This is a genomic window from Streptomyces sp. NPDC005963, from assembly GCF_040638655.1.
GTDB lineage: Bacteria > Actinomycetota > Actinomycetes > Streptomycetales > Streptomycetaceae > Streptomyces.
Window position 1 is genome coordinate 1 of sequence record NZ_JBEXVD010000042.1, and the last position, 46,499, is coordinate 46,499.

Sequence of the window (46,499 nt, forward strand, 5' to 3'; positions counted from 1 at the left end):
ACGGCTGCCGGCCATTCCCCCTACCCGGGGCCGGCGCCGGCGAACCCATTTCCAGCCGGGGGGGGCCAGGACCACATACCCAGGGGTATGTGGTCCTGCCCTCCCCGTAACCATCAACGGTATTCAGCCTCCACTGACAGTGCGGTTCTCAGGGAAATTCCCTCACTGAGCGTCATCCATGCTGATCATCGCGGGAGATGAACTTCCGCACGGATATAGATTCAGGCCATTCATCGGATGAGCCGACAACCAGATGTAGGCCAATGCCCTGTTCCCAGGCAGGAGCGGGACGCGGGGGCCACTCCGAGCTCCGCTGACAATCCCCCGCCCCAACAAAGGGAATTGATGGTTTCCAGGAGACGTCAGAACCTCGGTGCCGCAACGCTCACCACGGCGGTTGCGGTAGCGCTCGTCGCCGGACTGACCGCCCCGGCGTCGTCCGCCTCTCCCGCCCTCCCGGGAGGCACGGCCACTGCCGCATCGGCCGCCGAGCTGACCCAGAAGTTCACCCGGGGCAAGACCACCGGACTCCGTTGGGTGACCCTGATCACGGGCGACCGCGTCGGGGTGGACGGCGAGGGCAAGGCCGTCACCGTCGACCGCGCCAAGGGTCGGGAGAACGTACCCGTCCAGACCTTCATCGAGAGCGGCGACACCTTCGTGGTGCCCTACGACGCCCGGGCGCTGCTCGCGGACGGACGCCTCGACCAGCGGCTGTTCAACATCACCGAACTGAGCAAGGCGGAGAGCCGCAAGGCGTACCGCTCCGGGCTGAAGGTGATCGTCGCCTACGGCGGCGCCTCCGCCACCACGGCCAGGCAGGGCGTGCGCTCCGCGGAAGCCGTCCGGGTCAGCCGGAGCCTGCCGAGCGTGAACGCGGACGCCGTGACCGTCTCCGAGCGGGAGGCCGGCGCCCTGTGGGAGGCGCTGACCCGCACCACGGGCGGTGGGAACGCGCGCACCACCACCGTCTCCGGCATCGAGCGCATCTGGCTGGACGGTGTCCGCACCGCCCGGCTCGACCGGAGCGTGGCCCAGATCGGCGCGCCGAAGGCGTGGAAGGCCGGGTACGACGGCACCGGCGTCAAGATCGCCGTGCTGGACAGCGGGGTGGACGCCACTCATCCGGATCTGAAGACCCAGGTCATCGGGGAGAAGAACTTCAGCGACGCCAAGGACGCGAAGGACCGTGACGGCCACGGCACGCACGTCGCTTCGACGGCCGCGGGTACGGGCGCGAAGTCGGGCGGCACCCACAAGGGAGTCGCCCCGGGCGCCAAGGTCCTCAACGGCAAGGTGCTGAACGACAGCGGCATGGGTACGGACTCCGGAATCATCGCCGGGATGGACTGGGCCGTGGCACAGGGCGCCGATGTGATCAACATGAGCCTCGGCGGCGGGGACACTCCGGGGATCGACCCGCTGGAAGCCCACGTCAACAAGTTGACCGCGGAGAAGGGCGTCCTCTTCGCCATCGCAGCCGGCAACTCGGGTCCGGGTGAGGGGACGATCAGCTCTCCCGGCAGCGCCGACGCTGCACTCACCGTCGGGGCGGTCGACGACAACGACGCGCTGGCGTTCTTCTCCGGGGTGGGCCCGCGGACCGGTGGCGGCACGATCAAGCCGGACGTCACAGCCCCGGGTGTGAACACCACCGCCGCGGCGGCCGCGGGCACCGCTCCGGAGAGCCCCGCGGGATACACCTCCCTCTCCGGCACTTCCATGGCCACTCCGCATGTTGCGGGCGCCGCGGCCCTGCTGAAGCAGCAGCACCCGTCCTGGAAGGCGAAGCAGCTGAAGAGCGTGCTGACCGCTGCCACCAAGGACGTCGGCTACACCGCCTTCCAGCAGGGCACCGGACGCATCGCCCTGGAGCAGGCCATTCGGCAGAGCGTCGTCGCGGAACCCTCGTCGGTGAGCTTTGCGAAGCAGGCGTGGCCGCACCACGACGACAAGCCCGAGACCCGGAAGGTCACCTATCGCAACCTGGGTGATCAGACCGTCACCCTCCAACTGGCCGTCACCGGCCTCGACCCCCAGGGCAAGGCGACCCCCGCCGGCTTCTTCGCCCTGGGCGCCCAACAGGTGACCGTCCCCGCAGGTGGCTCCGCCTCCGTCGACCTCACCGTGAACACCCGTCTCGGCAGTAGCGACGGCATCTACACGGCCGCCGTCGTCGGAACCGGCGACGGGCAGACCGTGCGCAGCGTCGCCGCCGTGGAGCGCGAGGTGGAGTCCTACGACCTCACCGTCAAGTACCTCGGGCGGAACGGCAAGCCCACCGATGGATTCCTCACCGGTCTCGGCGGCCTGGATGACGCGGGCTTCGGCTGGCAGGACGTCACCAGCAAGTCGGGCACCGCGAAGCTCCGGGTCCCGAAGGGCGAGTACGCCTTGGACGCCACACTGGCGGCGGATCCCAAGAACAGCGCGAAGGGCTTCGACCATCTGCTCCAGCCGAAGCTGGTGTTGAACAAGAACACCACGCTGACGGTCGACGCCCGCAAGGCCAAGCCGGTCTCGATCACGGTGCCGGACAAGAAGGCCAAGCTCAGCGGTGCGCTGTTGGGCTACCTGGTGTCCAAGCCGGATCTGGGGATGGGAAGCGAGAACAGATACGCCACGCTGGCCAACGTACGCACCGCGCACCTCGGCCCGGCCATCACCGACGGGTCCTTCACCGAGGTGTGGGGCACCCATTGGAGGACGGGCTCGGCAACGGACTACAACACCATCGCCGGCGGTCCGGTGACGAAGTACTCCACCGGCTACACCAAGAAGTTCAAAGCCGCCGAATTCGCGAAGGTCACGGTGAACGCCGCCGCTTCGACGAAGAACAAGCAGGGCGGCATGTACGCGATAGGTCAGCTGGGCGACTTCGCACTGTTCGCCACCAGCCCGACGATGGCCTTCCCCGGCTCCCGCGATCTGCGCCTGGCCTCCGGCGGCAAGGCCAAGTGGTCGATGGGGAGTGCACAGTTCGGTCCCAACGACCCGGACGGCTTCCCCACCGAGGAGATCTGGTACGGCACCTCGGGCAAGAGGTACTCGGGCAACACGTCCTACGTCGAGACGCTCGGCGCCGGAGTCCACTCACCGCAGGTGGGCAAGGACTCGGGCGTCTTCAGGGAGGGCAACGACATCCTGGGTTCCACCCATGTCTTCGCCGATGCAGCGGGCAATGACGGGGGATCCGAGTTCAGCTCGGTGAAGACGACGCTCCACAAGGGTGGCACCAAGATCGGCGAGAGCGCCGACCCGCTGTTGGGTTGGGAGCCCTTCCAGGTCGGCCCCGAGGATGCGGAGTACACCCTCGCGTCTTCGGTGAAGCGGGACAAGAAGGTGGCGAAGTCCGCCAGCCGCATCGACGTCAGCTGGACGTTCCGCTCCAAGAAGCCGGCCCCGGGCAAGGTCGTCACACTGCCGGTCTCCTCGGTCCGCCTCGACCCGAAGTTGGCGCTGGACAACACCGCGCCGGCGGGCAGGCAGACGGTGATTCCGGTGACCGTCGAGGGCTCGGCAGCCGGAAAGGGGCTGAAGTCCCTGACGATCTCGACCTCCTACGACGGCGGGAAGACCTGGCAGAAGGCCACCGTCACCAAGGGCAAGATCACGGTCAAGAATCCGGCCAAGGGCACGTCGATCACCTTCAAGGCCCAGATCGTGGACACGAAGAACAACAAGAGCACCATCACCGTCTACGACGCCTACTTCGGCAAGTAGGCGGCAGTTCTCACACGGACGGCCCGTACCGAGCCTGCAAGGGCTGGTACGGGCCGTCCCGCATGTGCTGGGTGGCCGGCCTCTTCACACCACGAGACCAAGCGGAGCGGATCGGACCCGTCGAGCTTGGGAAACCGTGGAATCACGGAACCCGTCGGACCTCGGGAGCAGTCGAACCACCCGTGGCGAACTCCCACCGCCGGCCGTCGATGCAAGGTCTCTCCCCACGTGGAGACCCCCACCGTCAACCTGGCCATCCAGTCTCAGGAGGATGCGGTGGGAGCCACCGGCGCCGCGGAGAGCACCTCAGAGGGCGGCGCGCCCGGCTCGGAGCCGTCCGAAGGCCACGCGCTCGGCCAGGTGCTGCCCGGTCCTCCGCCCTGTGACGGGGTGACTTCCGGCTCCACCTGGGCGGGCGACTGCTCGGGGGGACCACCGCCCTCGCTGCTCAGGCCGACGAACAGCGTACCCATGACGAGTACGACACCCGCCGCCCCGGCCAGGAGGATCGTCATTCCCCGCGAGGACGCAAGAGGTCCGCGTGGTTTGCCCACGACAACCTGTTGCGGCGGGGCTTCCGGTTTGGCCGGCACCTTCGCCGCGACGTCACCCGCGGAAACCGTCGGTGTGACGACGGGGGTCGAGCCGGTGGAGTCGGTGGACCTTGGATCGCTCAGCTCTGCTGCCACGATGTCAGCGGGAGGCCCTAGCCGCTCCAGAACCGCCCGTACTGCTTCGACGTGCCGGGCGTCCGCCTCCTCCAGGCCGACGTCTATGTGCTCAACGATCTCCTGCTTCAGCTCTTCGCGCCGATCGGCGGGGAGGAACACGGCAGCATTGTCCAAGCGTTGCAGGTAGTCCTCTACGAGTTGATCTCGCTTCAAGGTCACTCGTGACCCTCCTCACTGTCCAAGAGGTTGTCAACGGCGGTTCGGAAGGGTCCCCACTCGGCCGCGAACTCGCTCAGCGCGCGGCGCCCCGTTGCGGTCAGCGTGTAGTAGCGGCGCGGAGGACCGGAGTCGGACTCCCTCCAGGACGAGTTGACCCATCCCTCCTTCCGAAGTCGTGAGAGCAGCGGGTAGATGGTGCCTTCGCTGGTCACGAGTCCATGCGCATCGCACAGCTCCCGCACCAGCTCGAAGGCGTACCGCTCGCCGTCACGGAGAAGCGCCAGAACACAGAACTGCAGGACGCCGCGGCGGAGTTGACTCACTCCGGAACGTGTCCCGCTCGGCAGTACCATGCGGAACAAGGTACCTTCCGGAGGCTGGTACCGCCACCGGCACCACCATGAACTGGGGAAGAACGGGTCAGAGTCCATGGCGAACGCCCGGCAGGGAGGTTTCGCCACGGTCACACCGGTGCGGCCGTCACACACGTGCCTCCCCGAGCGCTCGGCCAGGTCAGAGGGCATTCGGCCGTCGGGTTGAGCGCGATCGGCACGATGGGAGCACCAGCGCTCGGCAGCCGTCCCCGTCCCCCAGTGTCGAGCACGTGAGCCGTGGGCCGGTGACAAAGTGGCCCTGCTCTATCGGCGGATCGCTGCACCCCCGTGGCAGCATGCGGCCATGAGGGCAGCGTACATAGAGGAGTTCGGGCCGGCGGAGGCCATTCGGTTCGGTGAGCTCCCCCCGCCCGCGGGGGGTCCCACCGATGTGCTGGTCGACGTCATCGCCACGACGGTCAATCCGGTGGACACGTTCGTCCGCTCGGGTGCCTGGCGCACCCCGTTGACCTTCCCGTTCGTCATAGGCCGCGACCTCGTCGGCACGGTCTCCGCAACCGGTGCCCGCGCGGCCGGGTTCGCGGTCGGCGACCTCGTGTGGTGCAACAGCCTCGGTCACGACGGGCGGCAGGGCGCGGCGGCGGAACGTGCGGTCGTACCCGCAGACCGGCTCTACCGTCTACCCGACCGGGTCTCCCCCATGGATGCAGTGGCCGTACTGCATCCGGCGGCCACGGCGCACCTCGCGCTCTTCGCCCATGGCGCGCTCCGAACCGGGGAGACCGTGCTCGTGGTCGGCGGAGCAGGAAACGTCGGTAGCGCGGCGGTGGTGATCGCGGCCGAAGCGGGGGCGCGTGTGACGGCCATCGCGCGCTCCGACGACGAGGAGCACTGCCGCACTCTCGGGGCCAGCGGGTTCGCCGACTACTCCGATCCCGAACTCACAACACATTGCCGCGAGTTCGCTCCCCACGGCTTCGATCTGATCGTCGATGCCGCCGGCTGGAACGATATGGACACCGCGGTCGATCTCCTCGCCCAGCGCGGTCGCATCGTGGTGCTCGCCGGCCTCACATCGCGTCCGGCTCTCCCCGTCGGTCCGCTCTACCTCAAGGATGGCTCCGTGACCGGATTCGTCATCTCCCGGGCGACAACGGGCGAACTCCGGGAGGTCTCGACCGCATTGAACCGGCTCCTGGCACAGGGGACACTGCGGTCCCGGGTGATCGAGGAAGCACCGCTGAGCGCTGCCGCCGAGGTCCATGCCCGGCTGGAGCAGGGGGGCCTCCACGGCAGACGCGTGGTCCTGCGCCCAGACCTGGACGACTGACCCACACTGCCACTGCTCAACCGCTCCCCGCTATGAGACCCCGTACGGAACCGATGCACCGTCCGGGCGCTTCGTCACACCCTGCATCGACCCGTGGGGCGGTGTGGGCGACTTGACGGACCCGTGGGCCGCCCGTTGACCGGGTTCCCCACCACTGGCGACGCTTCCGGCCATGACGGATACCGAGTTCACCGACTCCGCGCGCCGGAACAACCGGCCGCAGAACGTGCCGGCCTTCCAGGTCAGCGCGGAAACACAGCTCTCCGCCTCGCCCGACGAGGTGTACGCCACGGTCAGCGATCTCCCGCGCAGTGGTGAGTGGAGCATCGAGTGCACCGGCGGGCAGTGGATCTCCGGCACTCCCTCGACCGTGGGTGCGGTCTTCCGCGGTGAGAACCACCGACCGGCGGACGTGGTCGCCTGGGCGCCCGTCGTACGCGGCACGTGGGCCACCGAATCCGAGGTCGTCGAAGCGGAGCCGGGGCGCGTCTTTCGTTGGGCGATCCGCGACCGTGCCGGACGGCGGCAGGAGAGCGTCTGGTCGTTCGAGATCCGCGCCGCTCAGCACGGTTGCGTCCTGGTGCACCACTTCTGGATGGGCAGCCACACCGAAGGCATCCGCGGCATCACCGCCGACATGGACCCGGCGGAGAAGCAGAAGTTCTTCAGCGACTGGACGGACAAACTCGCCGCGGACCTCGCAGCCACCGTGCAACGGATCAAACGGGTCATCGAGAAGGACTGAGAGCGGTCCCGAGCGCCCACACCGAGCCCCATGTGCACCGTGACCACGAACAGCCCAACCAGGCCCTGACCCTCCGCACCAACCGATCGGAAGGTGGACAGATGCTGCTCCAGCGCATAGGAAACCGTGGAATCCGGCTAGGGACGCTCTTCGAGCGCGCGGCTGCCCGGCATCCGGCGAACGTGCTGATCCTCGACCACGAACTGGACCTGGCGCCGGAGCTGGGCAGCCGTGCCACCGTGGCGGAGTTGGCGGATCTCGTGGCCGAACTGGCGTCCCGGCTCTGGGCCGCGAAGGTCCGACCCGGTGAACGGGTCGTCGTCCACAAGTCCAACAGCTTTGACATCGCGCTCCTCGCCTGCGCGATCAGCCGTGTCGGTGGGGTGCCCGTTCTGCTCTCACCGCAACTCGACGGTGAGACGGTGGCCGAGTTGATGCGCCGGGCGGACCGGCCGCATCTCATCACCGATCAGGTCACGCTGGAGGAATCGCTGCCCGGGACGGTCTTCGAGCTGGCCGAGAGCGTGCTCCTCACCGCCGGTACCCACGCCCGAGCGTTGGCACTGGCGGGGTTGGCCGGCGTCCGAAGGGTCCCTCCGGTGACCATGCCCGCTGACCATCCGAGTCTCATCACCCACACGTCCGGCACCACCGGCGTCCCCAAGTTGGCGGTGCACACGGGCAAGACCCTGCAGGCGCGCTACCGCCCGCAGCGGATGGTGCTCGACCCGGTCGTCCGCAAGCGGGAGACCATTGCGATGCATGTCTCCTTCGTTCACTCCCGGCTCTTCACCGCCCTGGCCATATCGCTGTTGAAGGGCTTCCCGATCGTCGTCCTGTCCGACTCCGCACCGGAGCGGGTCGCCGAACTCCTCGGTCGTGTGCGCCCGGGAATCATCGAGGCTCATCCCAACACGTTCATGCGGTGGGAATGCCTGGCCGACGACCCGCGGGAACCACTGGGCAATGTGAAACTCTTCAGCAGCACGTTCGACGCCATCCATCCGCGCACCGTGCGCAAGATGCTCCGCGCCTCACGCCGCAGGGCACCGCTGTTCGGCCAGCTCTACGGTCAGAGCGAGGTCGGCCCCACCGTGGTGCGCGCCTTCACCCGGTGGCGTACCCCGGCGGCCGACGGGCGTTGCGTCGGCAGGCCCTTCCCCGGTATGACCGACGTCCGGGTGGTCAGCCGCGACGGACTGCCCCCCTCGGCGTCGAATCCGGGCTACATCGAAGTGCGCAGTGACGGGCGGATCACCACCTACCTGGGCGAGCCGGAGCGCTACGCCGAGCAACTCGACGACGGCTGGTGGCGGATGGGCGACGTCGGCTACCGCAGCAAATGGGGATGTCTGCACCTCCTCGACCGCGAGGTCGATCTCATTCCCGGGTTCGGCAGCACCCTCGCCGTCGAGGACGCCTTGTTCGCGAACCTGGACGAGCTCACCGAAGTGATCATCGTCCAGGACGCGGACGGCACAGCGGTTCCCGTGGTGTGCACGGAGGAGGACAAACCCCTCGACCAGGAGGCTTGGCGCAGGGCGGTGAGAGCCCTGCCGGCGATGGCTGATCCGGTGCACTGGCGTCTGGCGGACCTACCGCAGACCGCCACCACGAAGATCAAACGACTTGAACTGGCCAAGCGGATCACCGCGGCCGGTCCGGACGCGTAGGGGGCGACATGGCGAAGATCGTCATCGCTGGGGGCGGAATCGGCGGTCTGGCCGCCGCTCTTGCCGTCACCCGACGCGGGCACCGGGCCGTGGTGCTGGAGCGGGCGGACGAGTTCGCGGAGATCGGCGCGGGCATCCAACTGGCGCCGAACGGGCTCCACGCCCTGGACCGTCTCGGGCTCGGCGACGAGGTTCGCGCGCGTGCCGTCCACATCGACGAACTGAGATTCATGGACGGCGTCTCCGGTGAGCACGTGGCGAGCATGCCGCTCACCGGCGGCTACCGACGCCGGTTCGGCAACCCGTACGTCGTGGTTCACCGCGGCGAACTGCACCGGCTCCTCCTCGACGCCTGCCGCCGCTCGGACGCGATCGAACTGCGCGCGGGCAGTCGGGCCATCGGCTACCGCCAGGACGGTCGTGGTGCCACCGTGCTCGTGTCCGGCGGGGTGTCGGTCGGCGGAGACGCGGTGATCGGTGCCGACGGCATCCGCTCCGAGATCCGTCGGCAACTCGTCGGCGACGGACAGCCGAGGGTTGCGGGCATCACGGTGTACCGCACGGTCATCCCGATGGAGCGCGTCCCCGAGGAGTTGCGGTGGAACGCCGTGACGTGGTGGGCGGGGCCGGGCCGGCACTTCGTGCACTACGCGATCGCCGGTGGTCGGTACCTCAATCTCGCCCCGAGCGTCGAGACCGGGGTCACCGCGGCGTTCGCAGGAGTCCCCGTGGACGGGGACCGCGTGCACCGGGCGTTCGCCGATCTGGACGGCACACCGCGGCGGCTCCTGGCCCTGGGCGACGAGTGGAAGTCATGGTCTCTCGTCGACCGGGACCCGGTGGAGCGCTGGACCGACGGGCGGGTGGCACTGCTCGGTGACGCGGCCCATCCGATGCTGCACTACGCCGCCCAGGGCGCCTGCCAAGCCCTGGAGGACGCGGTCGTACTGGGTCGCCTTCTCGCCTCCGACGCGGAGGCGATCCCCGAACTCCTGGCGAAGTACAACGCCGAACGGCATGACCGCACCGCCCGGATCACCTTGGCGGCCCGGGCGAGCACTCGGCTGTGGCACCCGGCGGAAGCCGAAGCGAAGGCGAGGAATGCGATGTTGTCCGCCCTGTCCGAATCGGACCTGCACGACCAAGTGGCTTGGATGCACGGCGCACGCGAGTTCGGTTCGGCCGGAGCACGGCGATGAGCGGGGGGCATCTGGCCGTGTGCATCGTGGGCGCGGGCCCGCGCGGGCTGTGCCTCCTGGAACGCCTGTGCGCCAACGAGCGCAGGGAGCCCTCCCACGAGTCCATCACCGTGCACGTCGTCGATCCTGCTGCTCCGGGCGCAGGCGCCGTCTGGCGCACCGACCAGTCCCACCATCTGCTCACCAACACCGTGGCGTCCCAGATCACCGTGTTCACCGATGCGGAGACACGGATCGAGGGACCGATCGAGCCGGGCCCGAGCCTGTACGAGTGGGCCGCCGATCTGGCTCGCCGCGCAGAGCCGGGCGAGTACGACGAGGCTGTGCTCGCCCAAGCCCGGGCGCTGGGGCCGGACTCGTATCCCACCCGTGCCCTGTACGGCCACTACCTGCGGGGTTGCTTCCAGCGGGTGGTCGCCCGCGCGCCGGTACACGTCACCGTGAGGGTGCACCGCTCACGTGCGGTCGCCATGGCGGACACGCACGGAGTCCCGGGCGGGCCCCAGGGTGTACGGCTGGCTGATGGAACCAGGATCCACGACTTGGACGCGGTCGTCCTGGCACAGGGACACCTACCGGCCGAGTTGACACCACGTCAGGAACGCAGCGCAAGTCTGGCGCGCATCCACCACCTCACCTATGTTCCGCCGGCCAACCCCTCCGACGTGGACACTCATGGTGTCGAACCCGGTGAGACGGTGTTGCTGCGCGGGCTCGGCCTGAACTTCTTCGACTACATGGCCTTGTTCACCTCCGGCCGTGGCGGCCGGTTCGAGCGGGTCGGCGATCGGTTAGCGTACCGGCCGTCCGGCCTGGAGCCGCTGATCCACGCCAGCTCCCGCCGCGGTGTGCCCTACCATGCGCGCGGGGAGAACGAGAAGGGTGCCTTCGGCAGGCACACACCGCGCCTGCTCACCCCCGAGGTCGTCGCCGCGCTGCGCAGGCGGTCCATGCGGGGGGAACGGGTGCGCTTCGAGGCCGACGTTTGGCCCCTGATCGCCGCTGAGGTGGAAGTCGTCTACTACGGTGCATTGCTGACCTCGCAGGGGGTCGAGTGCGAGCAGTTCATCGAACGGTACGCAGCCGCGTCGGCGCAACAGCGGGCGAAGCTCCTGAAACACTTCGGCATCGCCCCTGCGGACCGCTGGGACTGGGCACGCCTCTCCCGGCCCTGCCACGGACGGACCTTCACCGACCGAGGGGAGTTCCACGGCTGGTTGCTCGCCCATCTCGCACAGGACGTGCGCGAAGCACGGAAGGGAAACGTCAACGGCCCCCTCAAGGCCGCGCTGGACGTTCTGCGGGACCTGCGCAACGAGATCCGTCTGGTGGTGGACCACGGCGGTCTCGAAGGCGGCTCGCACCTCAAGGAACTGGAGGGGTGGTACACCCCGCTCAACGCCTTCCTCTCCATCGGTCCGCCGGTCTCCCGCATCGAGGAGATGATCGCGCTGATCGAAGCGGGCGTCCTGGAACTCACCGGCCCTGGCACGCAGATCCGTGTCGAAACCGAACGTCCGTCCTTCGTCGCCGATTCGGCCGTCGTGCCCGGCGCCCCCGTACGGTCCCGGCATCTGATCGAGGCCCGTCTGCCCGAGCCGAACCTGCGGCGTACCGCCGACCCGCTGCTACGCCACCTCCTCCTCACCGAACAGTGCCGCCCCCATCGCATCGAGGGCGACGACGGCGTCGACCACGAGACGGGCGGCCTCGCCGTCACCGAGCGGCCGTGCCGGGTGATCGACGGGCAGGGCAGGCCGCATCCGAGCCGGTTCGCCTACGGCGTTCCGACGGAGTCGGTGCACTGGGTGACCGCCGCCGGCGTCCGCCCCGGCGTGGACTCCGTGACGTTGGGCGACGCCGACGCGATCGCCCGTGCCGTCCTGGCCCTGGACCCCACCCGGCGGGCGCCCGCCAGACCGAGCTTGGCCGGGAGCAGCGAGTTCACAGGGGTGATCGTATGAACGACGGTTCTATCGACGCAGGACTGCTCTCACCGGTGCGCGCGGGAACTCCCGTCGAGGCGGCGGTGTCCGACGCAGCCTGGCTGCAAGCCATGCTGGACGCGGAAGCAGCGCTCGCCCGGGCACAGGCCCGACTCGGCGCGATCCCGCCCGGCGCGGCCGAGGTGATCACCCGGGCGGCCCGTGCCGAGCGGTTCGACCTGCGGGCACTCGCCGTCGCGGCACGCGAGGCCGCCAACCCGGTGGTGGGGCTGGTCGCTGCGCTCAGGGAAGAGGTGCGCGCCCTGGACCCGAGGGCCGCCGACCATGTGCACCGGGGCTCCACCAGCCAGGACGTCTTCGACACCGGGGCCATGTTGGTGGCGCGCCGCGCATTGGCGACCATCCGGGCGGACCTCTTCGCCACAGCCGAGGCTCTGGCCCGCCTGGCGACCGAACACCGGGACACTCCGATCGCGGGTCGCACGCTGGCACTCCACGCGGTGCCCACGACCTTCGGCCTGAAGGCGGCGGGCTGGCGCCATCTCGTGTTGGAGTCGGCCAGCCGACTCGGCACGGTGGAGGAGTCCCTGCCCGTGTCCGTGGGTGGAGCGGCGGGCACCCTGGCGGGCTATCTCGCCACCGCCCCCCTGACCGGGGCCGCGGCCGAGGCGTACCCCGATCGGCTGGTCGCCGCCTTCGCGGAGGAGACCGGTCTCGCTCCGCAGGTGTTGCCGTGGCACGCGTTGCGCTCTCCGGTGGCCGATCTTGCCGCCGCCCTGGCGTTCACCGCGGGAGCGTTGGGCAAGATGGCCGTCGATGTCCAGTCGCTGACCCGGACCGAGGTCGGCGAGGTCGCCGAACCCACCGCGCCCGGCCGGGGCAGGTCATCGGCCATGCCCCACAAACGCAATCCGGTGCTGGCCACGTTGGTGCGCAGCGCGGCGATCCAGGTCCCGGCCATCGCGTCCGTCCTGACGCAGTGTCTGGTGTCCGAGGACGAACGGTCTGCGGGCGGCTGGCACGCGGAGTGGCAGCCGCTGCGGGAGTGTCTGCGCCTCGTGGGTGGCGCCGCGCACACCGCCGTGGAGTTGGCGAGCGGGCTCCAGGTGCGGCCCGAGCGGATGCGGAAGAACCTGGAACTGAACGGGTCCCGGACCGGTGCCGAACGGCTCGTCGCGGTACTGACGCCGCGTTGGGGCGTCGAGGCCGCCAGAAGGCTGCTCGACGACGCGTCGGAGCAGGCCGTGGAGTCGGGGCGGACCCTGGTCGAGGTGTTGCGCGGGATACCCGGCCTCGGCCTGGAAGCGGACCAACTGACGACGCTGTGCGATCCCATGGGGTACACCGGTGCCGCCGGCGCGCTCGTCGACCGCGCGCTGCGCGATCGTCGCCCCTGAAGCAGTGCCGTGCCGGCACGCACGGAGGCGGCTGTGCGGTGGGCGTGAACCCACCGCACAGCCGCCTCATGGTCGCTCGCCCCGGCATGTCACACGCGGAGGAGGCCGGAGAGCAGCTCGGCGAGGATCCGCACTCCGTCGCGGGTGAGCACCGATTCGGCGTGGAACTGCACGGATGCGAAGTGCGGTCCGCGCAGTGCGTGGATCTCGCCGGTTTCCTGGTCCCGGCTCAGTTCCAACGATCCCACTCCCTCGCATTCCACCTTCTCCTCGGGCGACCAGGCGGCGAACGTGTTGTAGAAGCCGACCTCCTCGGGTGTTCCAAAGAAGTCGATCTGTCGTTGTGTTCCCTGGTTCGGCACGTCTCTTCGGACCAACGGGAACCCGAGTCGGGTGCAGAGCACCTGGTGGCTGAGGCAGACGGCGAGGAAGGGGCGGTACTCGGCCAGCAGTGCGTCGACGACCGTCCCCAGTCGCGCGATCTTCGTGTGCTCGCCGGCGCGGGGGTCCCCGGGGCCGGGGCCGAGCACCACCAGGTCGTGGTCGTCGAGCACGTACTCCTCGTCGAATCGCCGCACCGTCACAACAAGTCCCAGCGCGCGCAGTTGAAGGTCGAGCATGGCGGTGAAGGTGTCCTCGGCGTCGATCACCAGCACCCGCAAGCCGGCCAGTTCGGGTCGCACCGGAGCGGATGCCTGCCGCCCGAGGAGCCAGAAGTCGGCGACGGAGGACTTGCGTTCGGCCAATGCGGCGAGCACCTGCGGATGGTCGGCGAATCGGGTCGTGCCGGCTCCCTCAAGTGCGGCAAGCAGCCCGGCCGCCTTGGCCCTGGTCTCCGCGACCTCGGAAACAGGATCGGAATGACGCACGAGAGTGGCACCGACGCCGATCTCGACCCGACCGGATCGGTCGATCTCCGCGGTACGGATGAGGATGCACGAGTCGAGCGCCCGGGCTCCCTGTTCGTCCCTGCCGATCAGGGCGGCGACGCCACTGTAGTACCCGCGGCCCTCGGGCTCGTACCGCGCGATGATCCGGCACGCGTTTTCCAACGGGCTACCCGTGACGGTGGGGGCGAGCAGTGTTTCTCGCAGGATCTCCCGCGGATCTCGGGTACTGCGTCCTTCGATGAGGTACTCGGTGTGTGCGAGCCGGGCCATCTCCTTCAGATACGGCCCGACCACCCTGCCGCCCGACTCGCAGATGCGGGCCATCATCTTCAGCTCCTCGTCGAGGACCATGGAGAGCTCGTCCGTCTCCTTCGGGTCGTCGAGGAACCGCAACACCTGGGAGAGTTCGGGACCCGAGGTCGGGTAGCGGTAGGTGCCGCTGATCGGGTTCATCACCACCGTGCCACCGGACAGGCTCACATGCCGTTCGGGGGAGGCGCCGACGAAGGTGCGGTCGCCGGTGTGCACCAGATGCGTCCAGTAGGCACCGGACTCGGTCTCCAGCAGATTACGGAAGAAGGACAGCGCGCTGCCCAGGGTGTAGTCGCTGATCCGCGCCCGGTACGAGCGCTTGATCACGAAGTTCGCCCCCTCGCCCATCCCGATCTCGTCCGCGAGCACCTTGCGCACCGTGGCGGCGTACTCCTCGTCGTCGGGCGTGAAGTGCGCGTTCAGCAACCGGGTGGGCGTACGGACCAGCCGCGGCAGCGCGTCCGCCAGAGGCACCACGTCGTAGTCGGTCACATGGAGGGCGAGCAGCGGCGCGCCGTCGTCGACTCCGGCATAGCCGCGCTCGCCGATCTGCCGGTAGGGCACCATCGCCAACACGTCGTGGTGTGCTCGACCGTCGGCGGTCGACGGCTCGGGAAGCGGAATGGAACCGAGTGTGGGCCACTCGCGCACTTCGCCCACGAGCACTTCGAGTTGCCCATGGCCGGCCGCAGCGGGTCGGTGCAACAGCGCGAAGGGCGGCTGGTGCGGTGCCAACACCCGGCCGAGCAGATCAGGCGTCACGCGAGGACCTCCTTGGCCGTGGAGACGACGGCGCAGCAGCGGGCCGCGTAGTCGAGTGCCGACCGGTGGTCGGCGGCGGAGAAGTCGGCGACAGCGTCGGCCACCACGAAGGTCTCGATGTCGTGGGTGAATGCGTCGACCGCGGTGATCAGTACGCCCACGTGCGCGTACACCCCGCAGACGATGAGCTGGTCGCGACCGTGCGCACGCATCCGCTCCAAGAGACCGGAGCGGAAGAAGGCGCTGTACCTCCATTTGGTGAGTACCCAGTCGTCGCGCTTGGGTGCCAGTTCCGCCACGATCTCCCGGTCGGTGGGTGAACTGCGCATCCCGGGCCCCCAGAAGTCCCTCAACAGGCCGCGATCCACCTCCTCCATGGCGCCGGGTTGCGCCGTGTACGCAACGGGAATGCCGAGTTCGGCGCAGCGCGTGCGCAACGACACCGCACGGGCCAGCAGTTCTTCCCTCAGCGCGTCCGGCAGGGGCCGCAGGAAGTAGCGCTGCATGTCATGGATCAGCAGCACAGCGCGTCGGGGATCCACCGTCCAGGACGGGACCGACACGGGCAGTTCGCCCGCACGGGGCAGTTCGTACGGTTCGATGGGAGGTATCCCGCTCATATGTCGTCTCCACCTCGTCTGTCGCGCCCTGCCTACACACCGAGGGTGGCTCCGCCGTCCACCGTGAGGCTCTGCAGGGTGATGTGTCCCGCCCGGTCGGACAGGAGGAAGGCCACGGCGTCGGCGATGTCCGAGGGCATGGCCAGCTTTCCGAGCGGAATGCCGACCCGGTGTTCCTCGGGTCGGCCTGCGATCGCGGCCCGGGGCCCGTGCTCGTCGTGCCACATGGAACTCAGCATGGGAGTGTCGGTCGAGCCCGGAGCCACCAGGTTGCACCGGATGCCGTGCGCGGCGACCTCCAGGCCCAGGCACTTGGTGAACGTGGTGGCCGCCGCCTTCGATGCGGCGTAGGCGGCCATCTGGGTACGAGCCGTCCCCGCCGCATTCGACGTGACGGTGACGATGGCGCCGTGACCGCGCGGCACCATCCGGTTGACGACCGCACGGGACATCGCGAACACTCCGGTGGCGTTCACGGCGAAGGTGCTGTCCCACTCCTGGTCGGTCAGGTGCCGGGCTTCGGCCAGGTGCAGCACCCCTGCCGCGTTGACCAGGAAGTCCACCGGCCCGAGCCGCTGTTCGACCGAGTCGACCAGATCGCCCACCACGCTACGGTCGGAAATGTCGGCCGGAAAGGCCTCCGCGGTGACCCCATTCGCGGTCAGCTTCTGCACCGTGCGCAGGAGTCCGTCCGTGTCACGGTCGACGGCGGCCACGGCGACACCACGGCTGCCGAGCGCGCGGGCCACCGCGGCTCCGATGCCCCCAGCTGCCCCGGTGATCAAGGCGGTCTTGCCCTCCATGTGCGGTTCTCCTTCATACGGCTTCGGGTGGGACGTACCTGCTCGGCGGGGGGGGTCCCCTCGGCACACGGCCTACGCTGACCGACGGCCCCCGGGGCGTCCTTTCCGGGGCGGCGGGCCGATGTCAGCGACCTGGGCCCCCCAGGCCGCCACCACCGACGCGGCCTGGTCGGGGCGGAGCCTCGGATCGCAGAGAGTGGTGTAGCGGTCGCCGGGCAACTCGTTGGCCACGGGGCTCACGACGCATTCGGTCACGTCGTCGGGCGTGGTTTCCACATGGAGTCCGCCCGCGACTCCTCGGGCCGTCAGCACCGCGGAGGTGAAGTCGCGGGTCTCGCGGGCGATCCAGTCGAGGTAGCGGGTCTTGCGTCCGTCCGGGGTTGCGACTGTGTTGGCGTGCATCGGGTCGCAGAGCCAGATGACGGGATGTCCGGCCTCACGCACCGCTGCCACGAGCGGCGGCAGCCGTTGGGCGACGAGCTGCGCACCCATGCGGGCGATCAGTGTGAGCCGCCCCGGCTCGCGCCGTGGATCGAGGCGTTCGCAGAGGGCGAGCAGTTCCGCGATGGTCATACCCGGACCCACCTTGCACGCAACGGGATTGGCCACCGCGGAGAGCAGAGCGACATGGGCGCCGTCCAGCTGCCGGGTGCGATCACCGATCCACGGCCAGTGCGTACTGGTGAGGAACAGTCCCCCTCCGAGGTCCTCACGCACCAGTGGGATTTCGTAGTCGAGCACCAGGGCTTCGTGGCTGGTCCACACCGGTGGGTCCATGCCGGGTGCCCCCGGCGCCCGGCGCCACCCCAGGTGGCGCATCACCGCACCGGCGGCGTGGTAGCAGGCCAGTATGCGTTGTGGATCCGGCTGTCTACTCAGGGGGTCGGGGTCGGGACCATTGACCATATGACCTCGGTAGATGGGGAGTTCGACTTCTCCCACCCATTCCGTCGGCTTGGAGCGGGGCTTCGCGAACTGGCCCGCCATCCTTCCCACGCGGACCACGGGCCTACGGGTGATCTCCTCCAGTGCACCCCCGAGGTCGTTCAAGAGGCCGACCTTTCGCGCGACATGGGATGCGGTGCACTCCGCCGGATCCTCCGCGCAGTCACCCGCCTGCAGGACATGGGCGTCTCCGCCGGCAACGGCGACCAGCGCCGAACGCAGTGTGCGCACGTCCCCCGGATCGACGAGTCCCGGCGAGTCCAGGAGTTCGCGTCTCACACGGCGTACGCTCCGGTCATCGCCCCACCGTGGCTGCTGCTGGGCGGGCTTCGATACGATGTCGAGCACGGGATTGTCCACTGGTGTCTCTCCCCCTTGCGGATGAATCGGTCCACGGGTTCGTCCCGCAGTGTGCAGTAGGGCACGGAACGCGAGAGGTGCCGTGCGCGGCTGAGTGACAGCCGGCTGCGACCGTTGCCGGGCCCGTGAGAACACGGCTTTCGGGCGCGCCGAGGTCGGTCGAAGGACGGGGCACGGGGCCCGCAGTTCCAGGCCCGACGGCTGACGCCCGACCGACAGCCCGATCCTGTAGTGGGGTGCGAAACACAACAACACCCCGCAGCTCACTTCGTCAGGTGCCGGATCCCACCCCGCCTGCGGGCTCGTTCCATGCTTGGCCCGGACGGCTCAGCACGGCGATCGCGTGGGCGGCGGAGGCCAGGGTCATGTGTCGGTGCCAGCCGTCGAACGAACGGCCCACGTAGTCCTCGATGCCGACGTTCTTGGCGACTTCGCGGTAGTCGTCACGCACTCGGTCCAGCAGGGTGAGCAGAGAAGTCGACTGAAGTGATGTCAGATTGGTGAGCCACAGCTGGGGCGGGCTCTGCTGTCCCGCCTCGGTCAGTCCGATCAGGGCCAGCTGCCGACCAGCTCCCGCTCGCAGCCTTCCTCGCCTCGGGGGCAGTCGCACGGCCACACTGGCGATCAGGCCCGACCTCATCCGGCCGCACCTGCCGAACTCTCGCCACTGCGCCGGTTGCCTGCTGCCACTGGCAGCTCGAACGGCGTCTCCGGCCGGCATGCTCGCCGAGCCCCGGTGACCGGTCAGCGCCGGGTCCGAGACGAGGAGGGGAACCGAGTGATCGACTCGCGCCAGCAAGGGGATACCCCTACGGCCCAGCCCTTCGAAGAGCGTGGCGAGGTTCAAGGAGCAGGCGTCCAGGACGACCGGCCGGAGGGGCATTCCCCACTCCGACACCATGCCCACGCAGAGCCTGACGGCCCGTTCGGATAGGCTTTCCGCCTCGGTGCTGTCAGGAATGGACGCCCGATTCCGCAACGAACGGTCGTCGATCCACGCCGGGGGCAGATGCAACCCCCAGTCGACCGGGCTGCTCCGGCAGTAGGACGCCGCCCATACGCCTATCGCCTGTTGCGCATTCAGCACCCGGCCCTCGGCCGGTACGAACCTGCGGTCCACACCGACCGAATGCTGACCCGCCTTCCGGATCATCGTGTCCTGAACCACCCATGCCTCGACCGGTAGTCGTGGCACCAGATACCGGGACAGTGCCTCACGGACCGGCTCCCAGTCCCATGTCGACTCACTGATGAAGTGGTGCAGGCTCTGATCGGTCGCGCGGCCACCGCTCAGACTGGCGATGTTTCTGATCGACTTGCGCCCGGGAACCTCCAGGAGGCCCTTGACGTACTCGACGCCTTTCTTGCGCTGATCGGCGCGCGGCAAGGAAGCGAAGAGCGAAGTAGATAACTCTCGCAGCAATTCATCCGGCGAAATACCTTCACCGAATAATCGATCCGCGTTCTCTTCTTGTATACCTATCTTGACCAACGGAAACCCGGCTGCACTCAAGAGTGACCCCCGCATAGCTTCCCCGCCAGGCTGCAAGCGCGCCCGCGGACGATTGGTAGAACGCTTGAGCACCCCGTCGACTCGCACGCCCACAGGGTGAGTAATATGGACCAAACGGGACATCACTCTAACACCAGTCGATCTTTGCACCCACCACACCGGGCACAAATCTGTCACCTATCCGATTGGTAAGCGACAACATATCGGGCCACCCGGTCGCGGCCGCAACCTTTTTCATCCGGAAAACACAGAAAGGTGGAGGGTGCACCAAAGGATCGCTTTGCCTGATCTTTTCATGGGCCATCAATTGCTGTCAGGCATAAGAGCAGTGACGCTTCATCACGTGATGGGAAAATCGATTGTCGATTCGCCGCTTCTCATCACGTGATGAGTCACTCGCTGGCAACGCAAACCGTCTCGCCCACGTGGCCGCCATGGACGAGCACATGGACGAGGGCGTGGGCGAGGTCGGCCCGGGAGGTGACGGGGCGCCGCACCGGGCAAGCGGTGACCTGATAGCCCGTCATACGCGCACGGTCGACGAGGCGCCCCGGCCGGATCAGGGTCCAGTCGAGCCCGCTCGCACGGACGACGTTCTCCATGTGCCGCACGTCGCGTTGGACGGCGCGACTGCACGCGAGCGTCAGCGGTCGCACCAAGCGCTGGAGCAGAAGGGCGACCGGGGAGAGGTCTGCGGCATCAAGGTCCGTCGATCCCACGCAGACCAGTTGGCGCACGCCGTGGCTGGCCATCGCCTTGACGATGTTGTAGGCGGCCTGGGAGCAGACGTCGACGGACTTCATGGAGGGCGGTGCGCCGATCACCGAGATCACCGCGTCATGACCACGAAGAACCCAGTCCACCGCATCGGCGTCCATCACGTCCGCGGCGGCGACCTGAACACGGAGGTCGCAGAACGGGAAGTCGGCCGGCCGCAGGGTGATGGCGGTGACCGTGTGCCCCGCGGCCATGGCCATAGCAGTGACCAGACGCCCCGTAGGGGTGTTGGCACCGAACACGACCAGCTTCATGCGTTCCTTCCTGGCGGACCTAGCGGACTGAAAGGGGAGGGCCTTCGTCCGACGCACAACTCACCGATGGAACCGGTCGAACATCGATCGACCTCTAGAACAACGTTCGAGTACATCGATCAAAGTACTACCATGAGCCGCCCCACGTACAATGAGCCGGAAAGGTTGGTGGTCGCAGCGTGAGCAAGTCACGGAGGAACGGTCGTACGGGCTCGGGTTCGGGACAGAGCGTCTGGTTGCGCCAGTCGCCTGCGCCTCGCCAGGAGCCACCGTTGACCAGGGAGCGCATCACCGAGGCGGCCATCGCCCTGCTGGACGAGGAGGGCATGGAGCGCCTGACCATGCGCCATCTGGCAGAACGCATCGGCATCGGCGCAACGACCCTGTACTGGCACATCGACACCAAGGACGATGTCGTCGACCTGGCGACCGATGCCATCTTCGCGGAGGCGCCGCTCCCTGACGGACACGGCGACAACTGGCAGGAGAGCGTCGTGGCCCTCCTCTCGGGGTGTCGAGCCATGCTCCTCCGCCACCCGTGGTCCGCCGCGCTGCCGCTGCGTCAACGGCCGTCGATCGGGCCCAACTTCCTCACCTGGCTGGAATTTCTCCAGGCCACGCTGTCACGCGCCGGATTCGGGGCGCAACAGACCCAGGCGGTCTGCTGGCTACTGTACAACCACGTCCTAGGCTCCGCGGCGAGCCAGTCCAACCTCCAGTGGTCGAAGGCCGAACGCGCCGCGGCACAGGAGCAGTTGCGCGGGGAGCAGGACAAGTACCCCACGCTCGTGGCGTACGAGTACACGCTCGACGAGGACTGGGAAGAGAACTTCTACCTGGGCGTGAAGCTCGTTCTCGACGGACTCGAAGCCCAACTGTCCACCGACGCTTGAGTCCTGGAACCAACCCGGTCGATGGCCGGAGTCGCCCACTCGTCGCAACCCATCTGACAGATCCGCAGGTACCCGCTGGACCTCGGATCCGGCTCGGGTTGTTCTGATCTCATGCGGATCCGCCTACGCGGCGCGCCGTCCTTCCGCACAGCACCGGAACTGCCCTGCGCCGAGTCGCACGGAACGGCAGACACGGCACGAGGACGGTGAGCGCCGCGGACCCGTTCGCCGTCGCCACCCGACGCGAGCGCGTGGCCGCTACCAGTCAGACGACATCGGGAGCAGACCATGATCACATGCAGTGCCGCCGAGGGCGCACGGGGCGTGCTCGGTACAGGGTCCTACGTACCCAGTCGCGTGATGAGCAACAAGGACATGAACACCCTCTCCGGCGTGCATGAAGTCGCCATCCTGCGCAAGACCGCCATCCGTGAGCGACGTTGGGCGGAGCCCGAGCAGGCCACATCGGACCTCGCCATCGGTGCGGCCCGCGCGGCTCTTGGACAAGCGGGAATCAGCGCAGCCGAGTTGGGCCTCGTCATCGTCGCCACCTCCACACCGGATTCTCCACAGCCTGCGACGGCCTGCGTGGTGGCCGACGAGTTGGGCGTCCGACCGGGCACGGCCGCCTTCGACGTCAACTCGGTCTGCAGCGGCTTCACGTTCGCCCTGTCGATCGCGGAGAGGATGCTCAACGGCACCTCCCCCGAGTACGCACTAGTCATCGGTGCCGATGTGTACTCCCGCATCCTTTCGCCCACCGACCGCCGCACGATCGTGTTGTTCGGCGACGGTGCCGGTGCGGTCGTGCTGGGCCGAGGGGGCCGCCAGAGACTGATCTCGACCAGGCTGGCCAGCTTCGCCTCTGCGCGCGAGCTGATCGGCGTACCAGGCGGGGGGAGCCGGCTGCCCGCTACGGAAGGGACCCTGCGCGAGGGCAAGCAGTACTTCTCGATGGATGGCCGAGGCGTGACCCAATTCATCGAGACCCACGTGGTCCCCGGGATAAAGGAGTTCCTCAAGGACAACGGTGTGAGCCAGGACGACATTGCACACTTCGTCCCGCACCAGGCCAATGGCCGCCTCTTGGAGAGCATGTCCGAGCAGTTGGGGATTCCTTCGGAGCGAATGGTCACGACGGTGACGCGGTACGGCAACACCGGCGCGGCCTCGGTCCCCATCACACTCGACCACTTGGTCCGTTCGGGGAGTGTGACGCCCGGCGATCTGACGCTGCTGGCCGCGTTCGGCGGCGGCATGTCCATGGGGTTGACGTTGATGCGGGCCGGTTGAGCTCCGAACCGGGCAAGGGTCCCGGTGGGCCCTCCTCCCACAAGGACCTCGGTGGCCGTCGCACCTCAGTGTCGTTCGATGTGTTGTCCTCCTGATCGCATGGGCACCACACCTCGGAGGAGTACGGACCACTCGGTCGAACACTCGGTGTGGTGTCCACCCGTGGCCCGGGACTCCCGGGCCAGGCCGGGTGCCGAGCCTCCGGTCGCCGGAGCGACGAACCACGTCGCCAACACCACGAACGTGAACTCGGGGGCTCGGCCGGCGGCACCACGGGGGCGTACCCCGTGGTGCCGCCCCGGCACGCCGCGACCGGCGTCCACCACCTCGGCGTTGCGGATCGAAGCCCGGCCCGCGATGAACCCGATGCGTCCAGCACCCGTACCTCGACGCGAGTCGGCGATCGCCAGGGTCGTGTCAACACCGTCCGTGCGATGGCCCGCACATGCGAAACGCTCGGCCGAGGACCTCAGCCGAGCGTCTGCACACCCGTGTGCGGGCCGAACAACGTCAACCGTGCACCGCTCGTCCCGGTGTCTGATGCACGGTGGATGACCGGGCCCGCGTCCTACGGCTCACTTCTTGCCGATGTGCAAGGCTTCCTTGACGAAGACCTGGAAGTAGGTGGGAACGCCCTCGGTGGTGATGACCTCGACGCGGGAGTCGAGGTTGAGGTTGTCGACGGCCTCACGCACCAGCGAGTCCGCGAGGTCGCGGCGCGAGGTGAACCAGCCCGGGTGGCGGGACTTGCTGACTATGTAGTTGGTCGTGGTCGTGGCGTCGAAGAGGCCGGCGGGGCGGACGACCGTCCAGTCCAGACCACTCGCGCTGACGATGTCCTCCATGCGGCTCGTGTCCTCGTAGAGAGGGCGCCCCATCTTGAGCAGGATCGGCACGATCACCTTGCGGAACACGAACGCTTCGCCCGGTGCGTCCTCGTAGTTGGCCCCGATCGAGCTGACGCAGACCAGACGCCGCATGCCATGGGCCTGCATCGCCTTGATGACGTTGGTAGTGCCCTCGGAGTAGACGGTCACCGGCTCCTTGGTGTAGGGGATCCCCACGGTGGAGATGACCGCATCGTGGCCGGCCACCACCCGGTGCACTTCGTCAGCGTTGAGGATGTCCGCCTTGACCACGTTTAACCGGGCGTCGCTCAGCGGGAACGCATCGGGCTGACGGGTCACCGCGGTGACTTCGTGCCCCTCGGCGATTGCCTGTTCGGTGGTCAGCCGGCCCGTTGGGCCGTTCGCGCCGAAGATGACCAGTTTCACGTGTTCCTCCTGTGCGGTGCGATGTGCAGTCGCTGCGGGTGTGTGCCCGCGCAGATGCCGTACGGGACAAGGGGAGTTGCGCGGCTCGGGGCCGCTCGTCCTTGACACGGGGAGACCCGAGCCCTGCGGACCGTCCGATCCCCTCGGCGGTTGTTCCGCCACCCTCGCGGCCTCCGTCGGTCGTCCCGGAGGGCGACTCGCCAACGGACATCGATCGAGCACTCGAACGTTGATCCATGACTCGATCAATGTACCACGCCTGGAAGGGCAGTTGAGTGGGAGAACTCCGGTGGCCGGGGCCTGCTGTGCACCCGCGGCAGGGAGGTGCCGCGGGTGCAACCACACATCGTCTTTGCAGTCGCGCGGGTCAGCCGACGGACAGCCGCGGGAACTTCTTCAGCAGGAAGTCGAAGGTGACGAAGTCGATGGCGGACTCCTGCTGTTGAAGCCCGGTCTGATAGGCGGTGGCGACCTCCACCAGGCGTAGGGCCTGGTACTCGATCGCCTTGACATTGTCCTCGTGCACGTTGTTGGGCGCGTGCCGCGAGATGCTGCATGTGCCATAGGGCGACCCGTTGTGTTCGGACGCCAGAATTTCCACGCTCGATCCGTTGGGGACGATGAGGCAGCCCCAGTGGCACAACACGTTGTGGAGCGCGAGGATGGCGGTCTGCTGGCCCGCGTGGGCGGCGGACCCCGACGCGAACACGGTCGCGACCTTGTTGGCCAACTTCCCGGGGATGGCAACCGGTCCCGAGCGGTCGACGAAGTCCAAGATCTGCGGGGCGGGCAGGCCGAAGTGCACGGGCGTACCGATCATGATGGCGTCCGCCGCCACCAGATCGTCCAGCGTGGCCACCGGAATGTCGCTGGTGGCCGTCCCCAGTTCGGTGTAAGCCTCCCTGTCGAGCACCATCGGGTCCGGGAGCTCGGGGACCTTGAACAGTTGTGGCTCAGCGCCGGCCTTCTTCGCAGCGGAGGCCGCCGCAGCTGCCAGCTGAAAGATGTTGCCGCTCCGGGAATGGAAGATGATGGCCACCTTGACCATGGAAAACTCCTCGCCATTCGTCATTGCGGGGAATAGGGCATCCCCCGGGTACGAGGCGTCATCCTCACGGTCTCGTGTGCATTCTGCCCAGACCCGCTGCGGATAGTTCGTCAGGTTCACGAACCCTCCTTTCCCGATCCCCGGGCGGCGAGCCCGAACCTGACAAACTGGCTGGTCGCAGGTTGAGAGCTGCCGGCCTGTGCATTGTTCTATCTGCATGTCGAACTCAGCAGATGAGCAGATCGCTCTTCCCGTCAAACCGGAGCAACTGTCGGCCGCATTCGAGCGGGCATTCAATTCCGGAAGCCTCAAGGACATCCAGCAGCTATTCGACCCGAACGCCGTGCGTGTTCTTGCACCTGGGGAGTATCAAACGGGCGAGGAAATGTGGAAGTCGGCCGAAAAGACGCTGCCGGACCGCCTCCCGGTCACCCTGTCGGTGCGACACATCTACACCGTCGAAGACACGGCACTCATGATCTGCGACTACGTGCACGAGGGCACCGGGTCGGACGGAACGCACCAGCGGATTGAAGGCACGGCCGCGGACATCCTGCGCCGTGGCGCCGACGGTGTGTGGAGGTGCCTGATCAGCAACCCCCCGGGCACCAGCCGAGCCTGAAGGCGCCCGTGGTGGACGCGCCTCCCACCCGTCGAAGCGTGCTCCCCTCGTCTTCCGCGACCAACCCCGACCAGAGCAGATCGAACCAGAGCAGATCGAACCAGAGGATGACGATGCCGGACAGCACGCAGTCGCCCACCGGAAGGCCATGGTCCCGGGCCATCGACGTACACCACCACATCCTGCCGGACTTCTACCTGGACGAACTGGCCCGGCTGGGTGTCGCGAGCATTCTCCCCGGAGTCGACAGACCGACCTGGAGTGCGCGCGGCAGTCTGGCCATGATGGACCGGCACGGCATCCGCGCTGCCGTGGTGAGCGTCTGGCCGGGGGTGCCGGCGACGCTGGAACCGAAGCCGGCGGCACGGTTCGCGCGGCGGGTGAACGAGTTCCTCGCCGAGTTGGTCGCCGCGCACCCGGGCCGTTTCGGTGCGTTCGCCACGCTTCCCCTCCCCCATGGTGATCTCGTGCTGGAGGAGTACGCGTACGCGGTCGACACCCTCGGACTGGACGGCGTGGGACTCGTCAGCAACTACGCCGGGCTGTACGTGGGCGATCGACTGATGGACCCGCTCTTCGAGGCAGCGGCCAGCCGGCGCAGCCCGCTCTTCGTCCACCCGACGGTGCCCCCGTCGACCGGGCAGCCCGACCTGGGGCTGCCGGCCTCGCTGTACGAGTTCCCCTTCGAGTCGGTGCGGGTCGCCGCCCAACTGCTCTACAACCAGACGCTGGAGAGGTACCCGGACCTGCCGGTGATCCTTCCGCACGGCGGAGGCGGCGTTCCCTTCTACGCAGGTCGGCTCGCCTGCGGCCCACTCATCAGCGCGCCCCTCGCGAATCGACTGCCAGACGATCCCGTCGGCTCACTGCGCAAGCTGTACGTCGACATCGCCATGGCCGGTGACCCGCCTGCTCTGGCGGCCCTTCGGTCCTTCGCACGGTCGGATCGAATCCTGGTCGGTTCGGACTTCCCACTGATGCCCGAGCACTACACGCTCGACACCGGTCACCGCATCATCGCCGACGGAGGGTTCAGCGCCGCGGAGCGAGAACGGCTGGAGCACGCCAACGCGGAAGCTCTCTTCCCGCGCTTCAACGGATCGCGATTCAGCGGAAAGGACACATGAGACGCCGTGTTGGACAAGGAGACGGTCTCCGCCTACCTGGACCGCATCGGGGCCGAGCGCCCGAAGCGCCTGAACACCGAAGCGCTGCGGCATCTACACGAACGGCACGTGCTGTCCGTGCCCTTCGACAACCTGGACTACCACCGCGGCGCCGACATCCGCATGGACGAGCGAGCGGTCGACAAGATCGTCCACCGGCGCCGTGGAGGACTGTGCGGTGAGATCAACACGGCGTTCTACATCCTGCTCAAGTCCATGGGGTTCGATGTGACCCTGCACCAAGGTCGCGTCCACCTTCCGGACGGCGGGACGACCGCGCCGTACCACCATGTGGTGATGACCGTCGCCGTTGGCGGCACCCGGCGGATCGCCGACATCGGATTCGGCAAGAGCAGCCGCCGGCCCCTCCTGCTGGACTGCGACGAGCCCCAGCCCGATCCGCACGGCGAGTTCACCACCCGGCGTCTGGATCCGCGCTCCGTCCAGGTGCTGCGCAACGGAACCCCGCAGTACGTCCTCTACGAGGAGCCCGTCGAGCTGGCCGACTTCCGGCAGACGATGTGGTGGTACCGGACCAGCCCCGAATCCCCCTTCCTCCAGACCCTCGTCTGCTCGCTTCCCACCGAGGACGGCTGGGTCATCCTGCGGGACGACCTGCTGACGGTCATCACCGGAGACCGCAAGCACACCGAGAGACTCACCGGCGACGCCGCGGTACTGGGCGCGTACGAGAAGTGGTTCGGGATGAAGCTGGAGAAGCGACCCATACCGACCCCGTACACGAACGACTCGCTCCGCTTCTCGTTCGACAGCGACTGACATCCCACACCCACAGGGGAAACGGCATGCTGGATGAAGTGACGACAGCCGCATATCTGGAACGCATCGCGGCCGAACGACCAGAGCGCCCCGACCTTGCCGCCCTGCGTCACCTGCACGAGCGGCACGTGCTGTCGGTGCCCTTCGAGAGTCTCGACTACCACCTCGGCAAGGAGATCTACTACAAGGACGAACGGGTCGTCGAGAAGATCGTGCACCGGCGACGCGGCGGTGCGTGCGGCGAGCTCAACAGTGCCTTCTTCTTCCTGCTGGAAGCCCTGGGATTCAACGTGCACCTGCGGCACGGTCGCGTCTGGATCGATGGTCGGCTTCGCGATCCGTACAACCACATGTTGCTCACGGCCGAGATCGAAGGACGGCACTGGCTGGTCGACGTGGGTTTCGGGAAGGGGAGCAGATACCCCATCTCCATGGACACACCGGAGGCGCAGAGCGATCCGCACGGCGCGTTCTCCGTTCGCAAGGTCGACGACCGGGCAACGGACGTCCTCCGGAACGGAAAGCCCCAGTACCGCGTCTACGACGATCCCACCTCCCTGGCCGACTTCGACCAGACCATCTTCTGGTACCGGACCAGCCCTGACTCGATGCTCCTCCAGAACATGTTCTGCTCCCTGCCGACCGAGGACGGCTGGGTCCTGCTCAAGGACGACGTGCTGACCGTCACCCGCGGAAGGGAGACGGAGACGGAGCGGCTCGCAGACGACTCGGCAGTGCTCGGTGCATACGAGAAGTGGTTCGGCATCACGCTGGACGAGCGCCCCACACCGAGTGCGTATCTGAGGGACTCCGTCCACATGGCGTTCGAGGAGAAGTAGACACGCCAGCCCACACCTTGATTTCGGCTCCGAGGAGGACTTCGTCATGCCCCAATGGGCACTCGCACCCGTCAGTCCACGCAGCGTCGCACTGGCACTGCCCGAGAGGGTCGTTACGAATGCGGAACTGTGCGAAACGCTGGACACCACACCAGAGTGGATCGAGGAGAAGACAGGAATTCTGGAGCGGCGATTCCTCGAACCGCACGAGACCGTTCTCGACCTCGCGGTCGAGTCGGCCGAGAAGGCCCTGTCGGCGGCCGGCGTCGGGGCACGGGACATCGACGTCCTGGTGGTCGCGTGCACCAGCCCCGACTGGATCATGCCTTCCCTGGGGGTGAGCCTCGCGGAGCGCCTCGGCATCGAGACCCCACGGATTCTCGATCTGACCCAGCACGCCTGCGCCTCGTCCGCCTACGGAATCTACACGGCCTCCTGTCTTCTGCAGGAACCCGGATTGGACACCGCACTGGTCGTCTGTGCCGAGCGGGGATCCGGAATCACCGATCCACAGGACCGCATCACTCGGATCTTCTTCGGAGATGCCGCGGGTGCCGTGGTGCTCCACAAGACGGAAGGCGGGGACGGGCTCCTCAGTTACGACCTCGGCAACGTCTACTCGGACGGCGTGAGGATGGCGACGGCTTGGCGGGTGGGACAGGAGGTGCCGACGTCCACGACGGAGACGCCCCAGTCGCCGTACATCTTCATGGACGGCAATGTGGTGTTGCGGGAGGCGATGACCCGGGTGCCGAAGTCCCTGAGCGAGGCACTCGCGTCGGCCGGTGTCACGGTGGACGAGGTGAGCGGATTCGCCGTCCATCAGGCGAACGCCAAGCTGGTACGGCGCATCGGGCGCATGGCCGGCGCTTCACCGGACCGGGTCCCCGTCACCGCGGACACCCTCGGCAACACCGCCGCGGCATCACCTCTGACGGCACTGTGGCGGCTGGCCGCCGAGGGGCGGACCAGGCGCGGGGATGTGGTCGTGCTGGGTGCGATCGGAGCAGGCTTCCTCTTCGGTTCCCTCGTCTTCCGGCTCCCGGCCGACCTCGTCGCGGCGGAAGTTCCGCGATGGACGCTCCCGACGGGAAGTGACACGTAGTACGAGACGGCACGACGGCATGGTTTCCCGATCCGAGACACCGCACCCGCGGCACCCCGGTCGTGGAGCCCAGAACCTCCTCACCGGTAACCCGAGCATCGACTCCGTCCCCCTTCCGCACCGGTAGTCGCAGTTCGCCGTTCGGTGACCGTGGCGCGGCACGGTTCGCTGCCCGGACGACGGTCCCCCTCTCGGCACCGCTGAACTCGACCCGGACGTGGTCGAGTTCAGCGGTGCCGTTCCCATGTGGTCGCGCCGCCGCCGGCGCCTTGTGACGGGCGTCTTCCAGCGTCGTCGGACACGGTGATCCGATCTGCTCCCCCAGCACGTCAGGGGTTCGATGGATTCGATGAGCACGGATCAACGCAAGATGAGAACTGGCCAATGAGCGTCACGGAACGGCAAAAGAGTGCCACACAGGCCACTTCTGTCGGCTGAAATCTCAGCTACACCACGGGCTTGATGGTGTCCGTCGAACGGTCATGACACGGACCCATGCCCTCAACCGAGAGGCCGGCCATCACCTCGCAGACAGCCCACCCCGTGGGCCACCTTCCGTCGGGATCCGACCGTCGCCGCGGGCCCGGTCATACCCGCGGCTCTTCCCCCGGCCGATACGCCCCGCGCACCCCCGCACCGCCGGCAGAAAGACCCCCACCCCCATGAACATCACCGTACTGGGACAAGGCTATGTAGGGCTCCCCCTGGCCATGCGCGCGGCCGAGGTCGGGCATCAGGTCGTCGGCTACGAGCCGGACCCCTCCCGCTGCGCGCTCCTGTGCTCCGGCGAATCGTACGTCGAGGACGTCCCGTCCCACCGGCTGCGGACGGCGATCGACTCCCGCGCCTACCGGGCCACATCCGACTCAGCGGACCTCAAGGGCTTCGATGTCGCCGTCATCACGGTCCCCACACCGCTGACCGATCGGGCACCCGATCTGACGTGCGTCCGCGCCGCGGCCCGTACGCTGGCGGAGTTCATCGAGCCGGGTTGCACCGTGGTACTGGAGTCGACCACCCATCCGGGCACGACCCGTGACGTTCTCGTCCCCCTGCTCGAAGAGGGCTCCGGCTTTGCCGCCGGCCGTGACTTCTCGGTCGGGTTCAGCCCGGAGCGCATCGATCCGGGCAATGCCGTCTGGCGGTTCGAGAACACGCCCAAGGTCGTCGCCGGACTCACCGCCGACTGTCTCCGACGGGTCCGCTCCTTCTACGACTCCCTCGTCGAGCAGACCGTGCCCGCCCGCGGGTTGGAGGAGGCCGAACTCGCCAAGGTCTTCGAGAACACCTTCCGTCACGTCAACATCGCGCTGGTCAACGAACTCGCCAAGCTGGGGCACCTCCTGGGCATCGACGTCGGGGACGCCCTCGACTGCGCGGGGACGAAACCCTTCGGCTTCATGCGGTTCACACCGGGCCCCGGGGTGGGCGGCCACTGCCTGCCGATCGATCCCGTGTACCTCTCCCACCACGTGCGCCAACAACTCGGTGAAACGTTTCGTTTTGTCGAGCTCGCGCAGGAGGTGAACGAGCGCCAACCCGCCTATGTGGTGGAGCGCCTCCAGAACGCCCTGAACCAGAGCGGCAAGTGCCTCAAGGGCGCCCGGATCCTCGCACTGGGCCTGACCTACAAGGCCGGGACTTCGGACACCCGTGAGTCCCCGGCCCGAAGCGTCGTCGATCTCCTCACCGCCAAGGGGGCGCTTTGCACCACCGTCGACCCTCATCTCGCCACGGCACCCGATGCCGACCACCTCGCCGAGATGACGCCCGAGGACCTCACTGCGGCAGACGCGGTCGTTGTGCTCACCGACCACCCCGAGTTCGACTTCGAGGCCGTGCACCGGCTCGCCCCGTACGTGCTGGACACGCGCCGGGTGATACGGGTCGGCGATCACATCGAACACCTGTAGTCCCACCGCCGAAACCCCACGACCAGAGCGAGGCACGCATGTCCGAGAACTCCCAACTCGCCCGTACCGGCTCGGCAGCCGGTGCCATCATCGTCGGCGGAACGGTGGTCACCGGATGGTGGCTCCTGGGCATCGCCGCCCTCGTCGTCTGCGCGGGTGCCGTCCTGATCCGGTTGGGCTTCCGCCGCGACCGGACGGCCGGCGAACGATGACTCCCAGACCCCTCGCCGCCCATCCGCACCATTCCGGCACGGTACTCGCCGGGGCCATCGCCTTGACCGCGGCTGCTGCTTGGGCGGCGCAGCACGCCATCGCCGCAACCCACTTCGGTGATGCGACCCGTGGTCGGCTCGGCGCCGTGTGGGCGGTCACCTTCGTCCTGCTGATGGCCCAGACCGTGATGTACCACTTCGACCGCCCCCATCGCGCCACCCCCCGCAGCGCGAGGAGGCTGGCGGATCTCCACGTGGCCGTCCTCGTCCCCGTGTACAACGAGGACGACGGCTATCTCCGCCTCGGGCTCCGGTCCCTTCTGGAGCAGACGAGACTGCCCGACAGCGTGCACGTCGTCGACGACGGATCGACCAGTACCGAGTACCCCGAGGTGCGCGCATGGTGGCTGGAGGCAGCGCGGCAGGCGGGGGTGCACACCACCTGGCGCCGAGTGGCCAACGGAGGGAAACGTCATGCGCAGGGACATGGGGTACGGGCGAGTCCGCAGGCCGATGTCTACGTCACGCTCGACAGCGACAGCTGCCTCGCTCCCAACGCCATCGCGGAAATACTCATTCCGTTCCGTCGGCGCTCCGTCCAGTCCGTGGCGGGAATCGTTCTCGCGACCAACCACCGGGCCAATCTGCTGGCCCGGATCACCGACCTCTGGCTGTTGACAGGCCAGTTGGTCGACCGATCCGCACTGTCCACCGTGGGGGCCGTGCTCGTGAACTCCGGTCCCCTGGCCGCGTATCGGGCGGGCGTCATCCGCGACAACCTCGACGCCTATTTGAGCGAGACGTTCCGCGGTCGACCGGTGACCATGTCGGACGACAGTCTCCTGACCCTCTACGCGCTGCTGCGCGGCAAGACCGTCCAGCAACCGACGGCCGTCGTCTTCTCCGCCATGCCCGAGAAGTTCGGCCATCTGTGCCGGATGTACTTGCGCTGGATGCGCGGCTCGACCATCCGGTCCCTGTGGCGGATGCGCTATCTGCCACTGGACGGCGTGGCCTACTGGATCCATCTGCTGCGCTGGTTCCAGGTCGCCCTGTCGACATCGATCCTGGTCTGGCTGCTGGTGGTCGAGCCGCTGAAGTACGACAACGCCCCAGACTCCTCGTTCCTCCTGATCCCGTTCCTCATCGGCTGGGCCCAGGGGCTGCGGTATCTGAGCATCATCCGCTCCGACGAACGCATCCGCTCACGGATCGTGACCTGGATGCTGATGCCGCTGGCGGTGGTGTTCGCCTGGACGGTACTGCGTTTCATGCGCTGGTACGGGGCCGCCACCTGCGCCAACACCGGCTGGGGAACCAGGCAGGGGGGTGCCGAGGTCTCCTTGGGCGGCCAGCCGGCGACGGCTACCGGGGACGCACCGAGTGTGCAGGGCGGAGGCGAGCCGATAGGGCGGGTGGACGTTCCCTTCGACACGGGGGCGTTCCCGGGAGTGTTTCCGGGGCAGTTCCCCTCCCCCGCGTACCGTCATCCACCCGGTCCGCAGCCGGAATCGCTCGTCGAAACCACCCTTGAGCTGCGCGTCCATCCGGTCCCCGCACGGTGATCCACCGATCCCCTCGTCCCTGCGGTGACGCAATCCCATCGAACAGGTGCCCCCAGGGCCCCGCCTCGCCCGGTCGGTGCCGTCCCGTCCTCAGCGATCGCCACCGGCCGGGCCGGCCGGGGACCTGTCGAGCAGTTGACGCACATGGGTGCGGAACCGGTCCAGGCGCTGCGCCGCCTCCGCCGGGCTGATGGCGGGCTCGTACACCGCGGCCGGCTCCCACCGGGGCACCGCCTGTTCGACGGTGAGCCCCGGCTCGATCCCCATCCGGGCCACGGCGCCGACACCGAGCGCGGTGGCGTCCGGGAGCGCCGAGACCTCGATCGGGAGCTGGAGCAGGTCGGCCTGGGTCTGCATCAGCAGGGCGGAGCGGGTCAGACCGCCGTCGACGCGCAGCACGCTGAGGGGGCGGCCCAGATCGGTGGCGGCTGCTCCTGCCAACTCGGTGACCTGGGCCGCGATGCCCTCGCACAGTGCACGGACCAGATGGCCGGGTTTGGTGTCCAGACCGAGCCCGCTGAGCGAGCCGCGCACATCGCCGCGCCACCAGGGGGCCGCGAGTCCAGCGAGCGCGGGAACGAAGGTCACTCCCCCGGCATCCGCTACGCCCGACCCGATCGGGTCGAGGTCGGCGGCTCCGGAGATCACTCCGAGGTCGGTGAGCCAACGCACGGCGGAGGCCACGGTGTACACCTGGCCGTCGAGGCAGTAGTCGGTGCGACCGCCCAGTCGCCAGGCCACACAGCTGACGAGACCGCTGCTGGTGCGCAGCGGAGTGCTTCCGGTCTGCGCGAGCAGGAAGGCCCCGGTGCCGTACGTGCACTTGGCCGTTCCCGGTTCGGTGACGCTCTGCGCCAACAGGGCCGCCTGCTGGTCGACGAGCAGGCCGGTGAGCGGGATGTCCGTACCGAAGGCGGTCGTGGTGCCCACCGGTCCTGCCGAGTCGACGACTTCCGGCATGGGCTCCGAACCGAGCCCGAAGATCTCCCGTGCGCGCGCCGACCAGGTGACGTCGTCGAGGTCGAGGAGTTGGGTACGGCCGGCGGTGGCCGCGTCGGTGACGAAGGCCCCGGTCAGCCGGTGGACCAACCAGGCGTCGGTAGTGGTGACCACTCCTTCGCGGGTCTGTTCCCTTCGTACCCAGGCCATCTTGGGAGCCGCGAAGTAGGGGTCGAGGGGGAGCCCGGTGAGCCGGGTGAGTTCGTCGGCGCGTGGGGACAGCTCCGCACAGATCGACTCGGCCCGGCGGTCCTGCCACACGATGGCCTCGGTCAGGGGGGTCCCACTGGAGCGGTCCCATGCCAGCACCGTCTCGCCCTGGTTGGCCAGGCCGACGGCGGCCACGGGCTCGCCGGCCTCCGCGAGGGCCCGTCGACCGGCTTCGACGACGGAGTCGAGGAGGGCCATCGGGTCCACTTCCACCCGGTCGCCGGGCCCGTACCGTGGGTACACCGCTACGGTCCCGGTGCCGATGACCCCGCGCTCAGGGCATATGACCAGGGCTTTGGTGCCCGATGTGCCTTGGTCAACGGCGAGTACGGCGCTGGACATGGGTCACCCGGTTCTTCAGCTGGCGGGATCATCGATCATCACGAATGTGTCAAGAACTCCTTGATCGATGATCGTTGACGACTTGCCAGGTTGGAACAAGTGAGCGGATACGTCAAGGTGACTTCCTGAGACCGGTGTTGATCGTCGTTGACCGTCAATGCACACGTCTTTTCATCGATCCGTAGCAATCAACTTCTTGTCGTTGTCGTCGGGTTGAGTAAGATCGGCGCGCATACGCGGAGTGGATCGAGACAACCACGCCGCGCCCACCCCCCACCCGTCCCTATGAGGACCCATGACGACCTTTGTGCGACATCCAAGCCGACGCAGACCGATGGGGGCGGCGGCGGACTGATGTCCCAGGACCAGTTCCGCCCGGTGTACCACCCGGCGGGCCATGACAACGAGCTGCGCTCCGCCATGCAGGACTTAAGGACGGGCCGCTGGTTGTCGATGCGCAACCTGCTCAACTCCACCTCGGACTGGGGCATGTGGACCCAGCGCACCCAGGTACTGGCCGCGGTCGCGGCCGGCTCCGATGCCGTGCACGCCTGGCGGACCGAGGAACCTGCCTCACTGTCCGCGATCGTGATGCACTGCCGGGTGTCGGTCGAGCGCGCGCTCAGGGCACATCGTGAGGGCCACCCGCGGACTCAGGACCTGTGGCACGAAGCGTGGGACGCCTGTCGCATCGCGGCTCATCAGGCCCCCAACGACCCGGTGCCGTGGGTGTGCTTGCTCGCGCTCGCCCAGCTCGACGACAAGCAACGGTTGGAGGAACACCGACAGGTCCCCCCGGGCCCCATGTTGTTCCCCGGCCCTTGGGGGCTACTGGCAGAAGCCCACAAGCGTGACCCGTTCAACCGCGAGGCGTACCACCGCATGCTCCAGTTCGTGTACAGCCGCAAATCCGGCGGTGGGCACCTCTCGGAGGCGGTGAACTTCGTCCTGTGGGCGGCGTCCGCCGCTCCCGTCGGCTCCGCGATCCTTGCGCTACCGCTCTACGTACGGGTGGAGCGCTATCGCAGGGACAACGGGCACGAGCGGGCGCTCGATCTGCATTGGGTGACCGACGATGCAACGCGTGAGGCTGTTGTGGCGTTGGAGTCGTGGTTCGACCGTGTCGATCCCACTCAGGCTTCGCTCCTCGACCTCAACCACCTCGCCCACGCGCTGTGGGGAGCGGGACGGTTCATCGAGGCCGCCCGGGTCTTCAAGGCCCTCGGCCCCTACTACACCGCACCCCCCTGGCTGTACCGCTCGCAAAGTCCCGGTGACGCGGCCCTCGCGGAGGACGTCTACCTCCGCGCACGCGCCCGGTGCCTGAGCGCCGCTCGCGACGCGGGCCACTGACCACTCATCCAAGGCATTTACCAGACATCACCTTTCCCCCGGAGGTATTTCCATGTCCATACCCGGACCAAGATGGTCGAATTCGACCTCTGCGGCCCCGATCGACGAAGAGGAACGGTTGAGGGAACTGGGCTACCAACCCGTTCTCGCCCGCCGCATGGGAGGCTTCGGCAACTTCGCCATCAGCTTCTCCGTGATCTCCATCCTCTCCGGATGCATGACGCTCTACGCCTTCGGCATGAACACCGGCGGACCGGCCGTCATGATGTGGGGCTGGGCGATCGTCGGTCTGTTCGTCCTCTGCGTGGGCATGGCACTGGCCGAGGTGACCAGCGCCTACCCCACGTCCGGTGCGCTCTACTACATGGCGGACCGGCTCGGCGGACGCAAGTGGGGCTGGTACACCGGCTGGTTGAACCTCCTGGGGTTGCTCGGAGCGATCGCCGGCATCGACTACGGCGCCGCACTGTTCACCGGTGCACTGCTGCACCTCCAGTGGGGATTCGAGCCCACCCCCGAAACCACGATGCTCATCTTCATCTGCATCCTGCTGCTGCACGCCACCTTGAACCTCTTCGGTGTGAAGCTGGTCAGCGTGCTGAACTCGATCAGCGTCTGGTGGCACCTCGGCGGCGTCGCCCTCATCGTCGGCGTACTGGCCGTCGTGCCGAAGAACCACCAGTCCCCCGAGTTCGTGTTCACCGAGTTCGTCAACAACACCGGATGGGAGAACCCCATCTACGTCGCGGCGATCGGTCTGCTGCTCGCCCAATACACCTTCTCGGGCTACGACGCCTCCGCGCACCTCTCTGAAGAGACGTCCAACGCCTCCACGACCGCCGCCCAAGGCATCGTGCGCGCGATCTGGGTCTCCTGGATCGCCGGATTTGCGCTGCTGGCGGGTCTGACCTTCGCCATCCAGGACTACGACGGCGCACTCAACAGCTCATCCGGGGTGCCCCCGGCCCAGATCCTGTTGGACGCACTCGGCACCGGTGGAGCCACGGCGCTCCTGCTCGTGATCATCGTCGCCCAGCTCTTCTGCGGCAATGCCGAGGTCGCTGCGGCGAGCCGGATGGTCTTCGCCTTCAGCCGGGACAACGCACTGCCCGGCTCGGCCCTGTGGCGGAAGGTCAGCAGCAAGACGCAGACCCCCGTGCCCGCGGTGTGGCTGTCGGTGGGATTCGCGTGTGTGCTGGCCCTCCCGTCGCTCTACTCCACGACCGCCTATGGAGCAGTGACCGCGATCAACGTCATCGGCATCACGCCCGCGTACGTGATCCCGGTCTACCTCAAGCTGCGGGCGGGCGACCGCTTCGAGCCGGGGCCGTGGAGCCTCGGCAAGTGGAGCAAGCCCATCGGCTGGATCGCCGTGGTGTGGGTGGCGTTCGTGACGGTCCTCTTCCTGCTCCCGCAGTCGAGTCCGGTCACGGTCGACACCATGAACTACGCCTCGGTGGCGCTGATCACCGTGCTGACCCTGGCGACCGTCTGGTGGTTCGTCGCACGCGGATCGTACGGAACGCCGAAGGCATACGGGTCCGCTCGCGAGCAGGCCGAACTGTCGGACCAGATCGTTTGACGCCTCTGAGGTGAAACCCCACGGGGTCCGGCCCACTCGGACGGAGGGCCGGGCCCCGTGCTGCTGTCCCGGTCGATGTCAGTGCGGTACGAGATGCTGACGGTCCGACACCTCGGTCACCGGGAGGCTGACATGACCCATCGCGAACTCGCCGCTGCGCAGGCGTACCTACGACTGCTCCAGACCACCCGGGCCGTCCTCGACGGCCCGTCACACCCTCCGATGGCCCTGCCGTTCCTCGCCGGGCCGATCGCGGAGGCGGACGAAGCCCTGGGCGAACTGGGCATGGCGGGAAACGAGGCTGCGTTCTTCCGCCTGGTGGCGGATCTCCAGCCGGGGTCGGGTGAGGTCCGCTCCGGCTGACATCGAGACGAGTGAGCGCCGGGTGGTGCGGGGGCGGAGCGAGGTGAGCCGGCGCGGAGGCCCCTGGTGCGGGGGCATCGAGGGAGTGGCCCTCGCCGACTCGGCCTCGTCATCACGAGCCCGGACACCTCAGTCGACGAACAGGTTCCGTTCCCATTCGGCGAGGGAATCGCGGTGCTGCACCGCACGGCTGGCGAAGTACGAGCGGTCACCCACGGGGATCTCCAGCACCTGGCTGGTGAAGAGGAGCAGCCAGCGTTCGTCGGTCAGGCGGGCCCGACCGGAGGAGACCGCTCGAAGGAAGGGGTCCAGGTGATCCACGACGACGTGGTCGAACACCCAGTCGTCGAGCAGCACCCGAACCATGTCCGGTCGCTGCCCGTGACCCATGAGGCCGATGTACACCTCGACATCGATCAGGTCGCCCACCCATTCGACGAACCAGGACGGCTCCTCGGTTCGCCGGGTCCAGTCGCCGCCCGTGGCTCCGAGGGACCGCAGGGCCGCTTCGACCCGGCGCACCGGTTCGATGTCGGATTCCGAAGCGTCCATTCCCCCTCCTCCTTTGACCACCTGGTTCACGAGGTCCGATGTGCGTCGAGCGTGCACTGCCGAGGGACACACGCGTCACCCATGAGAGAGTCTGCGAGCACGGCAGGTTTGACGCACACAGAAGCTGTCCATGTGATGCGTGTGGTGCAACGAACCATGTGTTGTGTGGGTTCCATGTGACCCCTGCCACCGCCGGGCTCTCCGTGCCGAGCACCTTCCGTACGATGGGGGTTGCTTGACACCGCCGTAGCCGTTCCGGCTCCGCAGCAGGGGCTGTTGAACACACAGCCCGAGCCTCATTCTGGCAGTAACTTTCACCATCTTCGCCAGACTCTACCAATATTCTTGATCGTTGATCATGCCATGCCGAGCACTCCACCGCAGCCCGGAGCACCCTCCGTCCAGACCTCCTGCCCAGGGTCAACGGAGATCAAAATGATGCCCGACGATGGCCTCCTCGCAGCTGCAAATACGACTTCCCAGGCCCGTGTGCAGCCTGATCCGTCGTACCCATGGCCGCCGGGGGAACAGATGCCGCTGACCCCGAACGATCTCGCCCCGAGGGCCCGTCGATCGGCCGAGCGCCGCGACTCTTCGCAGCTCTTTGCAGGCCAACGGGCCCTGGAAATTGGCTCGTTGTTTCAGAAACTTCATTGGTCTATACCTTGACTCGCCCCCACTCGGGACGCTTCAGTGTGGTCTACACCCCCGCCACGGCGTGCCGGGCGAACCCCGTTCCCTCGGGTTTCGCCGGCATGTCCGCTGACGCACGAAAGGGATAACTCGTGCTCAAAGATCGTATGAAGGCGCTGATGGTCGGCGTCGTTGCGGCCGGTTCCTTGGCAGCGACGGTTCTCGTGCCGACCGCAACGGCTTCTGCCGCTTCACCCGCGGACGATTGCGCCATCGCACCCAGTTGGGTCGCCGGCGCGAACTACCAGACCGGTGACATCGTCAAGTACACCGACGGTGAGGTGTACATCGCCGAGCGCAACAACCCGGGCTACAACCCGGTTGTCAGCACGCACTATTGGGACGCGTACACCTGCGGCACGGGTGGGAACCCGAACCCCAACAGCTTCGTGGTGAGCGAGGAACAGTTCAACCAGATGTTCCCTCGCAGGAATCCGTTCTACACCTACAAGGGTCTGACGGACGCCATGAAGGCGTTCCCCAAGTTCGCCCACACCGGCACGGACACGATGCGCAAGCAGGAGGCCGCGGCCTTCCTCGCCAACATCAGCCATGAGAGCGGTGGGCTCTTCTACATCACGGAGATCAACAAGGACAACTACCCCCACTACTGTGACACCACCCAGCCCTACGGCTGTCCTGCGGGCGGTTCGGCCTACTACGGCCGCGGCCCCATTCAGCTGAGCTGGAACTTCAACTACAAGGCCGTCGGTGACTGGCTGGGCATCGATCTGTTGAACCACCCGGAGAAGGTGGAGACGGACCCCGCGATCAGCATGATGACGGCCCTCTGGTACTGGAACACCCAGGACGGCCCCGGCCCGGTCACCGGCCACGACGCCATGGTCAGCGGCGCCGGCTTCGGCCAGACCATCCGTTCGATCAACGGTTTCCTGGAGTGCGACGGCAAGAACCCGGCGCAGGTCCAGAGCCGGATCAACCGGTACAAGAACTTCACCCAGATCCTGGGAGTGCCCACCGGCGCGAACATCTCTTGCTGATCGGCCCACCCGCTGATCAACCGCCGCACTAAGGCATGGAACGGGCCGGAGGACACACCTCCGGTCCGTTCCGCCGTTCCTCCCGGCCGCCGGGGGAAGGAGGCCCCTCAACAGTGCGGGGCGGTACGGGCGGACCTCGATCGCCCCGTTCTGCCGGCGGCCGGCACTACTCTTCTTCGTTTCGGCGAATGCGGTACGGCATTTCGGGCAGACGCTGCTCAGCGCAGGAACGAGCCCCCGCGCCCGGTCCCGTACCGGATCTGCCCGCTCACCGCCCCGAGGCTCGGAGAGCTGATGCACCGGTGTCAGTTCCGGGCGGTGATCGAACCGAATTGAGGAGTCGCTCGTGATCGTTGTCGGAATCATCGCCGTCTGCGCGGTACTGGCCGTGCTGGCCTTCTTCCTGCCGCGCCTCTCCCGCCATCCCGAACGTGGAACCCAACGCACGCTCGGCCTGGGATCGCGCGCCGGTGGCAAGGCACCGGGGATCCTGGGCCGGCTCCTCAGCAAGCCGTTCCACAGCAGCTCGCGCGCCGTGAGCCGGAGCAGTTCCGCGGGCCGTCGGGCACGGTGGCGCCTGCCGTTCTGAGCGTCTCCCCCTGGGTGTTCCCGGCACGGTGGTGAGGCACCGCCCCTCCAGCAGTGGGCCTGTCGAGGGGCGACTCAGTTCACACCGACGGTATAGACGCTCGTCACCGACGCTGCGACGCGCACCAACTCCTCGCGTATCGCGGGTGGAGTGAGCACCTCCAGTTGTTCACCGAAGGCGAGCAGCATCCTGGTCTCCACAACGCTGTCGAATGCCAGCTCGGCGCTCAACCAGTCCTCCCCATCCGGGACGAGGTCTCCGACGATCCGGCCCGAGGCCAGGCACTGGAGGAGCGTCAGAGCGTCCCTGTGCAGCCGTACGGCCACCCGTAGTGCACAACGCCGCTCTTCGGCTTCGCAGCTCATCGCCCGCCACACGTCTGCCAACTCCCAACCGGGCCGTCTGCGCACCGGTTCATCGATGACGGACGCTTCGACCACCCGGTCCGCACGGAACAGCCGCGGAGACCCCGACTTGTCGGCCACCAGATACCAGACCCCCGCCTTCACCACGAGCCCATAGGGGTCGAGGACGTAGTTCCCGGGCTCAACGGCACCACTGCGGCGATAGCGCAGGGCCAGTCGACGGTCGGTGAAGACTGCGGAGTTGAGTACGTCGAGATCGACCGCGGGTCTGGGTCTGGGCAGCCAGCGCTCCGGATCGACCAGGATGCGACGGCTCGTCAGTTCTGCCGCAGGGCGATGGGGAGCGGGTATCGCCGCCATGACCTTGCGGAGCGCGGACCCCAACGCCGCGTCAAGCCCGAGCGCCGCATGGGTCCCCCGGGTCGTCAGGACGAACAGGGCCCGGGACTCGTCCTCCGTCAGGCCGGTGACGTCGGTTCTAAACCCCGGCAGCAGTGCGATGCCTCCGTGGCGCCCCCGCTCGGTGTAGATGGGGACGCCGGAGGCCGACAGCGCCTCCACATCGCGGTAGATGGTGCGTACGGACACCTCAAGACGTGCGGCGAGATCAGCCGCTTGCACCAGACCGCGCGTCTGGAGGAGCAGGATGATCGAGAGAAGGCGGTCGGACTTCACGGGCGCAGACTCTCCGGAAAACATGACGGGGGTTGTCAGGTTACTCCTCGAAGGTGCAGACGTTCGAGCACTCGATTCCACACACAGGAGATCGACCAGATGAATGACCCTCGTCCGTTGTACGAGCGTGCAGCCGACCAGTTCGCCACTCTGTTGGAGACGGTGACACCGCTCAGGCTCGGCGATCCGACACCGTGCTCGGAGTTCGACGTTCGGGCACTGCTCCTGCACAGTGTGAACGGGCTGCACCTGATGGCGCACATCGGGGAGAACGGTGACTGGAAGTCGGCGCCCCCGCCGGTGTCCGCCATTGCCGACGACGCTTGGCGCGGGGCGTACGAGGATGCGCACCGCCGCTTCGGCAAGGCGTGGTCGGACGACGCGAAGTTGGGCTCGACGGTCTCGTCGCCGTGGGCCGAGGAGACCGTGGGGGCCGCGATGATCGGCTTCGCCCTGTTGGAGACCGTGGTGCACGGCTGGGATCTGTCCGAGGCCCTGGGTCGACCGGCACAGTTGGATCCGACGCTGGCTGAAGCGGTCATCCCCATCGCACATGATGCGCTCCCTGCCGACAGGCGCGGCGGCGCGGTGCCCTTCGGAGCCGTCCGCGAAGCGCCTGCGGGGGCTGATGCCTATGATCGACTGGCGGCGTGGTTGGGCCGGGAGGTGCCTGACCGGCCCCGCGTCTGAGCCGACCGGTTCCGCTGACTGCACGAGTCCACGTAACGCACGAGGTCCCATAGCGCAGGTCCTGGCGCTCCATGGATTCCGGCAGCACCGGCTACCGGGACTTCACCCACCGACCGGTGTCGAACACCCGCTCCGCCCACCATCACAGCCGTGCGGAGCGGGTGTTTCGCACACCCACGTGCTGTACGCGACGGCCCGCGCCTTCATCTGACCGGCTCGGGACGCCCTCATGGCAGATCGGCTGATGCACACCCGGGATACGGGCCCGTTGATGTCCACGACTGACCCCATTTGCGTCGCTCCACGAGGGCCATCGGAGTGATTTCATCTGTTTTGCCCAAACTCGGTGGCTCTTTGCTCCGAACCCTGTACGGACAGCAGCCCATGCCGGGCGAACCCCCTACAAGGAGCATTGACATGCGAATCTCCGTCGTCGCGGTCCCCGTCTGTTTGGTCGCCGCTCTGGCCGCGCCCGCAACGGCCTTCACGGAATCAGCCACCTCCGCAGCGTCGGGTCCCGAGCGTCACCACGGTCGTGCCCTGGCCGCACCCAGGGCACTGACCGCGTACGGACTGACCACCGACCAGCGACTGGTCCGGTTCGGTGTCGAAAAACCGTCGGCGACCACGTCGGTGGGTACGCTCAGCGGTCTGGCGGGTGACACCAAACTGATCGGCATCGACTTCAGGGTCCAGAACCTCAAGCTGTACGGAGTCGGCGACCAGGGAGGCATCTACACCATCGGGACCAACAACGCGCGTGCGGTGAAGGTCTCGCAGCTCACGATCGCACTCTCCGGGACGTGGTTCGGCGTCGACTTCAACCCGGCGGCCGACAGGCTCCGGGTGGTGAGTGACACCGGACAGAACCTCCGGCACAACATCAATGACTCGACGGGAACGATCGGCACGGTCGCCGACGGCGTGCTCAGCAATCCGACGGTGCCGCCCTCCACCGCCAAGGGCATCACCGGGGCCGCGTACACGAACAACGACCTCAACACCGCGACCGCGACAACGCTCTTCGACCTCGACACACTGACTGATCGGCTCTCCCTCCAGTCACCGGCCAACGCCGGGAGCCTCGCCCCCACGGGAGGGCTCGGTCTCCATGCGGAGCCGAGCGCTGGATTCGACATCTACTTCGCCCCCGAGCAGGGCACGAACCACGGCTTCGCCACACTGCGCAGCGGCAGTAGACACCGCCTGTACCAAGTCAATCTGTTGACGGGCGCGACCCGCAGCCTCGGTTCCTTCCCCACCGATCGACAGGTCGCCGACATCGCCCTCCCGCTCGACCAGGGCTAGGCCGCGCCGCGCGTCCGGTCTTGCACGCGGAGGTGGGTCGGTCATCGGGGGATGGCCGACCCGCTTCCGCAGTGCTCGCCGCGCCGAGTACCGACTACTTGGGCATCAGCACGGTGTCGACGATGTAGACGGTCGCGTTGGCGGTCTTCACATTGCCGCAGACCACCTTCGAGGTGTTGTTGACCGTGTACGCCTCTCCAGAACCGGTGGCGGTGATCTTCCCCTTCTGGAGGGTTTCGAAGTTGCCGTTCTCCAGTTGTGCAGGAGTCACGTCCTGGCCGACGACGTGATAGGTGAGGATCTTCGTCAGCATGGCCTTGTCCGCGAGCACCTTGTCGAGGTCGGCCTTCGGGATCTTCGCGAAGGCGTCGTTCGTGGGTGCGAAGACGGTGATCCCCTGGGCGTTGTTGAGGGTGTCGACCAGTCCTGCCTGCTTGACTGCCGCAACCAGGGTCGACAGTGCGGGATTGTTCGAGGCGGCCGTCGCGACGGGGTCCTTGGCCATCCCGTCGAAGGAGCCCGATCCCTGCTTCGGGACGGAGGCACAGGCCGTGCCGAACGGCTGGTCACCCACCGCAGCGTCATCGGGCGCGGCCGACTCCTGGGCCTGCGAGTCGTCCGTGCTCGCCTCGGCAGCGGAGTCCGAGGACGACTCCTTGCCCGAGTCGGAGCAGGCCGCCAGGGCGAACGGCAGGATCGTCGCGGCGGCGACAGCGGCGGCGGTGCGGCGGAAGCGAAGGGCGTTCATCGAAACTCCATGAGATGTCGAGTTCTTCGGCAGGACTGCGAGCCGTCTGTGGTTGGGAGGGGCGGTCGGTCACGACTGCGCTCCTCTCGACGGGCAGAACCTGCTCACACTCGGCATTCGGAGCCGACGGCGGGGCGGATTGGTCAGTCAACGGATCGAATGACGACGGCGGAACGGGTTGACGCGCAATGGGACCCCGCCCGCAGCACCTTCGACCGCCGCCCGCCCGCGTGATCGCACCCGCTGTCCGACCCGACCGTCACCTCGCGCCCGCCGCGCTCTCAGTCCAGCACTCGACCTCCGGGGAGCGCAGTTCAAAACTGGAAACACACTCGTCACAAATGAACCGGAATAGAGCCCCAACTCCCCCTGTTTGACGCTGATATGAATGTGGGAGTGGCAATCAGCGCCATCGATTCCGACAACCAGGTCGATGCCACCGTCCGGCTCGCCAAGGAAGCGGCAGCCGCCGGGCTCCGTTCCGCATGGTTCGGACAGGGCTTCGGCATCGACTCACCTCAACTGGCGGCGATCGTCGGCCGCGAGGTCCCCGATCTCCAGGTGGGGACGTCAGCGATTCCCGTCTTCGGACGCCATCCGCTGGTGGTGTCCAGCCAGGCACTCACGGCCCAGGCAGCCACGCACGGCCGCTACCATCTCGGTCTCGCACTCGGCACTCGTCTGCTGACCGAGGACGGCATGGGCATCCCCTTCGAACGGCCCATCGGCCGCCTGCGCGAGTTCCTCGTGGTGCTCCGCCAACTGACCGAGACCGGAACCACGGACTTCCAGGGCGAACTGATCAGCGCGACCACTCCGCTTCCCGCCCACGTACCCGGGGCCACAGGGGGCGTACCACTCCTCGTGGCCGCCATGGGTCCCCAGGCACTGCGGGTCAGCGGTGAGCTGGCCGACGGGATCCTGCCCTATCTGGCCGGCCCGCGCGCCCTGGCCGAGCACATCGTGCCGGCGGTCACCGCCGCCGCCAGCGCGGCCGGCCGCCCCGCACCGAGGATCGTGGCCATCGTGAACGGGGTGGTGACGGACGACGTCGACTCCGTACGTGAGCGGGCCGCCGAGCAACTCGCCTTCTACGAGCAGATCCCGTCGTACGCACGGGTGATCGAACTCTCCGGAGGCAAAAGGGCCGTTGATGTGGCGGCGATCGGCGACGAGGCGACGGTCAGCGCGGAGATCCAGCGCTATCTGGACGCCGGGGCGACGGAGGTCGTCTTCGCAGACACGGAAGTCGCCGGAGACGCCGACCGACGCCGCACCTGGTCGCTGCTGGGCGAACTCGCAGCCGAGCGGTCCTGACACGGACCACCCAAGGGGGGCCCGTCGACCCGATGGGGCCCGGCACGCGCTTCGGTGTGTGCCGGGCCCCTGGTTCAGGCGATGTGCCGCATGTTCCAGCCGGTGTTGGGCCAGAGGGGTTCGGTCAGATCACTGGGGAAGCTGCCTCCTCGTCCTCCGAAGAGACGCAGCCCGCCAGTGTCGAGCTCGACGACCAAGTCGGCCGCGCCGTCGCGGTTGTAGTCACCGACTGTCAGTTCGTCGACGTAGGCCCAGTTGCTCGACCCCAGCATCACGAAGGGTGCGAAGCTGCCGTTGCTGTTGCCGTTGTACCGGTAGAGGTTGTTCGCAGCGATGCGCAGCAGGTCGGTCTTGCCATCGCCGTCGAAGTCGGCTGCGGCGAGATGCTGGGTGCCGCCCCAGGTGTTGTCCGGCCAGGCGCTGACTCCTGCGGCTAGGCAGTGTCTGATGGCTCTTTGATGAGGTCGCGTAGCCAGATCACGATGGCTGCTGTGGCCAGGGTGCCGTTGAAGATGTAGTCGCGTTTGT

General features: G+C 67.6%; 40 protein-coding genes. 25 read left to right on the plus strand and 15 right to left on the minus strand.

Translation table 11 applies throughout. The features are described 5' to 3' along the window. Nucleotides 1-345: 345 nt before the first annotated feature. Entirely contained in the window at nucleotides 346-3,723 is a 3,378-nt protein-coding gene (locus ABZ348_RS33080; protein ID WP_358939437.1) for a S8 family peptidase, read from the plus strand. 263 nt (nucleotides 3,724-3,986) lie between these two features. Here the strand turns inward: ABZ348_RS33080 and ABZ348_RS33085 are convergent, their stop codons facing one another. Further along, nucleotides 3,987-4,613 carry a hypothetical protein gene (locus ABZ348_RS33085; RefSeq protein WP_358939439.1) on the minus strand — a complete coding sequence of 209 codons (627 nt, stop codon included), beginning with the start codon at nucleotides 4,611-4,613 and terminating at the stop codon, nucleotides 3,987-3,989. Beyond that, entirely contained in the window at nucleotides 4,610-4,966 is a 357-nt protein-coding gene (locus ABZ348_RS33090; protein ID WP_358939441.1) for a PadR family transcriptional regulator, read from the minus strand. Before ABZ348_RS33090 ends, ABZ348_RS33085 begins: the two co-directional genes overlap by 4 nt. A gap of 325 nt (nucleotides 4,967-5,291) precedes the next feature. On the opposite strand from ABZ348_RS33090, the gene ABZ348_RS33095 reads away from it, so the two are divergent. From ABZ348_RS33095 to ABZ348_RS33120, 6 genes are all read left to right on the plus strand, one after another. Further along, nucleotides 5,292-6,278: an NADPH:quinone reductase gene (locus tag ABZ348_RS33095; RefSeq protein WP_358939443.1), complete on the plus strand. Its 987-nt coding sequence runs from the start codon at nucleotides 5,292-5,294 to the stop codon at nucleotides 6,276-6,278. A 172-nt stretch (nucleotides 6,279-6,450) separates the two neighbouring features. Then, nucleotides 6,451-7,023: an SRPBCC family protein gene (locus ABZ348_RS33100; RefSeq protein ID WP_358939445.1), complete on the plus strand. Its 573-nt coding sequence runs from the start codon at nucleotides 6,451-6,453 to the stop codon at nucleotides 7,021-7,023. A 101-nt stretch (nucleotides 7,024-7,124) separates the two neighbouring features. Further along, nucleotides 7,125-8,696 carry a class I adenylate-forming enzyme family protein gene (locus ABZ348_RS33105; RefSeq protein WP_358939509.1) on the plus strand — a complete coding sequence of 524 codons (1,572 nt, stop codon included), beginning with the start codon at nucleotides 7,125-7,127 and terminating at the stop codon, nucleotides 8,694-8,696. 8 nt (nucleotides 8,697-8,704) lie between these two features. Then, complete coding sequence (locus ABZ348_RS33110; protein ID WP_358939447.1) at nucleotides 8,705-9,895, plus strand: FAD-dependent monooxygenase; 1,191 nt, start codon at nucleotides 8,705-8,707, stop codon at nucleotides 9,893-9,895. Then, nucleotides 9,892-11,859, plus strand: a complete 1,968-nt coding sequence (locus tag ABZ348_RS33115; RefSeq protein ID WP_358939449.1) for an FAD/NAD(P)-binding protein — start codon at nucleotides 9,892-9,894, stop codon at nucleotides 11,857-11,859. Before ABZ348_RS33110 ends, ABZ348_RS33115 begins: the two co-directional genes overlap by 4 nt. Continuing rightward, on the plus strand, nucleotides 11,856-13,238 hold the full coding sequence (locus tag ABZ348_RS33120; RefSeq protein WP_358939451.1) for a lyase family protein: 1,383 nt from the start codon (nucleotides 11,856-11,858) through the stop codon (nucleotides 13,236-13,238). Before ABZ348_RS33115 ends, ABZ348_RS33120 begins: the two co-directional genes overlap by 4 nt. Before the next feature lie 89 nt (nucleotides 13,239-13,327). Here the strand turns inward: ABZ348_RS33120 and ABZ348_RS33125 are convergent, their stop codons facing one another. The 6 genes from ABZ348_RS33125 to ABZ348_RS33150 form a co-directional block, all read right to left on the minus strand. Beyond that, entirely contained in the window at nucleotides 13,328-15,202 is a 1,875-nt protein-coding gene (locus tag ABZ348_RS33125; RefSeq protein ID WP_358939453.1) for an anthranilate synthase family protein, read from the minus strand. Further along, complete coding sequence (locus ABZ348_RS33130; RefSeq protein ID WP_358939455.1) at nucleotides 15,199-15,822, minus strand: isochorismatase family protein; 624 nt, start codon at nucleotides 15,820-15,822, stop codon at nucleotides 15,199-15,201. Before ABZ348_RS33130 ends, ABZ348_RS33125 begins: the two co-directional genes overlap by 4 nt. A gap of 32 nt (nucleotides 15,823-15,854) precedes the next feature. Beyond that, nucleotides 15,855-16,625 carry a 2,3-dihydro-2,3-dihydroxybenzoate dehydrogenase gene (locus ABZ348_RS33135; protein WP_358939457.1) on the minus strand — a complete coding sequence of 257 codons (771 nt, stop codon included), beginning with the start codon at nucleotides 16,623-16,625 and terminating at the stop codon, nucleotides 15,855-15,857. A gap of 72 nt (nucleotides 16,626-16,697) precedes the next feature. Continuing rightward, a complete protein-coding gene (locus ABZ348_RS33140) occupies nucleotides 16,698-17,930 on the minus strand; it encodes a 3-deoxy-7-phosphoheptulonate synthase (protein ID WP_358939459.1) in 1,233 nt (410 codons plus the stop codon). 271 nt (nucleotides 17,931-18,201) lie between these two features. After that, a complete protein-coding gene (locus ABZ348_RS33145) occupies nucleotides 18,202-19,317 on the minus strand; it encodes a transposase (protein ID WP_358939461.1) in 1,116 nt (371 codons plus the stop codon). A gap of 518 nt (nucleotides 19,318-19,835) precedes the next feature. After that, on the minus strand, nucleotides 19,836-20,474 hold the full coding sequence (locus tag ABZ348_RS33150; protein ID WP_358939463.1) for an NAD(P)H-binding protein: 639 nt from the start codon (nucleotides 20,472-20,474) through the stop codon (nucleotides 19,836-19,838). A gap of 272 nt (nucleotides 20,475-20,746) precedes the next feature. Here ABZ348_RS33150 and ABZ348_RS33155 point away from each other — a divergent pair, with 272 nt between their 5' ends. Continuing rightward, entirely contained in the window at nucleotides 20,747-21,367 is a 621-nt protein-coding gene (locus tag ABZ348_RS33155; protein ID WP_358939464.1) for a TetR/AcrR family transcriptional regulator C-terminal domain-containing protein, read from the plus strand. A gap of 288 nt (nucleotides 21,368-21,655) precedes the next feature. Beyond that, on the plus strand, nucleotides 21,656-22,660 hold the full coding sequence (locus tag ABZ348_RS33160; protein WP_358939466.1) for a ketoacyl-ACP synthase III: 1,005 nt from the start codon (nucleotides 21,656-21,658) through the stop codon (nucleotides 22,658-22,660). A 575-nt stretch (nucleotides 22,661-23,235) separates the two neighbouring features. Here the strand turns inward: ABZ348_RS33160 and ABZ348_RS33165 are convergent. Both ABZ348_RS33165 and ABZ348_RS33170 read right to left on the minus strand, forming a co-directional pair. Then, on the minus strand, nucleotides 23,236-23,934 hold the full coding sequence (locus ABZ348_RS33165; protein WP_358939467.1) for an SDR family oxidoreductase: 699 nt from the start codon (nucleotides 23,932-23,934) through the stop codon (nucleotides 23,236-23,238). Nucleotides 23,935-24,301: 367 nt separating this feature from the next. Continuing rightward, on the minus strand, nucleotides 24,302-25,102 hold the full coding sequence (locus ABZ348_RS33170) for an NAD(P)H-dependent oxidoreductase (RefSeq protein WP_358939469.1): 801 nt from the start codon (nucleotides 25,100-25,102) through the stop codon (nucleotides 24,302-24,304). 97 nt (nucleotides 25,103-25,199) lie between these two features. Between ABZ348_RS33170 and ABZ348_RS33175 the strand changes: the two genes are divergently transcribed. The 8 genes from ABZ348_RS33175 to ABZ348_RS33210 all read left to right on the plus strand — a co-directional run bounded on the left by ABZ348_RS33175 (nucleotide 25,200) and on the right by ABZ348_RS33210 (nucleotide 33,184). Next, nucleotides 25,200-25,604 carry a nuclear transport factor 2 family protein gene (locus ABZ348_RS33175; RefSeq protein WP_358939471.1) on the plus strand — a complete coding sequence of 135 codons (405 nt, stop codon included), beginning with the start codon at nucleotides 25,200-25,202 and terminating at the stop codon, nucleotides 25,602-25,604. Between the two features lie 113 nt (nucleotides 25,605-25,717). Beyond that, nucleotides 25,718-26,731, plus strand: coding sequence for an amidohydrolase family protein (locus tag ABZ348_RS33180; RefSeq protein WP_358939473.1), 1,014 nt, complete (start codon nucleotides 25,718-25,720; stop codon nucleotides 26,729-26,731). A 6-nt stretch (nucleotides 26,732-26,737) separates the two neighbouring features. Continuing rightward, nucleotides 26,738-27,550, plus strand: a complete 813-nt coding sequence (locus tag ABZ348_RS33185; RefSeq protein WP_358939475.1) for an arylamine N-acetyltransferase — start codon at nucleotides 26,738-26,740, stop codon at nucleotides 27,548-27,550. A gap of 38 nt (nucleotides 27,551-27,588) precedes the next feature. Next, nucleotides 27,589-28,389: an arylamine N-acetyltransferase gene (locus ABZ348_RS33190; RefSeq protein ID WP_358939476.1), complete on the plus strand. Its 801-nt coding sequence runs from the start codon at nucleotides 27,589-27,591 to the stop codon at nucleotides 28,387-28,389. A gap of 46 nt (nucleotides 28,390-28,435) precedes the next feature. Beyond that, a complete protein-coding gene (locus ABZ348_RS33195) occupies nucleotides 28,436-29,494 on the plus strand; it encodes a ketoacyl-ACP synthase III (protein ID WP_358939478.1) in 1,059 nt (352 codons plus the stop codon). Between the two features lie 662 nt (nucleotides 29,495-30,156). Further along, entirely contained in the window at nucleotides 30,157-31,407 is a 1,251-nt protein-coding gene (locus ABZ348_RS33200) for a nucleotide sugar dehydrogenase (protein WP_358939480.1), read from the plus strand. 38 nt (nucleotides 31,408-31,445) lie between these two features. Next, nucleotides 31,446-31,619, plus strand: coding sequence for a hypothetical protein (locus tag ABZ348_RS33205; protein WP_358939482.1), 174 nt, complete (start codon nucleotides 31,446-31,448; stop codon nucleotides 31,617-31,619). Then, complete coding sequence (locus ABZ348_RS33210; protein ID WP_358939484.1) at nucleotides 31,616-33,184, plus strand: glycosyltransferase; 1,569 nt, start codon at nucleotides 31,616-31,618, stop codon at nucleotides 33,182-33,184. Before ABZ348_RS33205 ends, ABZ348_RS33210 begins: the two co-directional genes overlap by 4 nt. A gap of 90 nt (nucleotides 33,185-33,274) precedes the next feature. On the opposite strand, the gene ABZ348_RS33215 is transcribed toward ABZ348_RS33210, so the two are convergent. Continuing rightward, a complete protein-coding gene (locus ABZ348_RS33215; RefSeq protein WP_358939486.1) occupies nucleotides 33,275-34,735 on the minus strand; it encodes an FGGY family carbohydrate kinase in 1,461 nt (486 codons plus the stop codon). 354 nt (nucleotides 34,736-35,089) lie between these two features. Between ABZ348_RS33215 and ABZ348_RS33220 the strand changes: the two genes are divergently transcribed. The 3 genes from ABZ348_RS33220 (at nucleotide 35,090) to ABZ348_RS33230 (ending at nucleotide 38,033) form a co-directional block, all read left to right on the plus strand. After that, complete coding sequence (locus ABZ348_RS33220) at nucleotides 35,090-36,088, plus strand: hypothetical protein (protein ID WP_358939488.1); 999 nt, start codon at nucleotides 35,090-35,092, stop codon at nucleotides 36,086-36,088. 52 nt (nucleotides 36,089-36,140) lie between these two features. Continuing rightward, on the plus strand, nucleotides 36,141-37,670 hold the full coding sequence (locus ABZ348_RS33225; RefSeq protein WP_358939490.1) for an amino acid permease: 1,530 nt from the start codon (nucleotides 36,141-36,143) through the stop codon (nucleotides 37,668-37,670). Between the two features lie 132 nt (nucleotides 37,671-37,802). Then, nucleotides 37,803-38,033, plus strand: coding sequence for a hypothetical protein (locus tag ABZ348_RS33230; protein WP_358939492.1), 231 nt, complete (start codon nucleotides 37,803-37,805; stop codon nucleotides 38,031-38,033). A 129-nt stretch (nucleotides 38,034-38,162) separates the two neighbouring features. Here ABZ348_RS33230 and ABZ348_RS33235 read toward each other — a convergent pair whose 3' ends face one another. Next, on the minus strand, nucleotides 38,163-38,585 hold the full coding sequence (locus tag ABZ348_RS33235; RefSeq protein ID WP_358939493.1) for a hypothetical protein: 423 nt from the start codon (nucleotides 38,583-38,585) through the stop codon (nucleotides 38,163-38,165). A 785-nt stretch (nucleotides 38,586-39,370) separates the two neighbouring features. Between ABZ348_RS33235 and ABZ348_RS33240 the strand changes: the two genes are divergently transcribed. Beyond that, nucleotides 39,371-40,279: a glycoside hydrolase family 19 protein gene (locus ABZ348_RS33240; RefSeq protein WP_358939495.1), complete on the plus strand. Its 909-nt coding sequence runs from the start codon at nucleotides 39,371-39,373 to the stop codon at nucleotides 40,277-40,279. A 346-nt stretch (nucleotides 40,280-40,625) separates the two neighbouring features. Continuing rightward, nucleotides 40,626-40,868, plus strand: coding sequence for a DUF6411 family protein (locus ABZ348_RS33245; protein WP_358939496.1), 243 nt, complete (start codon nucleotides 40,626-40,628; stop codon nucleotides 40,866-40,868). A 74-nt stretch (nucleotides 40,869-40,942) separates the two neighbouring features. Here ABZ348_RS33245 and ABZ348_RS33250 read toward each other — a convergent pair whose 3' ends face one another. After that, nucleotides 40,943-41,908 carry a YafY family protein gene (locus ABZ348_RS33250; protein ID WP_358939498.1) on the minus strand — a complete coding sequence of 322 codons (966 nt, stop codon included), beginning with the start codon at nucleotides 41,906-41,908 and terminating at the stop codon, nucleotides 40,943-40,945. A 99-nt stretch (nucleotides 41,909-42,007) separates the two neighbouring features. Here ABZ348_RS33250 and ABZ348_RS33255 point away from each other — a divergent pair, with 99 nt between their 5' ends. Then, a complete protein-coding gene (locus tag ABZ348_RS33255) occupies nucleotides 42,008-42,598 on the plus strand; it encodes a TIGR03086 family metal-binding protein (RefSeq protein WP_358939500.1) in 591 nt (196 codons plus the stop codon). Between the two features lie 417 nt (nucleotides 42,599-43,015). Continuing rightward, the gene (locus ABZ348_RS33260) at nucleotides 43,016-43,906 is read left to right on the plus strand and encodes a DUF4394 domain-containing protein (protein WP_358939501.1); all 891 of its coding nucleotides are present in this window, start codon (nucleotides 43,016-43,018) and stop codon (nucleotides 43,904-43,906) included. Between the two features lie 94 nt (nucleotides 43,907-44,000). On the opposite strand, the gene ABZ348_RS33265 is transcribed toward ABZ348_RS33260, so the two are convergent. Then, entirely contained in the window at nucleotides 44,001-44,654 is a 654-nt protein-coding gene (locus ABZ348_RS33265) for a fasciclin domain-containing protein (RefSeq protein ID WP_358939503.1), read from the minus strand. Between the two features lie 384 nt (nucleotides 44,655-45,038). On the opposite strand from ABZ348_RS33265, the gene ABZ348_RS33270 reads away from it, so the two are divergent. Next, nucleotides 45,039-45,971: an LLM class F420-dependent oxidoreductase gene (locus ABZ348_RS33270; protein ID WP_358939505.1), complete on the plus strand. Its 933-nt coding sequence runs from the start codon at nucleotides 45,039-45,041 to the stop codon at nucleotides 45,969-45,971. Between the two features lie 74 nt (nucleotides 45,972-46,045). Here the strand turns inward: ABZ348_RS33270 and ABZ348_RS33275 are convergent. After that, the coding region (locus ABZ348_RS33275; protein ID WP_358939507.1) for a VCBS repeat-containing protein at nucleotides 46,046-46,499 on the minus strand (454 nt) is incomplete at its 5' end.

Bases quoted from the DNA above. Each gene is read 5' to 3' on its own strand.
- ABZ348_RS33080 (WP_358939437.1), top strand. From the start codon at position 346: ATGGTTTCCAGGAGACGTCAGAACCTCGGTGCCGCAACGCTCACCACG.
- ABZ348_RS33090 (WP_358939441.1), bottom strand. From the start codon at position 4,966: ATGGTACTGCCGAGCGGGACACGTTCCGGAGTGAGTCAACTCCGCCGC.
- ABZ348_RS33095 (WP_358939443.1), top strand. From the start codon at position 5,292: ATGAGGGCAGCGTACATAGAGGAGTTCGGGCCGGCGGAGGCCATTCGG.
- ABZ348_RS33100 (WP_358939445.1), top strand. From the start codon at position 6,451: ATGACGGATACCGAGTTCACCGACTCCGCGCGCCGGAACAACCGGCCG.
- ABZ348_RS33105 (WP_358939509.1), top strand. From the start codon at position 7,125: ATGCTGCTCCAGCGCATAGGAAACCGTGGAATCCGGCTAGGGACGCTC.
- ABZ348_RS33110 (WP_358939447.1), top strand. From the start codon at position 8,705: ATGGCGAAGATCGTCATCGCTGGGGGCGGAATCGGCGGTCTGGCCGCC.
- ABZ348_RS33115 (WP_358939449.1), top strand. From the start codon at position 9,892: ATGAGCGGGGGGCATCTGGCCGTGTGCATCGTGGGCGCGGGCCCGCGC.
- ABZ348_RS33120 (WP_358939451.1), top strand. From the start codon at position 11,856: ATGAACGACGGTTCTATCGACGCAGGACTGCTCTCACCGGTGCGCGCG.
- ABZ348_RS33130 (WP_358939455.1), bottom strand. From the start codon at position 15,822: ATGAGCGGGATACCTCCCATCGAACCGTACGAACTGCCCCGTGCGGGC.
- ABZ348_RS33135 (WP_358939457.1), bottom strand. From the start codon at position 16,625: ATGGAGGGCAAGACCGCCTTGATCACCGGGGCAGCTGGGGGCATCGGA.
- ABZ348_RS33150 (WP_358939463.1), bottom strand. From the start codon at position 20,474: ATGAAGCTGGTCGTGTTCGGTGCCAACACCCCTACGGGGCGTCTGGTC.
- ABZ348_RS33160 (WP_358939466.1), top strand. From the start codon at position 21,656: ATGATCACATGCAGTGCCGCCGAGGGCGCACGGGGCGTGCTCGGTACA.
- ABZ348_RS33175 (WP_358939471.1), top strand. From the start codon at position 25,200: ATGTCGAACTCAGCAGATGAGCAGATCGCTCTTCCCGTCAAACCGGAG.
- ABZ348_RS33180 (WP_358939473.1), top strand. From the start codon at position 25,718: ATGCCGGACAGCACGCAGTCGCCCACCGGAAGGCCATGGTCCCGGGCC.
- ABZ348_RS33195 (WP_358939478.1), top strand. From the start codon at position 28,436: ATGCCCCAATGGGCACTCGCACCCGTCAGTCCACGCAGCGTCGCACTG.
- ABZ348_RS33200 (WP_358939480.1), top strand. From the start codon at position 30,157: ATGAACATCACCGTACTGGGACAAGGCTATGTAGGGCTCCCCCTGGCC.
- ABZ348_RS33205 (WP_358939482.1), top strand. From the start codon at position 31,446: ATGTCCGAGAACTCCCAACTCGCCCGTACCGGCTCGGCAGCCGGTGCC.
- ABZ348_RS33210 (WP_358939484.1), top strand. From the start codon at position 31,616: ATGACTCCCAGACCCCTCGCCGCCCATCCGCACCATTCCGGCACGGTA.
- ABZ348_RS33215 (WP_358939486.1), bottom strand. From the start codon at position 34,735: ATGTCCAGCGCCGTACTCGCCGTTGACCAAGGCACATCGGGCACCAAA.
- ABZ348_RS33220 (WP_358939488.1), top strand. From the start codon at position 35,090: ATGTCCCAGGACCAGTTCCGCCCGGTGTACCACCCGGCGGGCCATGAC.
- ABZ348_RS33225 (WP_358939490.1), top strand. From the start codon at position 36,141: ATGTCCATACCCGGACCAAGATGGTCGAATTCGACCTCTGCGGCCCCG.
- ABZ348_RS33230 (WP_358939492.1), top strand. From the start codon at position 37,803: ATGACCCATCGCGAACTCGCCGCTGCGCAGGCGTACCTACGACTGCTC.
- ABZ348_RS33235 (WP_358939493.1), bottom strand. From the start codon at position 38,585: ATGGACGCTTCGGAATCCGACATCGAACCGGTGCGCCGGGTCGAAGCG.
- ABZ348_RS33255 (WP_358939500.1), top strand. From the start codon at position 42,008: ATGAATGACCCTCGTCCGTTGTACGAGCGTGCAGCCGACCAGTTCGCC.
- ABZ348_RS33260 (WP_358939501.1), top strand. From the start codon at position 43,016: ATGCGAATCTCCGTCGTCGCGGTCCCCGTCTGTTTGGTCGCCGCTCTG.
- ABZ348_RS33265 (WP_358939503.1), bottom strand. From the start codon at position 44,654: ATGAACGCCCTTCGCTTCCGCCGCACCGCCGCCGCTGTCGCCGCCGCG.
- ABZ348_RS33270 (WP_358939505.1), top strand. From the start codon at position 45,039: ATGAATGTGGGAGTGGCAATCAGCGCCATCGATTCCGACAACCAGGTC.